Origin of the sequence: Acinetobacter sp. COS3 (assembly GCF_000475335.1) — a bacterium.
GTDB lineage: Bacteria > Pseudomonadota > Gammaproteobacteria > Pseudomonadales > Moraxellaceae > Acinetobacter > Acinetobacter venetianus.
This window is the reverse complement of sequence record NZ_AXCD01000034.1, coordinates 170,523-228,193: the sequence shown is the minus strand read 5'-3', so window position 1 is coordinate 228,193 and position 57,671 is coordinate 170,523. Positions and strand designations below refer to the sequence as shown.

53 protein-coding genes, 6 tRNA genes and 1 pseudogene (2 of these 60 cut by a window edge) are annotated in these 57,671 nt (G+C 40.4%); 34 read left to right on the top strand and 26 right to left on the bottom strand.

What is annotated here, in order from left to right; genetic code table 11:
• Positions 1–569, bottom strand: partial view of an imidazole glycerol phosphate synthase subunit HisF gene (gene hisF, locus IO68_RS29385; protein WP_007480344.1) — the 5' portion only. Its footprint begins 190 nt before the window's first position; 569 of the gene's 759 nt are visible here — the first part of the coding sequence; its start codon is at positions 567–569; its stop codon lies beyond the left edge, outside the window.
• Between the two features lie 112 nt (positions 570–681).
• Here hisF and IO68_RS29380 point away from each other — a divergent pair, with 112 nt between their 5' ends.
• Genes IO68_RS29380 through IO68_RS29365 form a run of 4 tightly spaced genes read left to right on the top strand, consistent with a single transcriptional unit; the run spans position 682 to position 3,017 of the window.
• A complete protein-coding gene (locus IO68_RS29380; RefSeq protein WP_023013886.1) occupies positions 682–1,632 on the top strand; it encodes a homoserine kinase in 951 nt (316 codons plus the stop codon).
• Positions 1,633–1,641: 9 nt separating this feature from the next.
• The gene (locus IO68_RS29375; protein ID WP_023013885.1) at positions 1,642–2,259 is read left to right on the top strand and encodes a DUF1294 domain-containing protein; all 618 of its coding nucleotides are present in this window, start codon (positions 1,642–1,644) and stop codon (positions 2,257–2,259) included.
• Positions 2,260–2,289: 30 nt separating this feature from the next.
• Positions 2,290–2,682, top strand: a complete 393-nt coding sequence (locus tag IO68_RS29370) for a DUF4870 family protein (RefSeq protein ID WP_023013884.1) — start codon at positions 2,290–2,292, stop codon at positions 2,680–2,682.
• Positions 2,683–2,699: 17 nt separating this feature from the next.
• On the top strand, positions 2,700–3,017 hold the full coding sequence (locus tag IO68_RS29365) for an antibiotic biosynthesis monooxygenase family protein (RefSeq protein WP_023013883.1): 318 nt from the start codon (positions 2,700–2,702) through the stop codon (positions 3,015–3,017).
• A 25-nt stretch (positions 3,018–3,042) separates the two neighbouring features.
• On the opposite strand, the gene IO68_RS29360 is transcribed toward IO68_RS29365, so the two are convergent.
• Positions 3,043–3,924: a DMT family transporter gene (locus IO68_RS29360; protein WP_031234886.1), complete on the bottom strand. Its 882-nt coding sequence runs from the start codon at positions 3,922–3,924 to the stop codon at positions 3,043–3,045.
• 103 nt (positions 3,925–4,027) lie between these two features.
• On the opposite strand from IO68_RS29360, the gene IO68_RS29355 reads away from it, so the two are divergent.
• On the top strand, positions 4,028–4,579 hold the full coding sequence (locus IO68_RS29355; RefSeq protein WP_023013881.1) for a helix-turn-helix domain-containing protein: 552 nt from the start codon (positions 4,028–4,030) through the stop codon (positions 4,577–4,579).
• A gap of 59 nt (positions 4,580–4,638) precedes the next feature.
• Here IO68_RS29355 and IO68_RS29350 read toward each other — a convergent pair whose 3' ends face one another.
• The 6 genes from IO68_RS29350 to hisB form a co-directional block, all read right to left on the bottom strand.
• Positions 4,639–6,108 carry a SulP family inorganic anion transporter gene (locus tag IO68_RS29350; RefSeq protein ID WP_023013880.1) on the bottom strand — a complete coding sequence of 490 codons (1,470 nt, stop codon included), beginning with the start codon at positions 6,106–6,108 and terminating at the stop codon, positions 4,639–4,641.
• Between the two features lie 235 nt (positions 6,109–6,343).
• A complete protein-coding gene (gene hisA / locus IO68_RS29345) occupies positions 6,344–7,075 on the bottom strand; it encodes a 1-(5-phosphoribosyl)-5-[(5-phosphoribosylamino)methylideneamino]imidazole-4-carboxamide isomerase (protein WP_007480330.1) in 732 nt (243 codons plus the stop codon).
• A gap of 65 nt (positions 7,076–7,140) precedes the next feature.
• On the bottom strand, positions 7,141–7,797 hold the full coding sequence (locus tag IO68_RS29340) for an exonuclease (RefSeq protein WP_023013879.1): 657 nt from the start codon (positions 7,795–7,797) through the stop codon (positions 7,141–7,143).
• A 100-nt stretch (positions 7,798–7,897) separates the two neighbouring features.
• Positions 7,898–8,431, bottom strand: coding sequence for a DUF805 domain-containing protein (locus IO68_RS29335; protein ID WP_023013878.1), 534 nt, complete (start codon positions 8,429–8,431; stop codon positions 7,898–7,900).
• A gap of 183 nt (positions 8,432–8,614) precedes the next feature.
• Entirely contained in the window at positions 8,615–9,232 is a 618-nt protein-coding gene (gene hisH, locus IO68_RS29330; RefSeq protein ID WP_023013877.1) for an imidazole glycerol phosphate synthase subunit HisH, read from the bottom strand.
• Positions 9,232–9,825, bottom strand: coding sequence for an imidazoleglycerol-phosphate dehydratase HisB (hisB, locus tag IO68_RS29325; RefSeq protein ID WP_004877928.1), 594 nt, complete (start codon positions 9,823–9,825; stop codon positions 9,232–9,234). The genes hisH and hisB overlap by 1 nt, the downstream gene beginning before the upstream one ends.
• Positions 9,826–9,929: 104 nt before the next feature.
• Between hisB and IO68_RS29320 the strand changes: the two genes are divergently transcribed.
• The 4 genes from IO68_RS29320 to IO68_RS29305 all read left to right on the top strand — a co-directional run bounded on the left by IO68_RS29320 (position 9,930) and on the right by IO68_RS29305 (position 12,174).
• Positions 9,930–10,307, top strand: a complete 378-nt coding sequence (locus tag IO68_RS29320; protein WP_004877925.1) for a GNAT family N-acetyltransferase — start codon at positions 9,930–9,932, stop codon at positions 10,305–10,307.
• Between the two features lie 106 nt (positions 10,308–10,413).
• Positions 10,414–10,489: transfer RNA gene (locus IO68_RS29315), tRNA-Phe, on the top strand.
• Positions 10,490–10,628: 139 nt separating this feature from the next.
• A tRNA-Phe gene (locus IO68_RS29310) sits at positions 10,629–10,704 on the top strand.
• Positions 10,705–10,914: 210 nt separating this feature from the next.
• Positions 10,915–12,174 (top strand): OmpP1/FadL family transporter, encoded by a 1,260-nt coding sequence (locus IO68_RS29305; protein WP_023013876.1) that lies wholly within the window; start codon positions 10,915–10,917, stop codon positions 12,172–12,174.
• Positions 12,175–12,233: 59 nt separating this feature from the next.
• On the opposite strand, the gene IO68_RS29300 is transcribed toward IO68_RS29305, so the two are convergent.
• From IO68_RS29300 to ompR, 3 genes are all read right to left on the bottom strand, one after another.
• A complete protein-coding gene (locus IO68_RS29300; protein WP_023013875.1) occupies positions 12,234–13,748 on the bottom strand; it encodes an acetyl-CoA hydrolase/transferase family protein in 1,515 nt (504 codons plus the stop codon).
• 150 nt (positions 13,749–13,898) lie between these two features.
• Complete coding sequence (locus IO68_RS29295; RefSeq protein ID WP_004877919.1) at positions 13,899–15,362, bottom strand: ATP-binding protein; 1,464 nt, start codon at positions 15,360–15,362, stop codon at positions 13,899–13,901.
• Positions 15,363–15,379: 17 nt separating this feature from the next.
• Positions 15,380–16,144: a two-component system response regulator OmpR gene (ompR, locus tag IO68_RS29290; protein ID WP_004678831.1), complete on the bottom strand. Its 765-nt coding sequence runs from the start codon at positions 16,142–16,144 to the stop codon at positions 15,380–15,382.
• Between the two features lie 318 nt (positions 16,145–16,462).
• On the opposite strand from ompR, the gene IO68_RS29285 reads away from it, so the two are divergent.
• Positions 16,463–18,808: a Tex family protein gene (locus IO68_RS29285; RefSeq protein ID WP_007480305.1), complete on the top strand. Its 2,346-nt coding sequence runs from the start codon at positions 16,463–16,465 to the stop codon at positions 18,806–18,808.
• 41 nt (positions 18,809–18,849) lie between these two features.
• Here the strand turns inward: IO68_RS29285 and IO68_RS34215 are convergent, their stop codons facing one another.
• Complete coding sequence (locus IO68_RS34215) at positions 18,850–19,278, bottom strand: hypothetical protein (protein ID WP_023013874.1); 429 nt, start codon at positions 19,276–19,278, stop codon at positions 18,850–18,852.
• Positions 19,279–19,590: 312 nt separating this feature from the next.
• Positions 19,591–20,514, bottom strand: coding sequence for a DUF2167 domain-containing protein (locus IO68_RS29280; RefSeq protein WP_023013873.1), 924 nt, complete (start codon positions 20,512–20,514; stop codon positions 19,591–19,593).
• A 323-nt stretch (positions 20,515–20,837) separates the two neighbouring features.
• Between IO68_RS29280 and IO68_RS29275 the strand changes: the two genes are divergently transcribed.
• From IO68_RS29275 to IO68_RS29265, 3 genes are all read left to right on the top strand, one after another.
• Positions 20,838–21,668, top strand: coding sequence for an AraC family transcriptional regulator (locus IO68_RS29275; protein WP_004877915.1), 831 nt, complete (start codon positions 20,838–20,840; stop codon positions 21,666–21,668).
• Between the two features lie 77 nt (positions 21,669–21,745).
• Positions 21,746–22,456 carry an AzlC family ABC transporter permease gene (locus tag IO68_RS29270; protein WP_023013872.1) on the top strand — a complete coding sequence of 237 codons (711 nt, stop codon included), beginning with the start codon at positions 21,746–21,748 and terminating at the stop codon, positions 22,454–22,456.
• Complete coding sequence (locus tag IO68_RS29265) at positions 22,453–22,770, top strand: AzlD domain-containing protein (RefSeq protein WP_007480296.1); 318 nt, start codon at positions 22,453–22,455, stop codon at positions 22,768–22,770. Before IO68_RS29270 ends, IO68_RS29265 begins: the two co-directional genes overlap by 4 nt.
• A 50-nt stretch (positions 22,771–22,820) precedes the next feature.
• Here the strand turns inward: IO68_RS29265 and IO68_RS29260 are convergent, their stop codons facing one another.
• A complete protein-coding gene (locus tag IO68_RS29260) occupies positions 22,821–23,576 on the bottom strand; it encodes an SDR family oxidoreductase (RefSeq protein WP_023013871.1) in 756 nt (251 codons plus the stop codon).
• 105 nt (positions 23,577–23,681) lie between these two features.
• Between IO68_RS29260 and IO68_RS29255 the strand changes: the two genes are divergently transcribed.
• Both IO68_RS29255 and IO68_RS29250 read left to right on the top strand, forming a co-directional pair.
• Positions 23,682–24,578 (top strand): LysR family transcriptional regulator, encoded by an 897-nt coding sequence (locus tag IO68_RS29255; RefSeq protein WP_023013870.1) that lies wholly within the window; start codon positions 23,682–23,684, stop codon positions 24,576–24,578.
• Between the two features lie 88 nt (positions 24,579–24,666).
• Entirely contained in the window at positions 24,667–25,443 is a 777-nt protein-coding gene (locus tag IO68_RS29250; RefSeq protein WP_023013869.1) for an HD domain-containing protein, read from the top strand.
• A 50-nt stretch (positions 25,444–25,493) separates the two neighbouring features.
• Here IO68_RS29250 and IO68_RS29245 read toward each other — a convergent pair whose 3' ends face one another.
• Both IO68_RS29245 and IO68_RS29240 read right to left on the bottom strand, forming a co-directional pair.
• Positions 25,494–26,786, bottom strand: coding sequence for an MFS transporter (locus IO68_RS29245; RefSeq protein WP_004877905.1), 1,293 nt, complete (start codon positions 26,784–26,786; stop codon positions 25,494–25,496).
• Between the two features lie 217 nt (positions 26,787–27,003).
• Positions 27,004–27,381: a MerR family DNA-binding protein gene (locus IO68_RS29240; RefSeq protein WP_023013868.1), complete on the bottom strand. Its 378-nt coding sequence runs from the start codon at positions 27,379–27,381 to the stop codon at positions 27,004–27,006.
• 100 nt (positions 27,382–27,481) lie between these two features.
• On the opposite strand from IO68_RS29240, the gene IO68_RS29235 reads away from it, so the two are divergent.
• The 3 genes from IO68_RS29235 to IO68_RS29225 all read left to right on the top strand — a co-directional run bounded on the left by IO68_RS29235 (position 27,482) and on the right by IO68_RS29225 (position 31,214).
• Positions 27,482–28,576 (top strand): SDR family oxidoreductase, encoded by a 1,095-nt coding sequence (locus IO68_RS29235; RefSeq protein WP_023013867.1) that lies wholly within the window; start codon positions 27,482–27,484, stop codon positions 28,574–28,576.
• A 142-nt stretch (positions 28,577–28,718) separates the two neighbouring features.
• Positions 28,719–30,266 carry an esterase-like activity of phytase family protein gene (locus tag IO68_RS29230; RefSeq protein ID WP_023013866.1) on the top strand — a complete coding sequence of 516 codons (1,548 nt, stop codon included), beginning with the start codon at positions 28,719–28,721 and terminating at the stop codon, positions 30,264–30,266.
• Positions 30,267–30,332: 66 nt separating this feature from the next.
• On the top strand, positions 30,333–31,214 hold the full coding sequence (locus tag IO68_RS29225; protein ID WP_023013865.1) for a hypothetical protein: 882 nt from the start codon (positions 30,333–30,335) through the stop codon (positions 31,212–31,214).
• 48 nt (positions 31,215–31,262) lie between these two features.
• On the opposite strand, the gene IO68_RS29220 is transcribed toward IO68_RS29225, so the two are convergent.
• Positions 31,263–32,150, bottom strand: a complete 888-nt coding sequence (locus tag IO68_RS29220) for an SDR family NAD(P)-dependent oxidoreductase (protein ID WP_004877895.1) — start codon at positions 32,148–32,150, stop codon at positions 31,263–31,265.
• A gap of 249 nt (positions 32,151–32,399) precedes the next feature.
• Positions 32,400–33,676, bottom strand: a pseudogene (locus tag IO68_RS29215) (O-acetylhomoserine aminocarboxypropyltransferase/cysteine synthase family protein).
• Positions 33,677–33,981: 305 nt separating this feature from the next.
• Between IO68_RS29215 and ettA the strand changes: the two are divergent.
• The 10 genes from ettA (at position 33,982) to IO68_RS29170 (ending at position 45,866) form a co-directional block, all read left to right on the top strand.
• Positions 33,982–35,643 carry an energy-dependent translational throttle protein EttA gene (ettA, locus tag IO68_RS29210; protein WP_007480773.1) on the top strand — a complete coding sequence of 554 codons (1,662 nt, stop codon included), beginning with the start codon at positions 33,982–33,984 and terminating at the stop codon, positions 35,641–35,643.
• Positions 35,644–35,849: 206 nt separating this feature from the next.
• On the top strand, positions 35,850–36,443 hold the full coding sequence (locus IO68_RS29205; protein WP_023013864.1) for a hypothetical protein: 594 nt from the start codon (positions 35,850–35,852) through the stop codon (positions 36,441–36,443).
• A 218-nt stretch (positions 36,444–36,661) separates the two neighbouring features.
• Entirely contained in the window at positions 36,662–37,054 is a 393-nt protein-coding gene (locus IO68_RS29200) for a cation efflux protein, CzcI-like (RefSeq protein ID WP_413540715.1), read from the top strand.
• A 177-nt stretch (positions 37,055–37,231) separates the two neighbouring features.
• Positions 37,232–37,843: a methyltransferase family protein gene (locus IO68_RS29195; protein ID WP_023013862.1), complete on the top strand. Its 612-nt coding sequence runs from the start codon at positions 37,232–37,234 to the stop codon at positions 37,841–37,843.
• A gap of 159 nt (positions 37,844–38,002) precedes the next feature.
• Positions 38,003–38,176: a hypothetical protein gene (locus IO68_RS34020; RefSeq protein ID WP_004877880.1), complete on the top strand. Its 174-nt coding sequence runs from the start codon at positions 38,003–38,005 to the stop codon at positions 38,174–38,176.
• Positions 38,177–38,379: 203 nt separating this feature from the next.
• Positions 38,380–38,778, top strand: coding sequence for a cation efflux protein, CzcI-like (locus IO68_RS29190; RefSeq protein ID WP_031234859.1), 399 nt, complete (start codon positions 38,380–38,382; stop codon positions 38,776–38,778).
• 55 nt (positions 38,779–38,833) lie between these two features.
• Positions 38,834–40,261 (top strand): TolC family protein, encoded by a 1,428-nt coding sequence (locus tag IO68_RS29185; protein WP_023013860.1) that lies wholly within the window; start codon positions 38,834–38,836, stop codon positions 40,259–40,261.
• Positions 40,262–40,265: 4 nt separating this feature from the next.
• The gene (locus IO68_RS29180; protein ID WP_023013859.1) at positions 40,266–41,504 is read left to right on the top strand and encodes an efflux RND transporter periplasmic adaptor subunit; all 1,239 of its coding nucleotides are present in this window, start codon (positions 40,266–40,268) and stop codon (positions 41,502–41,504) included.
• On the top strand, positions 41,494–44,661 hold the full coding sequence (locus IO68_RS29175; protein WP_023013858.1) for an efflux RND transporter permease subunit: 3,168 nt from the start codon (positions 41,494–41,496) through the stop codon (positions 44,659–44,661). The genes IO68_RS29180 and IO68_RS29175 overlap by 11 nt, the downstream gene beginning before the upstream one ends.
• Positions 44,662–44,921: 260 nt before the next feature.
• Positions 44,922–45,866 (top strand): cation diffusion facilitator family transporter, encoded by a 945-nt coding sequence (locus IO68_RS29170; RefSeq protein ID WP_023013857.1) that lies wholly within the window; start codon positions 44,922–44,924, stop codon positions 45,864–45,866.
• Between the two features lie 34 nt (positions 45,867–45,900).
• Here the strand turns inward: IO68_RS29170 and IO68_RS29165 are convergent, their stop codons facing one another.
• A complete protein-coding gene (locus tag IO68_RS29165) occupies positions 45,901–46,239 on the bottom strand; it encodes a membrane protein (protein WP_007480757.1) in 339 nt (112 codons plus the stop codon).
• Between the two features lie 229 nt (positions 46,240–46,468).
• On the opposite strand from IO68_RS29165, the gene IO68_RS29160 reads away from it, so the two are divergent.
• Positions 46,469–48,070 (top strand): hypothetical protein, encoded by a 1,602-nt coding sequence (locus IO68_RS29160; RefSeq protein WP_023013856.1) that lies wholly within the window; start codon positions 46,469–46,471, stop codon positions 48,068–48,070.
• 177 nt (positions 48,071–48,247) lie between these two features.
• Positions 48,248–49,180 (top strand): hypothetical protein, encoded by a 933-nt coding sequence (locus tag IO68_RS29155; protein WP_004877860.1) that lies wholly within the window; start codon positions 48,248–48,250, stop codon positions 49,178–49,180.
• A gap of 38 nt (positions 49,181–49,218) precedes the next feature.
• On the opposite strand, the gene IO68_RS29150 is transcribed toward IO68_RS29155, so the two are convergent.
• The 7 genes from IO68_RS29150 to IO68_RS29120 all read right to left on the bottom strand — a co-directional run bounded on the left by IO68_RS29150 (position 49,219) and on the right by IO68_RS29120 (position 53,220).
• Positions 49,219–49,294 (bottom strand) — tRNA-Glu (locus tag IO68_RS29150).
• A 25-nt stretch (positions 49,295–49,319) separates the two neighbouring features.
• Positions 49,320–49,395: transfer RNA gene (locus IO68_RS29145), tRNA-Glu, on the bottom strand.
• 214 nt (positions 49,396–49,609) lie between these two features.
• Positions 49,610–51,016 carry an amino acid permease gene (locus tag IO68_RS29140; protein ID WP_019385529.1) on the bottom strand — a complete coding sequence of 469 codons (1,407 nt, stop codon included), beginning with the start codon at positions 51,014–51,016 and terminating at the stop codon, positions 49,610–49,612.
• A 117-nt stretch (positions 51,017–51,133) separates the two neighbouring features.
• Positions 51,134–51,209, bottom strand: a tRNA-Glu gene (locus tag IO68_RS29135).
• A gap of 22 nt (positions 51,210–51,231) precedes the next feature.
• Positions 51,232–51,307: transfer RNA gene (locus IO68_RS29130), tRNA-Ala, on the bottom strand.
• A 58-nt stretch (positions 51,308–51,365) separates the two neighbouring features.
• Positions 51,366–52,874 (bottom strand): glutamate--tRNA ligase, encoded by a 1,509-nt coding sequence (gltX, locus tag IO68_RS29125; protein ID WP_023013855.1) that lies wholly within the window; start codon positions 52,872–52,874, stop codon positions 51,366–51,368.
• 106 nt (positions 52,875–52,980) lie between these two features.
• On the bottom strand, positions 52,981–53,220 hold the full coding sequence (locus IO68_RS29120; protein ID WP_017196760.1) for a hypothetical protein: 240 nt from the start codon (positions 53,218–53,220) through the stop codon (positions 52,981–52,983).
• 466 nt (positions 53,221–53,686) lie between these two features.
• Between IO68_RS29120 and IO68_RS29115 the strand changes: the two genes are divergently transcribed.
• The 4 genes from IO68_RS29115 to ftsI form a co-directional block, all read left to right on the top strand.
• Positions 53,687–54,682 carry a sulfate ABC transporter substrate-binding protein gene (locus tag IO68_RS29115; RefSeq protein WP_023013854.1) on the top strand — a complete coding sequence of 332 codons (996 nt, stop codon included), beginning with the start codon at positions 53,687–53,689 and terminating at the stop codon, positions 54,680–54,682.
• A gap of 197 nt (positions 54,683–54,879) precedes the next feature.
• Complete coding sequence (gene rsmH, locus IO68_RS29110; RefSeq protein WP_023013853.1) at positions 54,880–55,803, top strand: 16S rRNA (cytosine(1402)-N(4))-methyltransferase RsmH; 924 nt, start codon at positions 54,880–54,882, stop codon at positions 55,801–55,803.
• The gene (locus tag IO68_RS29105; protein WP_004877852.1) at positions 55,803–56,141 is read left to right on the top strand and encodes a cell division protein FtsL; all 339 of its coding nucleotides are present in this window, start codon (positions 55,803–55,805) and stop codon (positions 56,139–56,141) included. Before rsmH ends, IO68_RS29105 begins: the two co-directional genes overlap by 1 nt.
• Before the next feature lie 10 nt (positions 56,142–56,151).
• On the top strand, positions 56,152–57,671 hold the 5' portion of the coding sequence (gene ftsI / locus IO68_RS29100) for a penicillin-binding protein PBP3 (RefSeq protein WP_004877850.1). The gene runs 310 nt beyond the window's last position; only the first 1,520 of its 1,830 coding nucleotides appear in the window; its start codon is at positions 56,152–56,154; the stop codon falls past the right edge of the window.

Sequence of the window (57,671 nt, the reverse complement as noted above, 5' to 3'; positions counted from 1 at the left end):
TGGCGCATCAGCGCAATGTCATAACCTGCTTTGGTACCATCGGCATCCATACTGGTGATGAGAAGTTCGCCTGCACCATAGTCTGCCATTTTGATAGCCCACTCAATCGCATCGATTCCCGTCGGTTTACGTCCGCCGTGGGTGAAAATTTCCCATTTGTTCTCGCCCGTTTTTTTGGCGTCGATCGCAACAACGATACATTGTGCACCGAAGCGCTGCGAGGCTTCTTGTACGAACTCAGGTGTGAAAACAGCAGCTGAGTTGATGCTCACTTTATCCGCGCCAGCATTCAGCAGTAAACGAATATCTTCAACTTTACGCACGCCACCACCCACGGTGAGTGGAACGAAAACGCTTTCAGCCATACGCTCTACAGTGCGATAAGTCGTGTCTCGTCCATGATGGGTAGCTGTAATATCTAAAAAGGTAATTTCGTCAGCGCCTTGTTCGTTATAACGACGTGCAACTTCTACAGGATCACCTGCGTCACGGATATCTAGGAATTGAACGCCTTTGACGACTCGGCCATTATCAACATCTAAGCAAGGGATAATACGTTTTGCGAGCATAAAATTTTCCAAAAAATCGCCAATAGTGAAAGGAGACCGACTCTGGTGCTACACCTTCATGGAGGGAACGGGTATTCTATCAAACTTCACAGCTATTTTTTGCAGGTTTTCCATGTCGGTTTATACCCCGTTGAGTTTAGAAGAAGTTCAAGCATTCGCTGAGCCATATGGTTTGGCAGTGATTGACCTCATTCCAATCCAAGGCGGTATTCAAAACACCAATTATTTTTTGGTGGATCAGTCTCAGAAACACTATGTACTCACTGTTTTTGAGGAATTAGATGCCGAAGGTGCAGGTGAGCTTGTTCCTGTGCTTGATCGTTTAGGTGAGGCGGGCGTTCCAGTTGCAGTGCCGTTAAAACATCATGGACAGGCGATTCATAGCATTGCCAATAAGCCAGCACAAATTGCGCCGCGTATAATGGGTGAACATCCAGAGCAAGCTACTATTGATCAGGTTGATGCAATTGCCCAAGCACAGGCGAAAATGCATTTAGCGTTACACGGTTTTCCTTTAGAGCGCGATTTTAATCGTAATCATCAATATTGGTCTGATGTCGCGGCACAGCTTCAACCCAAAATGAATGCTGAAGATCAAGCATTATTGGCGCAGGTTTTCCAAAAGTTTGCAGAAATTACCCAGCAGCATCCTGACCGTCCTGTGGGTTTTATTCACTCTGATTTATTTAGAGACAATACCTTATTTGAGGGTAACCAATTACAAGGAATTCTTGATTTTTATGAACTGAATCAAGATGAATGGCTCTTTGATATTGCAATTAGTATCAATGACTTTTGTACAGCTTATCCTCAAGCCCATCTTGATCATGAAAAAGCAGCGCATTATTTAGCAGCCTATCAAGCAATCCGTCCATTAACTCAAGATGAGCTTGCATGTCTTGATATTTTCTTGGCGATGGCAGCTTGTCGATTTTGGAGTATGCGTTTGCAAGTGGCACAAAAAAATGCTGAACATGGGCGCACAGGTGAGGATATCTCGCAAAAAGATCCGCTTGAAATGCGTATGATGTTACAAGATCGTTTACAAAGAATCAGTGCTTAAGGAAGAGTTATGCGAGATCAAGGTCGTTTAGTCGAATGGTTTGATGAGAAAGGTTACGGCTTTATTCAACCCAATGATGTACACAAAGATCGCGTTTTTTTGCACATCAAAGACTTTGCTCGCACAGGTCCTCGACCAATTGTCGGCTGTGCTTTGGAATACACGATTACTCTCGATGAGCGCGGTCGTTATCGCGCTCAGCAAGTCACTTATTTAAAAGCATCACAAGTCTTTGAACATAAGACAAAACCAGCTCGACCAACAGCAGCGAAGCGTTGGTCTGCGATGCAAATCGGTATCGTGATTTATATTGTATTTATGGTGATTGCGAGCTTTAGCAAATTGCTACCGCCTTATACTTTATTGTTTGTCAGTTTGATGAATGTTTTGAGCTATTGGCTATATGCACAGGACAAAGAAGCAGCACAATTAGGCAATCGCCGTATCCCTGAGCAGACTTTACATATCGTTGACTCTCTCGGGGGATGGTGTGCTGGTTGGCTTGCGCAGCAAAAACTGAGACATAAAACACAAAAACAACCGTTCCGTAAGATTTATTTCTGTACCATAGGCTTTCATATATTGTTGATATGTTGGTTAATTTCTCCCCTCAATGTGTTTTATTAATATTGAGATGGAGTTTGGAGATAAATAAAAATGAACTATTCCGTAGATCAAGATCCAAACCGTACTTTAACGTTGGTTCTTTATGTACTTTATATTATTGCCATTTTTACTGGCGGTTTATTGGCGATCATTGCGCTCATCATTAACTATGTAAAACGTAGTGATGTTCAAGGCTCGATATTTGAAAGTCATTTTACTTGGCAAATTCGCACCTTCTGGTGGTATTTAGCTTGGAATGTTATTGCCTTTGTTCCGTTCTTATTCTTGTTCTTTACAGGTGATAATGGAACGGCGTTTGCGGGTGTTGCGTTAACGGCAACGACTTTTGCCTTTGCTGCCGTGTTTGGTGCATGGGTGTGGATTGTCTATCGTGCAATCCGTGGTTTAATTGCTTTAAATGATAATAAACCGATGTATCAATAAATCTGACTTCATACGGTGTGATTATTGAGCATGTACATTTAAATATTAAGCCCAATCAAAGTGAAGCGTTTGAGTTAGCCTTTCAGCAAGCTAAACAGATTATTTACCCAATGGATGGGCTGAATGCAGTTCAACTGATTAAACATGTCGAGGACAATCACCACTACATTTTGATGATTTTTTGGGACAGTATAGAACATCATACTGAAGGTTTTAGAAAATCAGCAGCGTATCAAGAATGGAAGGCATTATTGCATCCATTCTATGATCCGATGCCAACGGTTGAATACTATCAACCGAATATGTTGCTTAAAAAGAAAGAACCTTCTCATTGAGTTGGATAATTTTAATTTTTTAGTCTTATTTGTCTTTTAATATTTTGAGTTTCAATTCACTTACGAGCACACCTACGACCACCAATAAGCCACCAAATAATGCTAAAAGTGGCAAACGTTCACCTGCGATACGTCCAAATACACCAGCCCAGACAGGTTCTCCAGCATAGATAATCGCCGCACGTGTTGGATCAACCATTTTTTGTGCCCAGTTCATGACGAATTGAATCAATGCACTCGCGAGACCTAGCCCGACAGCCACGAGAAATAGTGGCCATGAAAAGCTTGGAATCGTATGCTCACCAACGAGAGGCATACTCGCAAAACAGAGTAATGAGGCAACTGTAAGTTGGATGATAGTCACGCGCCTTAAATTTACTTTACCTGCAAAATAGCCAATCAAAATGATTTCCATGGCAATCACAACTGCACAAATCAGTGTAAGAACTTGTCCATAATTTAGGCTAATACTTGAAAATCCATTTCCTGTCAGCAACACCAAACCTGAAAATGCTAATCCTGTTCCAATCCATGTCATCAGTGAAGGGCGTTTCTGAAAAATAACCCACATCAAAATAGGAACAAGCGGGACATAAAGCGCCGTTAGGAAAGCAGACTCACTACTTAAAATAGTTTGCAGTCCAATGGTTTGAGTGCCATAGCCAATCGCAATCATCACACCAATCGCTGTCCCAGCAAATGATTCTTTGAGCGTTAAGCCGCTCAAGGATTTTACTGAAATCAGAAAAATAACCAGTGCTGCGACAGCAAATCGACAGCCGACAAAAAACATCGGCGTACTAAAATTTAGTGCATATTGAACCGCTAAAAATGTTCCACCCCAAATCATCGTGATAAAGATCAGGGCGAATTGAGCCGCTTTGGGCGATTGTGACAAATTCGTCAAAGTAAAAATTCCGAATACAGGATGTGTGCAATATACTGCACATATTGCATTGGTTTTTAATGTTGTGCAATATATTGCACATTGTTTTTTATGATTGAATTGAATGAGCCAATCAGAAGCCATCTTGCAATATGTCGGCGAAAATATACGTTTCTTCCGTGACCAATCGCAGCTCAGTCAACAAGAGTTAGCTGATCGGGCAGGGCTGAGCCGGCGAACCATTGCCTCACTTGAAACGGGACAGGTCAATATTAGTTTAGCGAAACTAGATGCTATCGCGAATGCTTTAGGAGTCGACTTTAAACGTCTGGTCAGTGCGCCTGAGATTGCAGATTCGGCAGTTGTTAACACGATTGCGTGGCAGGGGGAGCAGCTTGAAAGTCAGGCAGTTTTGCATGCTGCTGTTCCTGCACATGCACAGGTTGAATTGTGGACATGGAGTTTGGCAGAAGGAGAAACATATGTGGCCGAACCTGATCAACAAGGTTGGCAAGAATTAATCTATGTGATCGAGGGTGAGCTCAGTCTGGAATTAGAATCATGTACACAAGTGATTAGTGCTGGATCATCCATTTTATTTGAAAGCTCGACAGATTATCGTTATTGCAATCAAGGCAACGGTACGCTGAAATTTGTTCGTAATGTCATTTATTAGTATTAAAAAAAGAGCCAAATTTTTGAATTTGGCTCTTTCAGATTGATCGTTAATTGATATTAGATCGTTTCAAAATGATGTTTGCTATGCGTACCATATTTATCAATCATGATTGAGCTAGCTTCATTCAAACCACGAACGGTCACATTGGCACCATTTCTTTGAAATTTATTGACCACAGAATCTAGCATGGCAACGGAGGTAACATCCCAGATGTGAGAGTGTGTCAGGTCAATAATCACATCATTAACAGGTTCTTGAAAATCGAAGCTCTGCATGAATTTTTCTGATGAACTAAAGAAAATCTGCCCTTTAAGATCGTAAACGCGGACATCACCTTCAAAATAATGCTCGATATGAATATCATTTTCTAATTTATTAGCAAGGAATAACGCTGAAAGTAACACACCTGTCAGCACACCTAAGGCAAGGTTATGGGTGGCAACTACCACGGCAACGGTCGCGAGCATCACTATATTACTGCTCTTAGGATTGGCTTTAAATGTGGTTAATGACTTCCATTCAAAAGTACTGATCGAAACCATGATCATCACCGCAACCAATGCCGCCATTGGAATGACTTTTAACCAGTCACTAATAAACACGACCAAAATGAGTAAGAATATACCTGCACAGAAGGTTGAAAGACGTGCACGACCACCTGATTTTACATTGATGATCGATTGACCAATCATGGCACAGCCTGCCATCCCTCCCATGAAACCAGAAGCGATATTGGCAATGCCTTGACCTTTACATTCTTGGAATTTATCACTGGGTGTATCTGTCATTTCATCAATGATCGTTGCGGTCATCATTGATTCAAGTAAACCCACAGCAGCCAAAGCAATTGAATAAGGCAAAATGATTTGGAGTGTTTCTAGGTTAAGCGGAATATCGGGTAGTAAAAAGATCGGTAAAGTATCTGGTAACGAGCCCATATCACCGACAGTACGAATATCAATTCCGAAATAAATAGCAACGAGCGTGACAGTAATGATGCAGACCAATGGTGAAGGTAAAAAGCTGCCAATTTTAGGAATCAATGGAAATAGATAAATAATCGCTAAACCTAAACCAACCAGTGCATAAACATGCCATGTGACATTGACCAGTTCGGGCAGCTGCGCCATAAAAATCAAAATCGCGAGCGCATTGACGAAACCAATCACCACAGATTTAGAGACAAAGCGCATGAGTTTGGCGAGTTTGAGATAACCTGCAAGAATCTGAATGACGCCCGTTAAAATCGTTGCAGCCAGTAAATACTGCAAGCCGTGTTCTTTCACTAGTGTGGCCATAACCAGTGCCATCGCACCAGTTGCCGCCGAAATCATAGCAGGTCGTCCACCGACAAATGAGATCACGACTGCGATACAGAATGAAGCATACAAGCCGACTTTAGGGTCAACACCTGCAATAATAGAGAATGCGATTGCCTCAGGAATGAGTGCTAAACCGACAACCAGCCCTGCCAAAATATCCGCACGGATATTGGAAAACCATTGTTCTCGAACATTGGATAACATAGAAATAGCCTATTTTTTCTTTGAAAATTAAAGGCTAGTGATGTGATATAAAAACACAAGACTACACCACATCACTAGACAGTGATGAGTTACTTACAGATGGGATGTGTAAAAAACTAAGGTGGCGTAAGTGTCATTATGGGATGGAACTTTGAGATGAGAGTTTGGATAAGGATAACATTTAAGCAGAAAAAGCTCTAGTCATCATTTCAATCACTAGAGCGAATGCAGAGAATTACAATGATTGTTGGTCTAACAATAATTGAGCTTCACGAAGGTTAAGTGTACCTTCGTAGATTGCGCGACCTGTGATCGCACCTAAAATGCCTTTTTGACCTTTTAAGTTACGAACATCATCAAGGTTGGTCACACCGCCTGAAGCAATTACGGGAAGGCCTGAATAAGCAGCTAGATTTACAGTTTGCTCAACATTTACGCCTTGCATCATGCCATCACGCGCAATATCAGTGTAAACAATGCTAGATACGCCAGCATCAGCAAAACGTTTAGCAAGATCAGTTGCTTTTACATCAGTGACATTTGCCCAGCCATCAGTTGCAACCATACCATTGATTGCATCGATACCGACAATAATGTGACCCGCAAAACGTTTACATGCTTCTTCAACAAACTCAGGTTCTTTGACTGCTTTTGTGCCAATAATTACGAATGACACGCCAGCATCTAAATAGTGCTCAATCGTTTCAAGTGAACGGATACCACCGCCAATTTGAATTGGTAACTCAGGCTGAGCACGTGCAATTGCTTCAACGACAGGTTTATGAATCGGCGTACCAGCGAAAGCACCATTTAAGTCAACTAAGTGTAAGCGACGAGCGCCTTCATCAACCCAATGTTGTGCAGTTGCAACAGGATCATCAGAGAAAACAGTATCGTCTTCCATACGGCCTTGCTTTAAACGAACACATTTACCATCTTTCAGGTCAATCGCAGGGATGATTAGCATGCTTTCGCTCCTTGCATCATCATAAATTTAAATTGGCTACATATTATCAAAATATTGATCAATCGCTAAGCCTTGGATGCTGAACCTTCAAGTATTCTCACGACTTTTTGTTGTAATTGAGAAGGGAGGAGTTGATGTTGATACAAATATTTAAAAACCATGAGTGCAGCATAGGCATCTGCGGCAGCATAGTTGATCTGTTGAGGACTGAGTTGTTTCACTGACCAATTGGAGGTGCTGACTTTTTTACTTTTGGTTAAATAGCGTTGAAACAGGACTGCAATTGCTGTTTGTATCCCGACTTGGGAAGTATAACCAAAACTGGAGAAGCTTTTTGATAGATCAATATGGGACTTGAGTTCAATGCCTTTACTGCGAAAACTCGCACTATCATTTTTTAAACCAAAGCCAACTTTGAGCTGTTGTTCACTCTCCAAAATCGGTTTTAAGAAGCTGAGAATGTCAGGATTAACTTGAAACAGATATGCTTTCTCTGAGGTTGCAAGTTGTACGAGGTGTGGTCCAGTCGATTTTTCACCGACTTTGAATGTGGGTTTAGATTCAGTATCGAAGCCAAACACTTGAATGGAATAGAGTTCATCTTGAATGCTGAGACATTGTGTAAGCGTTTGAATGACTAAGATATCGTGAGTATCTAAATTTTGAAATGCAGGAAAAGTTCTTATTTCTTCTTTGCTTAAAAGTGCTGGCTTTTGCTGCATTTCGATTGGATTCAACTCAAATCTATTAGATGAGCTTAAACGTTTTTCTTGAAATGAAAAAGCCAAGTTAGAAAACTTGGCTTTGAGATAAAGATTCTATTTATTCAGCGTATCTATTCATTTGTTCCATTTGGATTTGTTGGCTTTTTTGAATATAGTTTTGATACTCAGGAATAGCAGTTGCTGCGATCGCTAAGATACTGAGTGGGAAAATGACGATATATATCCACCCTAAAACCTTTTCCCAACCTTGAGTAATACGTGGTGAGCCGTAGTTATTTTCAGTTTCATCGCCTTTTGCACAACTTAAATAGATAAAAAAGAATAAATTTATGAGTGGCAATAATGCTAACAATGACAGCCAACCTGTTTGATTTCGATCATGTAGACGACGAATCGAGAAAATGAAACTGAAATAGATCATTGCAATATAAACAATGACAAAGAGTCCACCGAATACATATAACGATGAGCCTGTTGATGAACTGCTAAAAGCAGGGACAAGAAACGCTGCGATAATACCTAAAATGAATACGAAGACCACGAGTAACATATTCCAGCCTAAATAAGATAGTCGGCCAAAACGTCCACTTGCACTAAAACCCGAATCATTTGTTTGAAGATGAGATGACATGTTATTTTCCTGTTGTCACTGATTTTTAAAATTAATTTTTTAAAAGATAAATTGTTTGGTTTTCATTCAAAGCGTTTGCATAATAAGCAAAAAATAATTGTAAATAAATAGAAATGCGCATGAAAAAAATTAGGCCAATATCAATTGACCTAATTTTGAATATTTAAAACAGCTGAAAACGAATTAAATTTTCCATTCCACAAAGTTTTTCAATAACTGTAAACCTGCTGTGTGGCTTTTCTCAGGATGGAATTGTGTCGCGAACAGATTATCTTTATGAATCGCGGTACAAAAGTTTAAGCCATAATCACAAGTTGCTGCAGTGACTGTCGCATCTTTGGGTTCTACATAGTAGCTATGAACGAAATAGAAGCGTGCATCTTGTTGAATGTTGTTCCACATTGGATGACTTGGATCTAGTTGATGCACTTGGTTCCATCCCATGTGTGGCACTTTTAGGTTTGGAATTGCTGGGAAATGTTTAACAACACCATCAAAAATACCTAATGCTTCTACGCCGCCATTTTCTTCAGAGCTTTGTAGGAGCGCTTGCATACCAACACAAATTGCTAAAACGGGTTTGTTGAAAGCGGCTTTGCGAACAACTTCATCAATTCCTGCTTCATGCATCCCTTGCATACAGTCACGCATGGCGCCAACACCAGGGAATACAATTTTATCTGCTTTTTCAATAAGTTTTGGGTCGTTGGTCACGTCAACTGTTGCACCCACATGCTCTAAAGCTTTTGCTGCTGAGTGTAAGTTGCCCATGCCATAATCAAGTAAAGCAATACGAGTCATTACAGGCTACCTTTGGTCGAAGCAATCATACCCTCTGCACGAGGATCAACTTCACACGCCATACGTAATGCACGTGCTAAAGCTTTGAAGACACTTTCGATCTGATGGTGGCTATTTTTTCCTTTCAGGTTATCAATATGTAATGTCATCAGTGCATGATTGACAAAACCTTGGAAAAATTCTGAAAATAAATCGACATCAAAGGTTCCGATGCGTGCACGAGTGAATGGAATATCCATAAACAAGCCCGGGCGACCAGACAAATCGACTACAACACGAGAAAGTGCTTCATCGAGAGGTGCATAAAAATGACCATAACGACGTAAGCCTTTTTTATCACCTAAAGCTTGCGCAAAGGCTTGTCCCAAGGTGATTCCACAGTCTTCTACGGTGTGATGATCATCAATTTCGAGATCACCATCGCAATGAATGTCGATATCAAATAGACCATGGCGCTTGATTTGATCAATCATATGGTCTAAAAATGGAACTCCAGTGTTGAGTGTGCCTTGACCAGTACCATCGAGATTGAGACGAACTCGAATTTTTGTTTCGTTGGTATTTCTTACCACTTCACTGATACGTTGCGTCATGGACACGTTCCTCAAAAAACGTCAAAAATGATTGAATTAAAAACCAATAGTTTCGCTGTGACGAAAAAGTGACAGCATCATAGTTTGCTCAGGAGGGTTAATCAATGCCTATTACCGTACATGCTTACAGTTCACTAGAAAATCTAGGGATTCGTACCCAGCTAGAGCGACTTTATGACACCAGCCCAGAGTTTGGTGATGGGCAAGATGCGATGGAGCAACTTGAACAAGATCTACAGCAATATACCACAGTTTATACCGCTGAATTTAACACCAAAATTATAGGTGCAATCTGGGTCACAGGACAAGGTGAAAGCCGTGTTTTGGAATATATAGTTGTGCACCCTGCCAATCGTGGTCGAGGTGTGGCGGAACGCTTAGTTGAAGAGGTTTGCCGTATGGAAGAGGAGCAAGGGGTAAAACAATTCGAACCGGGTTGTGGCGCAATCCATCGCTGTTTATCGCATATTGGTCGAATCTGAAAATATGATTTTCACCTAGACTCTGGAGCAAAATTAAACACTTAATAGAAAAATCCACAAATTTGCTTGACGGATTTTGACAAACATTGTTTAATACGCCCACTTTGGCGCGATAGCTCAGTCGGTAGAGCAACGGATTGAAAATCCGTGTGTCCCCAGTTCGATCCTGGGTCACGCCACCATAGATTTGTATTTTCAATCCCTGATCCCATCAGGGATTTTTTTTACCCAAAATATTTTGCGTGAAAAATGGGCAATTAAATCAAAAGCTCAGGATAATTGTTGACTATTGAGCTGAGATACGGCTTAATACACGCCATTGGCGCGATAGCTCAGTCGGTAGAGCAACGGATTGAAAATCCGTGTGTCCCCAGTTCGATCCTGGGTCACGCCACCATATTCAAAAAGCCTCAAACTTAAGTTTGGGGCTTTTTTTATACTTCAAAATAGACCTATTCATTATTATTGTTACGCTATTGCTCTCGTTAAGTGCCTATTAATTAATAGCTTATGAATAAAAAGAATATGTACTTCAATTTTACTTAGTTATATGAATAAAAGAAAAACAATATACTTTGATATATATTATTTTTAATGCAGATAAACTATGCAAAAGTCTCTCGGGGTTGTTTTACCAGTTCTTATTTTATCTACGCTATCTCAGCATAGTTTCGCAACTACAGGCTATTTCATGCATGGCTATGGAGTAAAGGCGCAGGGTAACGCAGGAACCTCTATAGCGGCATTTAACGATGCTTTAACGATTGCGAGTAACCCATCAGGTCTAGCATGGTTAGACAGTCGCGTGGATGTTGGTGCAACCTTATTTAACCCGAAGCGCTCTAGCGAGATTGTAGGAAATCTAGCGGGTGCGAATGGACAATATAGTGCGAATGGTCGTGAATACTTTGTTTTACCTGAAATTGCGATTAATAAGAAGGTAAATGACAGTGTTGCTCTAGGTCTGGCAGTTTATGGGAATGGTGGGATGAATACTTCATATCGGAATAATCCTTATGCTGCTTTTGGTAATACAGGTGAAGCAGGTGTGGATTTAACACAGATCTTTGTTTCTCCATCTGTAGCTTGGCGGTACAGCGAAAATCAGTCTATTGGTGTTGCAACGAATTTTCTCTACCAGCGTTTTGAAGCGAAAGGCATTTCCGGTTTTGCACCATTTTCTACAGATGGTGAGCATTTAAGTAATCAAGGCAAAGATTCATCGACAGGAATCGGTGTTCGCGTGGGTTGGAGCGCTAAGTTAAATGACGTAGTGACTGTCGGTGCAAATTACTCATCAAAAATTAAAGCAGACAAGTTTGATCAGTATCGTGGCTTATTTGCTCAAGCAGGCAGTTTTGATGTTCCTGAAAGTTATGGTGTAGGGGTTAGTGTAAAAGCCAGCCCTGCACTAACACTGCTAGCTGATATACAGCGTATCAACTATTCGGATGTGGATTCTGTCGGCAACGTCTTTAGTTTTGATTCATTAATGGCGGGCAATGCTTTTGGTTCTGAAAAGGGGCAGGGTTTCGGTTGGAAAGATATTAATGTTTATAAAGTGGGTGCAAGTTATCAATTGAATCCACAACTTACTCTACGTGCAGGATATAGCCATAATGATCAGCCTATTTCTGAAAGTCAGACTTTTTTAAATATTTTGGCGCCTGGTGTTATTAAAGATCACGTTAGTGTTGGAGCAACATGGAATATTGATCGAGCACAAGAGCTGAGTGTTGCTTATACCTACGGTTTAAAAGAAACCGTTAAAGGGAATCAATCGATTCCAACAGTATTTGGTGGTGGAGAAGCCAATATTGAGATGGATCAGCATATTCTGGGTCTTTCGTATGGTGTGAAGTTTTAACAATAAAAAAGCTGAATCATAAAGATTCAGCTTTTTTCACATCAGAAAATTCTGTGTATTTATGCAGTCTTTGCAAGTGAGTCAGCAACAAGCATTTGACCTGTTTCTTCAAAGTTTGCATGCCATGACAATGCTTCACGTAAAATGTGAGGTGTATGTCCACCACGTTCACAAGCACGCTCAAAGTAGTCATTTAACGCACCTTGATACAGCGGATGTACACAATTATCAATAATGACACGAGCACGCTCACGAGGCGCTAAACCGCGTAAATCAGCAAGACCAACTTCAGTTACTAAAATATCTACATCATGTTCGTTGTGGTCAACGTGGCTGACCATTGGAACGATTGATGAAATGTCACCACCTTTGGCAATTGATTTAGTCACGAAGATGGCTAAATGCGCATTACGAGCAAAGTCACCTGAACCACCGATACCATTCATCATCTTCGTGCCACACACATGCGTTGAGTTCACGTTGCCGTAGATATCAAACTCAAGGGCAGTGTTGATACCGATGATTCCTAAACGACGAACAAGTTCAGGGTGATTGGAAATTTCTTGAGGGCGTAGCACCAATTTGTCTTTGTATTTTTCGAGATTTCCGAAAACACGTTCGCCACATTGTGCTGATAACGTAATAGAACTGCCTGAAGCAAATTTCATTTTACCTGCATCGATTAATTCAAAAGTACAGTCTTGAAGTACTTCAGAATACATCACTAGATCTTCAAAATTAGAATCTTTTAAACCTGTTAATACGGCATTGGCAATCGAACCAATACCTGCTTGTAAAGGACCTAAGTTTTTCGCCAAACGACCCGCAGCAACTTCTTTTTCAAAGAAGGCAATTAGATGATTTGCGATACCTTGAGTCTCAGCATCAGGTGCAGTCACAGTCGATGGCGAGTCCGCTGTGTCGTTAAGCACGATACCAACGATTTTCGCAGGATCAATTTGAATTGCAGTCGAACCAATACGATCATCAACTTTCGTCAACGGTACAGGTGTACGTGTTGGACGGTAAGTTGGGATGTAAATATCATGCAAACCTTCGAAGTTTTCACTTAAAGACGTATTGATTTCTACAATCACTTTTTCAGCGAAGATCGCGAAGCTCGCAGAGTTCCCTACAGATGTTGTTGGAACAATATGACCTTCTTCTGTGATTGCAACAGCCTCAATCACGGCTACATCAGGACGCTTGAGCTGCTGGTTACGCATTTGCTCAACAGTTTCAGACAAATGTTGGTCAATGAACATCACTTCGCCATTGTTAATTGCACGACGTAAAGTGTTGTCAACTTGGAATGGCATACGACGCGCAAGAACACCTGCTTCAGTCAGTTGTTTGTCTAAGTCGTTTCCAAGGCTAGCGCCCGTAATTAACGTGATTTTTAACGGATTTTTTTTAGCTTGTTCAACCAGTGCTTGAGGGACTGCTTTTGCTTCCCCTGCACGAGTAAAGCCACTCATCCCAACCGTCATATCATTTTCAATAAAGCGAGCTGCCTGCTCAGCACTCATCACTTTGTCGTGAAGAGATGCAAGGCGAATACGACTTAAAGACATCATCCATTCTCAATATTGCTTTTTCATTAGATATGGATTTTAGCGCTAAAAGTGCAAAAGTGAATTGGACTACTGCTAAGGTCTAATATGTGAAATAGAAGATGATTTTTGACTACAAATAAGTGGCATTTTTAATGAGCAAAAATCAGTTTAAAAATGCCCTGTAAGTGTTTGTTTAATCTTGCCAATCGTATTGCTCGGGTTTTCTTCAGGCTCTTGAGTTGAGATTGGAAGAGAGATGACCACTTCTAAACCGCCTTGCTCACGATTACGAATATTGATTTGTCCTTGATGAATATCCACGATGCGTTTTACGATCGCTAAGCCTAAACCGCTTCCTTGGACTGTTCGTGCAGAATTACCTCGAACAAAGGGTTGCATCAGCTCTTCAACTTGATCAGGTGGAATACCTTCACCGTGATCTGCCACAGTAATTAAAATATGTTCATCAACGTAACTGGCTGACAGTTCAATTGGTTCAGCACCATAACGCTTGGCATTGTTAATTAAATTGGCAATTAAGCGTTTTAGAGACAAGCTACGTGCAGGAATAATCGGTAATTCTTGCATCTCAAAGCGAATGTCGAGCGGCTTAAACTGGATTACTAATTCTTGTAATAAAGTATTGATATTGGTATCGGTTAATTCCTCATCCGAACCATCCCGCATGTATGAAATGAATTGGTTCAGAATCGCATCCATATCATCGACATCGTATACCAAGCCTTCACGTAGAAACTCATCTGGGAGCATTTCCGCAGTTAATCGAATTCGAGTTAATGGTGTACGTAAATCATGAGAAATCCCTGCCAACATAATTTGGCGATCACGCTCTGTCTGTTCCAATGTATACACCATATGGTTAAACGCTTGGTTCACTTGACGGATTTCTAAAGGACCATGATTGGTATCGAGGTAAGGGGCTTTACCTGTTTTACTATAATTGTTGGCTGCATTCTGTAATCGACGCAGTGGCCGATTCATTTGACGAACCAAAATTAAAATAATAATTGAAGATAAAATGGGTACACCAAATAGCCATGTTGCGATCAACTCAACACTATAGTTAGTGTAAGTTTTTAAGGGTTCTCGAACCCAATTGCCATTCATTTCTGGTGTTTGAATCCAGATACGAGGGATTGGTTTAAATTTGAAATAAACTGTCACATTGTCAGCATTATCAACACCAAGTTCTTTCGCCAATTTTTTTTCGATTTGGTTGGTAAATAACTCTGCTAAAAATTTATCTTCGACTTTTGGAAATTCTTTGGGATCAGTAATGTACTCAATCCCAATCCTATTTTTAAGCCACGTATCAACATCGACTTCTGTGTCACGATGCAAAATACGAATATCAGGATTGTTGACTAGTTCTAATTCAATCGCGAGGTAGCGAGCGTGTTGCTGTAATTCAGGTAAATAAAGTGTTCGCCAAAAGAACCACAAAGACATAAAGAGGCTGAAAAACACCATAAAGAGTACCAAAATCGTGGTACGCATTGCGGCGGAGCGTGGTTTGATTTTATCTAAAAAACGTTCCCACTTTGTTCGTGGTCTTTCAGAATACGAAACAAAATCTGTAAATGCTTGTGGATCAATTGGTTCAAGTTTCAAGGTTTAGATTCCTGATTTTATTCCGCGCCATCTGGAACAAAAACGTAACCTACACCCCAAACAGTTTGGATGTAACGCGCACGGGCAGGGTTATCTTCAATCAGACGACGTAAACGAGAAACTTGAACGTCAATTGAACGCTCCATTGCACCCCATTCACGGCCACGTGCCAAGTTCATCAGTTTGTCGCGAGTTAATGGCTCACGTGGATGCTGCACAAGCGCTTTTAATACAGCAAATTCGCCCGTCGTAAGTGTAACCACTTGACCTTCACGGGTTAAAGTACGAGTAGAAAGGTCTAACGCCCAAGGACCAAAGCTGACCACTTCAACTTGTTGACTTGGTGCACCCGGTACTTCACGTACTTGGCGACGTAATACGGCACGAATACGCGCTAACAATTCATTTGGATTAAATGGTTTTGGCAAATAGTCATCTGCACCTGCCTCAAGACCCGCAATACGGTCAGAGTCACTACCACGTGCAGTTAGCATAATAATTGGGGTATCAATATTTGATTGACGCAAACGACGACAGATACTTAAACCATCTTCTACAGGGAGCATAAAGTCGAGGACGATCAGCGAGAACAACTCACGTTGTAATAAACGATCCATCTGTGTTGCATCATGAGCAGTTTTTACGACGAAACCTTTATCTTCTAGGAAACGTTGTAAAAGCGTACGCAAACGCACATCGTCATCGACCACTAAAATGCGTTCGACACGATCTGTCTCATGGTGTACGGTTTCCGTCGATTCAGCAGGTACAACTAAACTCATGATGTGCTCCTTTATCGTTTATTGTCATCGTCATTATGCAATGCTTGGGAGTATACGATTCATTGCACAGGTTTGGCTATGTTATAAAGCAACAAATATTGCCAATAAAATCAAGAGATAGATACCAAATATATACAGGTAAAATTATGACAAACAATCTATTTTTCAATATTTAGAGTAAAAAATGTCGATATTTTAGAAACATTCATCAATTTGCAAAAAATACTCGCCAAATATTCAAAAAAACAATGGTGGATTTTATAGCCGTGGACTTTATAATCAGTGCTTTTAGACTTAACCCTTGTGGAATCAATCACGATGACTGACTTAGTTCAGCAGTTGGCAAATGAACTTGCCGTACGTCCAAACCAAGTAGAAGCTGCTATTCGTTTAATTGATGAAGGCGCTAGTGTTCCTTTTATCGCACGTTACCGTAAAGAGGTCACGCAAGGCTTAGACGATACTCAATTACGTCAACTCGATACACGTTTAGCCTATTTACGTGATTTATACGAGCGTCGTGAGAAAGTGATCCAATCTTTAACAGAACAAGATAAATTAAGCGATGACTTACTGGCGCGTGTAAATGCAGCAGAAACTAAAAATGCATTAGAAGAAATTTACGCACCGTATCGTCCGAAACGTACGAGTAAATCATTTAAAGCAAAAGAAGCGGGCTTAGGTCCAATCGCTGAAAAGATAATTGCAGAACAAGTTGATCCAACAGAAGCTTTGGCTGGTTTTAGCCACGAAGATTATCCAGATGTTGAGAGTCAATTGGATGCAATCCAACATATTTTGATCGATGATTGGGCACAAAATATTGCCTTAACGACTGAATTAAAACAAACTTTTGCAAAAACTGCTGTTCTAAAAAGTGCAGTTGCTTCTGATGAAAAGAAAGAAGTCGGCAAGAAGTTCCGTGATTATTTCGAATTCTCAGAAAATCTGAATAAAGTTCCTTCTCATCGCTTATTGGCAATGTTACGTGGTCGTCAAGAAAATGTACTTGGTTTAAAAGTAGATGGCGAAGATGAAGCTCCATTGGCTCGTATTGAAGTTGAATATAATCTTGAACAAATTCAACCACAAAGCCGCCAAGATTATTTAAAACAAACTGCAAAATTATTTTGGTTAGGTAAGATTCGTCCTCAGATTGAGCATTCATTGCTGACGGATAAGCGCTTGGCTGCTGAAGCAGAAGCTATGGATGTTTTTGCGGAAAATTTACGTCATTTATTACTTTCTGCACCTGCGGGTGGTCGTACAACTCTAGGTGTTGACCCTGGTATTCGTACTGGCGTGAAACTCGCTGTTGTAAATGATGCGGGTGATGTGTTGGCACATAGCACGATTTATCCATTTGCACCGAAAGAAGATAAAGAAGGTTCGATTGCTGAACTCGCACGTTTATGTCGAGAGTTCCACGTGGAACTTATTGCGATTGGTAATGGTACTGCGAGTCGTGAAACAGAAGCCGTTGTTGCTGAAATGATGGCTGCGAATACGGATCTGCAATTGACGCGTGTAACTGTCAGCGAAGCAGGCGCATCGGTTTATTCGGCGAGTGAGCTTGCTGCGCAGGAGCTTCCTGATCTTGATGTATCGATTCGTGGTGCAGTTTCGATTGCACGTCGTTTACAAGATCCATTGGCTGAACTCGTTAAAATTGATCCAAAATCAATTGGTGTTGGTCAGTATCAACACGATGTAAACCAGACGGGTCTAGCAAAAACTTTGGATGCAGTAGTTGAAGACTGTGTGAATGCTGTTGGTGTAGATGTGAATACAGCTTCACCTGCGATTTTGGCTTATATTGCTGGTTTAAATAAATCAATTGCACAGCAGATCGTTGAATATCGTAAAGAAAATGGTCGTTTTGATAACCGTCAATCGTTGAAGAAAGTGCCACGTTTAGGTGAGCGTACTTTTGAACAGTCGGCAGGTTTCTTACGTGTTCAAGATGGTTCTGAACCATTGGATGCATCAGCTGTTCACCCTGAAAGTTATGGTCTGGTAGAAAAAATCGTTGCAGCGAAAGCAACTACGGTTAAAGACATTATTGGCAATACCGAGATTATTCGTCAGGTTAAAGCAGATGAGTTTGTTGATGACAAATTTGGTTTACCGACGATTCAAGACGTTTTAGCAGAATTGGAAAAACCAGGTCGTGATCCACGTCCTGAGTTCCGTACTGCGAAGTTCCGTGAAGACATTACTGAAGTTGCGCAATTGACTGAAGGTATGCAGCTTGAAGGTGTCGTAACTAATGTCACGAACTTTGGTGCATTCGTTGACGTGGGTGTACATCAAGATGGTCTTGTGCATATCTCTGAACTTGCAAACGAGTTTGTCTCAGATCCGCATAAAGTGGTAAAACCGGGTCAAATCGTACAAGTACGTGTGATGCAGGTCGATGTGGAACGTAACCGTGTGAACCTCAGTATGCGTGCTGAAGGTGCTGCTCCAGCAAAAGCACCGCGTCAACAACGTCCACAGCAAGACCGTACTGAGCGTAAACCACAAGGTCAACGCCCACCACGTAAAGAGGGCGACTTTAAGCGTCCACAAAATAACAAGCCAAAAACTGAAAAACCGCAAGAGCAAAAAATCGGTGGTTTAGGTGCTTTGTTATTGCAAGCAGGAATCAAAGGCTCTAAGTAATTGAATTGAGTCCCTAAAAACCTTCCTTCGGGAAGGTTTTTTTATTCTTTATTGGCGTTGAGTGATGAACGTAAAAGCTTTTCTTTGGATAATAAGTACGTTAAATTTTTATCATTGGTTGATGTTTTTAAATGATTAATATCTAAAATAATCTGTTCTAAAAACACTTGGTAATCTGTAGGGTTTAGCAGCTTTTCTGCAAGTGCAATCCCTTCCATTTGAATGTGATAATTTAAGCCAATTTTGCGTAATAGGTTTAACGCGAAAGGCGGGCATAACAATATATCGAGGGAAAACTGGAAAATTTTAGTCCAAGACAGTTGTAATGATTTCCGTTTTAAAATAACAAAAAGTAAAGATGAGATATTAAGAATATAGATCGTAATAATTGTGATTGCTAAAGGTAAATAACTTAATTTGAGTAGTAACAACAGAGGGAGTAAGACCAGTGTTAATAATGATATCAACATATTAGTCCATTGTAGTGGTCTCAATGTTTTGCTAATCAATAGAATAGAGTCGACATCTGTGGACTGATCTGATGGTATGGATTGTTTTATTTTCCAAGCACATCTAAATATCAATTGATACGAAAAGAACATATTAGGAATAAATAAATACTTACTCAAAAAACTAAATGATTTCGTAATGTGTTGGAATTTAAAGCTTGAGCGAATACCCTTAGTCACATTGAATTCATTAAAAAAATATAAACGAGCAGAGTCATAAAGATAAAATCCATATAACCCGATAATGATCAGTATTTCTAAGGGTAAATGCATTTATGATTTATTACGTTTGAACAAAGAGCTAATCCATCCACCCAAAGCAACCACACCCACAGCAACAAACTTCCATGCTGCTGCAAAAAAGGCTGCAATTGCTGCCCAGAAGCCTTTCTTAGTTGCTACAACGGCTGCACCACCCGCAATTAAAGCGGCTAAGCCATATTCTGCAACTTTATCACCTTCACGATATTCAGAATATTTCTCACCAAAGTTATATTCGAATCCTTTTAAACTTGATTTAAAGGCATCAATATTTTGAGTTAGTCCTTCTTCATCAGAAACGAGTGTGGCACTGGTTACACCTGTACGACCTAAGATACGAATGGTGTAATTGATTGCTTCTGAATTATTATCATCACGAATTTTCAATGCCCATTCTAAACGTTTAGTTTGATTGTCATAATGTGGCGGCACTGCCCAACCCACTGTATAAAGTTTTGGAAAACCTAAACGCTCACGTTCTTTATTCGATGGCTCATCTGAGGCTTTAAGCTGTTCTAATAATGCATCTGCATCTATTTTTTCATCATCTTTTACATATCCAGCGGGATCAAAATCAAATGTTGCCCACCATGAATTATCTGGAGCAACAAGAATATTGGTGCTGCCACTGGTAAGATTGCCTGTTAATTCTAGAAATTTATCTGAGTTAACAGGATCTAAAAATCCTTCATCTTTGAGCGTATTTAATGTCGCGACATTGGCAACATTTTCTTTTTTAGGACCTAAATGCCAATCTAGTTTTGACATCGGATTTTCTTCAGCTTGTTGAGTTTGCGTGTTATTCACTGTGGTTTCTTCAGTTGATGCTGAAGCAAATGAATAACTTGGCGCTGAAGCTGCACCCAACATAGAAAAACTTAATGCAATTGCATAACTCAAAGAGGTTAATTTTTTCGGTTGTAACTGATTTAACATGAAATTCTCACAATATTTTAGCTATTCGTTTTATTACAATTTATTGAATAAATTATCAGCGGATTCTAAAATATTTTTATCTAAAATTAAAATAATTTTTTAATCATTTAAAATAAAAGCATTTATTTATATTGGAATGTAATAAATATAATTGTTCAAATATATATTGATGGTTTAATAAATTTATTGGGAAAAATATAGCAGTATGATGAGCTTGGGGATGAGTTGAATGTACTGGATTTTGAAAAACAGCAATTTTATTCTATAAGTTTCATGCAATCGCGTTAACCTGCAATGATGTATACATGCCTTAGGAGGTCGTGATGTCGCGTAGACCTCGAGAACAAGTGGATTATTTACACCTTGAAGAACTCGGTGGTTTAGAAATGTTGAAAGCCAGTTACTTTCAACAGGAGTTTTCTCGTCATGTTCATGAAGGTTTTTGTATTGGTGTCATTGAAGAGGGCGCACAACGCTTTTATCGAACGGGTGGCAATCATGTTGCACCACAAGGCGATATCATTTTGGTCAATGCCGATGAAGTCCATACAGGATCTTCTGCAGTAGAAACGGGTTGGCGTTATCGAGCGATTTATCCAACACCAGAAGTTTTCCATGAGTTAACACGAGATCTCACCACGATTCATGGGACAGCACCGTGGTTTAGAGAGGCGGTCTTACATGATGAAGGTTTAGCACAACAGTTTCGTTTGCTATTCGATCTGCTTGAACAGCCGAGCAATACTTTGCTCAAACAAACTTTATTTTTATCAACAATAGCATGGCTTGTTTCTAAATATAGCCAAGTACGTCCAACGGCTGTTGATCTGAGTAATGCGAAGCAACGTATATTAAAGATTAAAGAATTAATGGCGAGTATGCCTGAGCAAGAGTTTTCCCTCATTGAGTTGGCAGAAATGGCAAATTTGAGTCAGTGGCATTTTCTACGCCAGTTTAAAAAGCATGTTGGACTCTCACCCCATGCATGGTTAATCCAAGCGCGGTTACAGAAATCACAAAAGCTATTGAGGCAAGGATTAAATTTATCAGAGGTCTCGCAACAGTGTGGCTTTTCTGATCAAAGTCATTTTAGTCGTCATTTCCGTCAAACTTTCGGTATTACACCGGGCGGTTATATCGCCTACCTCAAATAAAACAGCAATTTTATACAATTCGAATACATCGAAATTTGGCATAGTCATGATCTGTTCGACGAGTAATTGTGATTTTGATGTTAACTGAAAGCATAGATGACACCCCAATGTCTCAATCCAAGGCATTTCTCAATGGTGTGATCAAAATTCTCCCCCTGTGTTTTGCCGTTTTACCTTGGGGATTATTGGCGGGTTCAATGGCGATTCAAGCTGGGTTAACCACGCTGCAAGCAATCGGCATGTCGGCATTAGTTTTTGCAGGCGCAGCGCAATTGATGACGCTTGGTTTAGTGATGGTGGGTACACCTACGTTGACGATTATTATTTCGGTGTTTCTGATTACGACACAGCATTATTTATATGCGTTGTATTTACGCGATGATATTTCTAAGCAGCCATTGAAGCATCGGCTTATGCTTGGCTTTTTACTCACAGATGAGTTATTTGCGGTCAGTATCAAAAAACAGCAACACTATATTTATTATTTATTGGGTGCAGGCATTTGTTTTTATCTATGTTGGGTACTATTCAGTATTTGTGGTGTGTTGCTTGCGGCATCCGTACCAAATTTAGATCAATATCATTTAGATTTTTCGATTGTTGCGACATTTATCGCAATCGTAGTTCCGTTTATTAAGAATCTCAATACGCTCGTTGGCGTGATGGTGTCTGTAGTACTTACGATTGTGTTTTTGAGTCTAGGAATTAAAAGTGCGGCAATTTTAGCGGGTGTCATTGGGATGCTGACCGCGACTTGTTTGCAGAATCTTCGGGAGCGTGCGGCATGAATTGGTTTCTTCTGATTATTCTAGCGCTCGTCGTTTTTATGAATCGCTATATTCTGCTTGAACCGAATATTCCTTTACGTTTACCGAAGTGGTTTCAACAATCATTGCAATATTCAGCACCTTGTTTACTCACCGCAATTGCCACCCCGATTGTCTTTATGGATGAGCAAGGCGTATTTCGTTCGACATTACTAAACCCATATTTTCTTGCCACAGTCTTAACAATTGGAATTGCTTATACGGTACGACATACCTTAGCGACGATTATTCTCAGTTTGGCATGTTTTTACGCTTTGGTTTTTTGGTTGAATTAAAGAAACTTGGGTCATGAGTGGCATGAACCCAAGCTTTAAATTTGCACCTCTTAGCGTGTGGTATAACCACCATTGGCAAAAATAGTTTGTCCTGTGATCCACCATCCATCTGTTACTAAGAAGCGAACCAATGGTTCAATATCTTCAATTTTAGTCAATCCGCCTAATGCAGATGCCGATTTATGATAAGCCACCGCTTCAGGTGCTTCTTGCCCATAGAAGAACGGTGTATCCATTGGGCCTGGGGCAACAGCAGTGACTGAAATACCACGTTCACCAAACTCTTTAGATGCGGCACGAGTGTAGTGTTCGACTGGCGCTTTTAAACCCTCATAGGTTGAGTATAGTCCTGTGTAGGCCGCCAATAGACTGGTGGCGATGGTACAAATTTTTCCATTTGGATTGAGATGTCGGCCTGCTGATTGGATAAAGAAATAGGCAATTTTATTGTTGATGTCATTCATTCCATCAAACTCTTGTTCAGTGGTATCTAAATATGGTTTTTTGAGCACACGTCCAACGGTATTAATCGCGATATCCACACCACCAAACTCTGCTTTAGCTCGTATAAAAAGTTGTTCGATATTTTGAATATTGGATAAATCAGCTTGAACCAAAATCGCTTTGATCCCGAATGCTTGGACTGCTTTTAATGTTTCCTCGGCATCTGCTTGGGTTGCAGTGCTATTGTAATGAATTAATAAGTTTGCACCTTGCTCAGCAAATTTACGTGAAATTAAACCACCTAAATTTTTTGCGCCGCCAGTGATTAGTACGGTTTTGCCTTTGAGATGATGTTGTGACATTTATTCTTCCTCATCATGTTGTGTATGAAATGATGCTAATGGAATTTATTTGTCTGAAATAGTTGTTAGTATTGAACTGATTGTGCAGAAAAGTTGAATAATAAAATGGATAAAATAGACCGTTTAAAAATCTTCTGTTTGGTGGCAGAGAAGCAATCGTTTGCGCAAGCGGCAGTGCAATTAGGCTTACCACGTTCCAATGTGACCTATGCGATCCAAGCGCTAGAAAAGGAATATGAAGTGCTGTTGTTTTATCGCACGACTCGTAAGGTGGCTCTCACGCATGAGGGCAGCTTGTTTTATGACGAAGCAATGCGTTTGGTTGCGCAATTAAAAGAGCTCAATCGTTTTAAAACGCAGGTACGCAGTCAGGAAGGTAAAATCAGCATTGGGATGCCGAAACGTTTAGCCACCCAAGTTTTGATTCCAAATTTAAAATCGTTTTATCAACGTTATCCAAAAGTGAAAGTTTTGATTAATGGCAGTGATGATTTTTCAAATTTGATTGAACAACAACTTGATTGTGTCGTTCGAGTCGGGCAGGTACAGGATGAATATTTACTGATCAAGCCGATTTGTCAAACTGAAATTTGGACATTGGCTGCGCCGCAATATTTGACTGAGTTTGGCATTCCTAAAGATTTTGATGAGCTGCAACAGCATTTTGCCGTTGATTATCATGTTGCCAAGCATTATCGAGAGCTGAGCGAATTAGTATTTAAAAATCATCGCGTCAAAATGCCATATCGTTTATTGATTGAAAATACAGAAGCCTATATTCAGGCGGGTTTAGCAGGATTGGGTATTATCCAGATTCCAGCGTTTGATGCGAAAAATTATGTACAACAAGGTCGATTACAGCGCTTATTTGAATACGTTCCTAGCTCTGAATTACCTGTCAATATTTTGCTTACAGACCGTCAATATCGTCCAGAATATTTTCAGGACTTCATTGATTGGCTTAATGATCTGCTGAAAAGTGAGCTTGCTGTCCATTGCTAGAATGATCCTTTAATATTTTGACAACTAAAGCGATTTACAGTAAAAAACTAAAATTAGAGTAATTGCTCTAATTTTATGGGGGATAAAAATGCACATTGGCAGGCAAGCATGGATGGTACAGACTTTAGGTGACTTATCCTTAAAAGATCGGATGCAGCTATTGAGTCATAGCTTATTTCCAGTCCTTAAACAGAGCATAAAAATGTATGCCTTAGCAGGTCGAACTCAGTCAAATGCTCGGTTGGGGTTGAGCTTAGACGATCTACTTTTGCCTGATAGCAATGATGTAAAACACGCGATTGAAAAAATGCAATCTTGTAGCTCAATCGCCTTACAAAATCACTGTTTGCGCACATGGCACTACGCAGTAGCCTTTGCCAAGATGCATGATTTAAAACATGATCATGAGTTGTTGGCGGTGTCTTGTTTATTACATGATTTAGGGATGACCGAACAACATTATCAACATCATGAAACTTGTCGTTGTTTTGCTGGGCAGGGCGCTTATGCTGCTAAGGATTGGTCCATTGAGCAAGGTTGGCAGATACCGCGTATTGATCAGTTGTTTGATGCGATTAGTATGCACATGAATCCTTATGTGGCTGTTGATGATGGCGTTGAAGCACATTTACTCCAACAAGCAGCAAGTTGTGATGTGATTGGAAGCCGAGGTTTTGAATTTTCGCCCCAGTTTAGACAACAGTTATTTCAACAATATCCACGTTTAGACTTTAATCAACACATGATCGAATTTATCCAGCATGAAGCATTTACACGTCCTCAGTCTCGTACAGCAATGGTCGTTCAGAGTGGCTTTAAGCATTTAGTCAATCTCAATCCATATCTGGAAAAAGCAGGACAATAAAAAAACCACCTTTGTCGAGCAAAAGTGGTTTGGATGAGGGCAGAATTTATTTAGTGATCATGTTCTAAATAAGCAGGTTTTTTCGGTAGCGCTAAACTACAGAAGAAACAGATGATGAGCATGATAATCACATAAACGAAGAAGGTATTTTCAATTCCTGCATCTTTAAATAACAAGGCAACGGAAGGTGCTGAACCGCCAAACAAGGCATTACCGACTGCATAAGAGAATCCGACGCCCAAGGCTCTGACATGAGGCGGGAACATCTCGGCTTTGACCAAGCCACTGATAGACGTGTAGAAACTTAGCAGCATCATTAAGAAGATCAGTAACAAGGCAATAATCACTGGCGAATCAACAAAACTGCGCATACCAATGACCATGACAGGATAGATAAAGATTGCGCTCAATAAGCTAAATGACAACATCGATGCACGACGACCAATTCGATCTGACAACATACCAAAGAATGGTTGAGCAATCATAAATACGAATAATGCCGCAGTCATGATAAAGCCAACGGTTTTACCTTCAATCCCGATATTGGTGAGATAAGTTTTAGAGTAGACCGTCACTACGTAAAAAGTCAGTGAACCTGCTGAGGTATAACCAACCACCAAGAGGAAAGTCTTCCAGTGTTGCTTTAATAGCGCGACCAAACTACCTGATTCTTCACGTTCAGCATCTTCATGCGATAAGGTCTCTTCTAAGCGGCTTCGAGCAGCTAAAGACAAGAGTGCTGCAATCCCCCCGATCACGAATGGAATACGCCAGCCACCATCATTCAGTTGCTGTTCCGTCATAAAACCCAGCAAAATAACGCCTAGCAAGCTGGCAAGTAGCTGACCACCTGACAGTGTTACGTATTGGAACGAGGCAAAAAAACCACGTTGCCCTTTCAAACCGAGTTCACTCATGTAAGTTGCGACGGCACCATATTCACCACCTACGGATAGACCTTGTAACAAACGAACCATGAGCAATAAGAATGGCGCAAGCATGCCGACTTGATCATAAGTTGGTAATGCCGCAAATAGAAATGAACTGAGTGCCATCAAGCAAATAGAGATCACCATAGACTTTTTGCGACCATGACGGTCGGCAATTCGTCCAAATAACCAACTTCCTATCGGACGCATAAAAAAGCTAGCGGCGAATACACCCCACACATAAATCGCTTTGGTGGTTGGCTCCATATCTGGAGCAGTCAGTGCGTGAGTAAAATAGGCAGCAAAAACGGCATAAATATAAAAATCGAACCATTCCACTAAATTCCCTGATGCCGCACCCACAATGCCTTTGATGCGACTCGTTCTTTCTTCCTTGCTATATGTCTGACTCATATATGTATGTTCCTTTCTCGACTAAGCAAGATTCGATAACTGAATCTTTGCAGAGTGTTATATACAGCTAAAAAAGCATGAAAATGACACTATTTTGTATGCTTTTTATGACTGTATTTTTATATGATGATAATCAGGACATTTTTGAATAATTATTTAAAAAACATGAGGCTGGGCAGTAGGGTCAATATGGAAAAGTTAATTTTATGAAAAATAGTTAATTTAATTCAGGAATAGGACAATCCTGTCGTAACGGACAAGGCTCTCCTTGAGTAAATCGGCTCAGCATCAGTTTAATTTGATTAAGTTGAGCAATTTTTTCGTCAATCACATCGAGTTTCTCTTGGAAGATGTTGTGTACTTGATCTGCAGGAATTTCTTGTTGCGCCGTCATTGCTAAGATTTGCTTAATTTCATGGAGTGAGAAACCAAGGTTTTTTGCTGTACGAATTAACTGGACTTGCTGAAGTGTTTGTTCTGGATAATCTTTATAACCATTATTGCGGGTGATTGAATGAATCAACTGCATTTTTTCATAAAAGCGAATGGTATCTCGACTGAGGTTAGTTTGTTTTACAAGTTCACCAATCAACATTTCATCACCTTTTTTATTATTTGCTTAAAAAACATCTTGACCATTGAGTGTACTCCATCCTTTAGCCTATTCCTACATTGAATAAAATGAGTCATTCACAATGGAAAATAAAGATTTAAATAAGCAGCAGACACAAATTGCGTTTGTTGCAGGTGCTACAGGTTTTATTGGGCGCTTTTTAATTGCTGAGTTATTGCAGCAAGGACATCAGGTTTTTGCATTATTACGTCAAAAAGCTAAACAACAAGCAGAGCTAGAGACATGGCTCATTCAACGAAAAGTTTCTTTAGAAAAACTCACATACATTCAAGGTGATATTACCCAACCAGACCTTGCAATATCGACGTCCGATTGGCTGAAATTGGGTACCGTCAATACGCTTTACAATGGAAGTGCTTTATTTGCATGGAATCTCAGTATGCAACAAGCCCGTGCTGTGAATGTTGAAGGTGCTGTAAATTTACTGCGTTGTATGCAGCAACATTGTCCGTTACGACGTGTTGTTCATGTTTCAGGATTTATGCTGACTTTAGAGCAACATTTGCAGCAGATCGGAATTGATTCAGCATCACCTGAGCAAAGTAACTGGCAGCAGATTTATGCCCGTCAAGGCGCTTATGAGGCTTCGAAAATAGAGGCACATTATGCATGGATATCACAAGCTAAGCGGTTGAATTTAGATTGGACGATTATTCATCCAGCAACGGTTGTTGGAGATGCAAGTACAGGTGAAATACCTGCAAACCAACCGATGGCGCATATGGTCGATTTATTAAAACGTAAAAAAATGAGTGCCATTCCTGCGACACCACAACACTATTTACCACTTGTGACCGTCGACTATCTTGTGCGAGTGATCAGTCATGCCGCTACTGAGCCAAGCTTAATACAGCGTGAACTCTTGGTTGCAAATCAACAGCGATTTGTTCTTGCTGAAATGTTGAATATTATCGCCGCACAAGTGAAACAAAAAGCACCGACGCAATATGTACCATTGTCTGTACTGCGAATGATTTTAAGATGGAAATGGTTGGCGCAAAAATTAGAAATGTCCGCAGAAATGTTGGACTTTATCCGAACAGAACCGCTGAATACTTCACAGCTAATGCAACTCATCCAAAAGTGGGATATTCAAGAAACGGACTTAAGAAAAGCTTTGGAAAAAACCAGTCTTTGGGTTTATCAACAACCATAACCTGACGATAAAAGCGGCAAGCTGTGGATAAGTTTAAACTTATTCACATCGTCGGTTGTCATAGATTGGTGATCTTTTGTTCATGGGATTGTCATTTTTGCTTCTTAGCATGAAGGCTCTTTGGCAATGATGTTTGTAAACAATGAAAAAAACACCGCTCACTTTGGCTTTATTGGCTTCGATGGTTGTATTGACTGCATGTTCTGATGGGGATAATGGTCAAAATGGATTAAACAGCTTGATTCAACAAACGCCTTTAGCGTTGGGTAATGATGATTGCTGGAGCGCTGGAACACGTATTGAAAGTGGTCTGGATAAAAACAAAAATGGTCAATTGGATGCCAATGAAATCGAGCAAAGTTCGGTACAGTGTGGTGCCAACTTATTTGTACAAGGCATTGCATTACCTTATGAAATTTTAGCGAGCTTTCAGCCAAATGGCACAACCATTGATAGCCCATTTTCCCTTCGTCAAGGTGGCTTTGGTTCTGACGTTGCGGCACATCCCACGAATAAAAAACAGTTTTATGCGATTACCGATCGTGGCCCAAATGCTGACTATGATGATGGTGTTCATGGTGCGGGTAAGATTTTCCCGCTTCCAGATTATGTCCCTAAAATTGGTTTGTTTGAGGCGCAAGATGATGGTTCAGTTAAACTGATCAAAACGATTTTATTGAAAGATCGTAATGGGAAAAATATCACGGGCTTACCGAATACTGCTGCTCTCGGTGGCACTGGTGAAACTCCTTACGACATCAATGGTCATGTAATTACCGTTGATTCAAGTAAGCCTTATGATCCTGTGACGAATCCGATCAAGCTGGATGACTATGGTCTTGATAGTGAAGGTTTGGCTGCATTGAAAGATGGCACATTCTGGGTTAGTGATGAATATGGGCCTCATATTGTTCATTATGATGCTAACGGGAAAGAGATTGGCCGTATCAATCCTTTTGCGAACGATGCCCGTAATACGCTTACCTTGCCGCAAGAGTTTAGTTATCGCCGTGCCAATCGTGGAATGGAAGGTCTAACGATTACACCTGACCAAAAAACATTGGTTGGGATTATGCAATCCACCATGAATCTGCCAACCAAGGCAGTCAATAAATCAACGCTGACCCGTATTGTGACGATCAACCTAGAGACGGGTAAGGTTGCTCAATATCTTTATCGCCAAGAAATTGCAGCAAACTCAAATTCAGCGATCGTTGCAATTAATGATCATGAATTTTTAGTTCTTGAACGTGATGGTAACTTCCTCAAAGACGATCCGAATATCATGAAACATGTATATCGTATTGATCTGAAGGATGCCACCAATCTAGAAAATGTCGCGGCTCAAGGTGACTTACAGCAAGATCCAAAGTTAGGTTTGACCATCGCAGGCAAAACACTAGAACAGTATGTTTTGGCGCAAGGGTGGGAAGGTTTACAAGCCTTAAATATTCAACCTGTCAGCAAAACCTTGGTATTGGATATGGGCAAACGAGTGAGTTATGCACATGACAAAATGGAAGGCTTATGGTTGATTGATCATCAGCATCTTGGTGTGCTGAATGATGATGACATGGGACTTTGGAGAAATGGCAACGGTTTAGAGCAAAAATATCTAGATAATGCGCGTATGCGTGTCGATACGCCAACCTTATACGTCGTTGATAAACTGAATCTGTTCAATCCATAACAATACTTGAAGCCCAAAAGCAAAACTTTTGGGCTTTTTTAATTCACTTTTTTAAGAAGAACCAAGATGAAAATAAATAAACTGACCTTGATGACTTTACTCACTATTGTTGTGTTGCCATCGCTTAGCTACGCTTCACCTAAAGTGACTTCTCGCGAGTACAAACTATTATTAGATCCCAACAATTTTAGTTATGGTAATGAAGCAAGTAATGTAAATAGCTATTTTAGTCAGGCGAAAACAGCCATCGAAAATAAAATAAGCCGTAATGTCACAGGGAATATGAGTCTCGATACGCAACGTGAAGTCCGTTTTTATGATACTCAAGGAAGCTGCCCATTGAATAATATGGGCTATAGCTTTAGAGAGCGTATCGAAAATGGCGCGAAAGAAGTCACTTTGAAATATCGTGGTTATGATCACTACATTACTGATTTTGAAGATATGAGCAGTAGCGTATCAGGTGCGAAAACCAAGCTTGAAGATGATATTACCCGTAAGGATAATTTGAGTTTTCTTGTGGTTGCAAGCAAGTCTACGACAGTTCCAACGTCAAGAACGATTAATGATTTTGAAGACATTAATACTTTATTTACGGGCTTTAAAAACAATTACACTTTTAGTAATAGTCAAAGTTTACAACAGGTTGGTGGTTTAACTATTTATGAACGTAAATATGATGGTGCAACCATTGATTTAGGTGAGTTTGATGCCGATTTGGAAATGAGCTTGTGGTATACCCAGATGCCTTATACAGGATTGAAGCCTGCTGTGGTTGAGGTGTCATTTAAGTACGCAGATGCAAATGCGGATTACACCAAAAAAGTCGTGGCACGAGCAGCTTTAAGCTTTAGTGCTTTAAAGGGTTTAACGCAATATAACGCACCGAGCTCAACAGCCACCAAAACCCAGTTTGTATATCAATACCAACCAAGTTTCTGTAATTAAATAATAAAAAAACCTCCCATTAAGGGAGGTTTTTTATGTCATTCAAGATTACCAGTGTTCGCCTGGGAACAAACGGGCATAAGCACGTTGCACAAGATTAAGTTTTTCTTGTTTACCGATTGAAGCTGTTGAGCTAGGGAACAAGTTAAAACCAATCGACATTAAAATGTTGTTAATGTCAGGTGCAACCGCGTACGTAATCGATGCAAGACGACCAAGGTTTGTCGCGATTTTCTTCGGACGTTTTACGATTGCATAAGCAATCAAATCAGCCGCTTCTTCTGGAGAAAGCGTTGGTACATATTTATAGATCTTAGTTGGTGCGATCATTGGTGTGCGCACTAAAGGCATATAAATCGAAGTAATTGCAATTTTGTGCGAATGAACTTCTGCCGATAAGCAACGGCTAAATGCATCAAGCGCAGCTTTCGATGCGACATAAGCCGAGAAGCGTGTTGCATTTGCCAATACACCAATCGAACTGATGTTAATGATTTGACCGTCTTTGCGTTGCATCATGTGCGGTAATACATTGAGAACTAAACGAACTGCACCGAAGTAGTTCAACTGCATGGTACGTTCAAAATCATGGAAACGATCAATCGATTCATGCACCGCACGACGAATAGAGCGACCTGCATTGTTGACCAAAATATCAATATGATCTACTGCTGCAAGAATCTCTTTAGAAACCGCATCAATCGAATCCATGTCATTTAGATCACATGGGAAAACAGATGCTTTACCGCCTTCTGCTTCGATCTCAGCTTTAACTTCGTCTAATTTTTCCTTGGTACGAGCAAGTAGTAAGACATGTGCGCCAGCTTGAGCAAGATACTTTGAAACCGTTAGACCAATGCCACTTGATGCACCTGTGACAATGATTGTTTTACCGTCGACTTTTTGCTGAAAAAGTTTTTTGAGTTTTCCGTTCATGTAAGTTACCTACATTAATCAAGCTGTTGTTTGCAATGTCTTCTTATTGCGATTAAACATTGCACTTTATTTTGTATGTATATTAACCGATATTTTTTGTTTGTCCAGTGTAAATATTTGAAAAATAATAATTTTTTTAGAGTAAAAACTCTAAAACAAAGTGTTGTAATAGTTGAAAAAGCAATAATATTTTTTGAGATTTGAACAAAAAATAAGCCTCACTCAGGAGGCTTATTGATTTCATTAAAATTAAACTTGAGCAAGGGCTTGTTCGAGGTCAGCAATCAGGTCATCAACATGCTCAATCCCAATAGACAAGCGCACGAGGTCTTCACTGACACCAGCTGATTTGAGCTCTTCTTCGTTCAATTGACGATGTGTTGTTGTTGCTGGATGACATGCCAAGCTTTTTGCATCACCAATATTTACTAAACGTGTAAATAGCTGTAATGCATCAATAAAGCGTGTGCCACCTTCGCGGCCATCCTGTACACCGAAAGAAAGGATGGCAGAAGGTTTCCCTTTCACATATTTTTGAGCCAGATTATGCTGTGGATGGTCTTTTAATCCTGCATAATTTACCCATTTTACTTTTGGATGTTGTTTTAAATATTCTGCAACTTTGATGGCATTTTCAGTATGGCGTTCCATGCGTAGATTCAGTGTTTCCAATCCCTGTAAAATGAGGAATACACTGAGTGGGCTAATTGCAGCCCCTGTATTGCGTAAAGGAACGACACGCGCACGCGCGATAAACGCAGCTTCACCCAATACTTCAACATAGTTCACGCCGTGATAACTTGGATCAGGTGTATTTAAGGCTGTAAGCGTTCTGGATATTTACCCCAAGGGAATTTACCACTATCGACAATGATGCCGCCAATGCTATTGCCATGACCACCGATATATTTGGTGAGTGAGTGAATTACGATATCTGCACCAAACTCAAACGGCTTGAGCAGAGCAGGTGTTGCAACCGTATTATCTACAATCACAGGAACGCCATATTCATGTGCAATCTGAGCGATCGCTTCTAGGTCGATGATGTTGCCGAGCGGATTACCAATCGATTCAACAAACACCAATTTGGTTTTTTCATCAATAATTGAGCGTAACGCTTCAGGGTTTTGATAATCAAAAAAACGAACTTCAACGCCTTGCTTTGGCAAAGTGTGCGCAAATAAATTATAGGTACCGCCATATAGCGTGGAAACTGATGCAATGTTGTCGCCAGCTTCGGCAATCGTTTGAATTGCATAAGTGATGGCAGCCATACCTGATGCTAAAGCCAATGCACCAATCCCACCTTCCAGTGCTGCGATACGTTGTTCAAGGACCGCAGTGGTTGGATTCATAATCCGTGTATAGATATTGCCTTGTACTTTTAGATCAAATAAATCCGCACCATGTTGTGTATTATCAAAGGCATAAGATGTGGTTTGATAAATTGGTACAGCGACAGCTTTTGTAGTCGCCTCTGGTGAATATCCCGCATGAATGGCTAAAGTTTCATCTTTATAGGTCATAATTACATCATCTACGTGAGTTAAATAATAAGCGAGTGTAGCTTAAAAGCTATCCAAAATGGTGCATAAATGATGTGATTTTTAGCAGTTTTATTCATATCAATCTCAATAAAATTGCATTTATCCAGAGACCTACTGTGATTGAGCTGATCGTGTAATGTCTTGAAAAAGAAAATCCTTTTAAAGCAAACAAACAAATCTCAACTTAACTTCAAGTTAAAGGGCTTTTCAGCGTATAATACGTCCGATTATTTTTCGCTTATTCTGATTAGCGATGTATTGGTTTTTCAATTGAGGAGTCCTGCGTGGCCCAATATATTTATACGATGAACCGAGTGTCTAAAATGGTTCCGCCAAAGCGCGAAATCCTGAAAGACATCTCTTTATCATTTTTCCCAGGTGCAAAAATTGGTGTACTTGGTTTAAACGGTGCAGGTAAGTCAACCCTACTCCGTATTATGGCTGGCGTAGATAAAGATTTCTCAGGTGAAGCTCGTGCACAACCAGGGATCAAAATCGGCTATCTAGAACAAGAACCGCCTTTAGATCCAACCAAAGACGTTCGTGGTAACGTTGAAGATGGCGTACGTGAAGCACTTGATGCTTTAGAACGTCTTGATCAGGTTTTTGCTGAATATGCTGAACCAGATGCTGATTTTGATGCGCTTGCGAAAGAGCAAGAAAAATTAGAATCAATCATCCATGCATGGGATGCACACAACCTCAATAACCAACTTGAAATTGCTGCTGATGCATTGAACCTTCCTGCTTGGGATGCTGATGTATCATTACTTTCAGGTGGTGAGCGTCGTCGTGTTGCATTATGCCGTTTATTACTTTCTAAGCCAGATATGTTGCTTCTCGACGAACCGACGAACCATTTAGATGCTGAATCAGTATCTTGGTTAGAGCGTTTCTTGAAAGACTTCCCAGGTACGATTGTTGCGATTACGCATGACCGTTATTTCTTGGATAACGTTGCTGAGTGGATTCTTGAACTTGACCGTGGACATGGTATTCCTTACCAAGGTAACTATTCTTCTTGGTTAGAACAAAAGAATGCGCGTTTAGAGCAAGAACAGAAACAAGAAGAATCTTTTGCTAAAGCATTGAAAAAAGAACTTGAATGGGTTCGTTCAAATGCCAAAGGTCAGCAAAAGAAAAACAAAGCGCGTATGGAACGTTTTGAAGAGCTTAACTCTAAAGAATTCCAACAGCGTAATGAAACGTCTGAAATCTACATTCCACCTGGCCCACGTTTGGGTAACAAAGTTGTGGAAGTGGAAGGTATCAGTAAATCATTTGATGGTCGCTTACTTTATGAAAACCTAACTTTCACTGTACCTCCTACAGCGATTGTCGGTATCGTAGGTCCAAACGGTGCGGGTAAAACCACTTTATTCCGTATGATGACGGGCGAGCAGCAACCTGATACAGGTACTGTGACTTTAGGTGAGTCAGTTAAAGTGGCTTACGTGGGTCAGATTCGTGACACCTTGGATAATAACAAAACGGTTTGGGAAGAAGTTTCTGGCGGTTTAGATATCCTAAAAATTGGTGATTACGAAATCGCGTCACGTGCTTACATCGGTCGTTTTAACTTCAAAGGCCAAGATCAGCAAAAACGCGTCGGTGAATTGTCTGGTGGTGAACGTAACCGTTTACAACTTGCGAAAATCTTACAGATGGGCGCAAACGTAATCTTACTGGATGAGCCATCGAACGACTTGGATATCGAAACTTTACGTGCGCTTGAGGATGCAATTCTTGTATTCCCAGGTACAGTGATGGTGGTGTCGCATGACCGTTGGTTCCTTGACCGTATTGCAACGCACATCTTGTCGTTTGAGAACGAACAGCCAGAATTCTACACAGGTAACTATGCAGAATACGAAGCTTATCGTCAGTCTCGTTTAGGCGAAGATGCAACACAAAAACGCTCTAAATATAAAAAGATTACAGGTTAATTTTCTGTAACTTTAAAACCAGCCTAAGGGCTGGTTTTTTTATTTGTATCCTATTTAACGATTTTAAAAGTGATCAATAATAATAGTGATTAGAGCTATGAAAGAAAATTATTTAAAGGCCGTGGGTTTATACTTATATTTTTAATTTATAAAGATTAATATCAGCGCTCAATCTATTAAATGGTAAATATACCTTTTGGAAAATCATGAAAAAAATTAAACTTTTCTCAATTGTGGTAAGTGTGGCTGTTGCTACGCAACTTACAGGGTGTCTCTCAGTAAAATCATATGTTGATCCAGCTTATAAAACGATTGGTTATTCAAATATTGAAAGACCAAGCCAGCCAATTCCAGTCACGGTGGTGACTGAATTTCAAAGAAATGGTGTTGTGATTCCAAAAGCTGGTAAAGAGCTACAATCAATCGTTGATCGTAGTTTAAGGGCTACAGGTGTATTCTCGCCATCAGCACAGTCGAATGCTGCGAACCAAGCAAAATTGCATGTCACTGCAAATAACGTAGCCGATTTAGGTGAAGCAGCGGGCAAAGGTGCATTAACAGGTTTAACTTTTGGTGCGGTAGGGAATGCCGTCACTGATAAATATGAATTTAAATTTAAATATATTGATGCTCAGGGCAAAGAAACTTCTCAGCGCTATCCACATATGATTTTATCGACTGTTGGAAATAAAAAAGCGCCAGTTGAAAATGTACAACCGATGACGATTAATGAAGCATTTAATAAAGTTGTCGATGATGTTGTGATTCGTTTTACTTATGATTTGCAAAAACAGCAATAACTATCTAGCTCAGTAAAAAGGCTTTCTCGAAAAGTCTTTTTACTCTTTTAAAAAGTTATGACTTAAATAACACGCTTAAACCAGAGTCATCATTTAAAAAGAATTTAATTTAACAAATGATTAACTTTATTAAAACAAACTTATTAGTGAGTGTAATTTTATTACATTAATCTTGCCTGCTATAGTGCTGTTAAGCAATTTACGGTTATGGTGTTCTGTTGCGACGTTCTGCTGTATTGATGACAGTCTTATTGAGTTTGTTCATGTTCCAAAGTATTTGGAACGTGGCAGCTGCTTATTGCGGTCATGAAAATACAAGCAAGCAACTGATAGCGCCGGTGAATCATTTCGGACATCACTCATTACAAGAGACACAAGAGCAATCGGATCTTAAACAAAATTTCGCTGATGATACAACTTTACTGAGTTCACAAGATCATCACGATCATTTGCCTTCTTGTTTTCATGTCGTTGTTTTGGCAGCAGAGCAGAAGTTGAATCAACCGATTTTGTATGAGCATGAATTAAAACAACAATATGACTGGTCTAATTTTTATCAGTCTCCATATTTAACGGGATTAAACCCACCGCCTGTTTTAACCCTGCTATAGGTGGGGTAGCTGAAAAATAACCCACCAGAAATAAATTTATTTCAAAGGGTTATTCCATGCATAAAAATTTCTTAAAAATGCGTGATGTTTATGTGCCTATTGCCATATTTAAAAAATGGCATCGGCAGATTAGCGCTGATCTAGATTTCGATCCTGTCCCGATTGAGGGTAAATAAAATGAATATTTTATTTGCGCCTCGCGTAAGAACAATGAGTTCCAGAATCATCGGTTTGGCTTTGGCTGTTATTGTCGCGATGAGCTTTAGTGAATGGCATTTCCAAGCTCCATTTGTAGAACACATTCTATGGTTCTTTGGGTGGCTCTTTGTTGGTTTGGGGATAATGGGAAGAATCTGGTGCAGTATTTACATTTCTGGCTATAAGAATAGCCGATTAGTCACCCAAGGGCCGTATTCACTCTGTCGAAATCCACTTTATCTATTTAGTTATTTAGGTGGTCTCGGCATCATGTTTCTAACGGAGACTTTCTTCTTCCCAGTGATATTTTCTCTGTATTTCTTCTGCTATTACCATTATGTGATACGCCAAGAAGAAAAATTTTTGAGTAAAAAATATGGGAGCGAATATTTAGATTATTGCAATCAAATACCGCGTTTTATTCCCAGTCTCAAGAATTATAAAGAGCCTGAATATTATCAAGTCTCGCCCAAACATTTTCGTGTTTTCTTAGTACAAGTGGTCTGGTTTCTCTGGATCGCGGCTTTCGTTCAGCTGTTTGAAGAGCTGAGATTATTTGGTGTTATTCCATCTGTATTTAGTTTGTTTTAAGGAATAACAGTTTGGTGTTTTGAGTCTGCTCTAGAAAATGATTTTTTTATTTTTAAAGTAGGACTGAATTCATAAATATATGTCGCTTTGTTCATTTTATTTGGGTACTTAACCCAAAATTTTCATTGAACAGAGCTTCTTTTAGATAAGGTGAAGATTATGTTTAGTCAATTAAATGCAAAAGTATTGTTGGTTGTTTTACTTCTTTCCGCGACTGTCGCAAAGGCCGATGGTGGTTTGATTTTCTTAGAAAAAAATCTTAATGCTCAGAAAGAAACAAAGGCTCAAGTGGAGAAAAAGAGTCATCATACGACTGCTCAGCATAAGTGTTAATGATGGCTAGTAGGTTTGGAAACCAGTAACTTCTGTTGCTGGTTTCCATCCGATGATGTACCTATATTCTGTACGCTGACTGAATAAGCCTTGCGCTATGAAGTCATATTATTTTTTATTGCTTAGTCGAACAATGTAATTTTATTACATCAAGTTTAGTTGCTATAGTGCCACCTGAGCAATTTTTGTCTAAAGAGAAATTTTTGCGCCGTTTTAGTATTTTTATTACCGTCTTACTCAGTTTGTTCATATTCCAAAGTTTGTGGAATGTGGCAGCGGCGTATTGCGGCCATGAAAATATCAATGCAAAAACTTCGGTATTAACTCATTTTGGTCATCATATTCCTGAAAATCAGCATGTTGATACACAATCTACTTTGGTTAATGACCAAGATGCTGATTTACCTATGCCATTAAGCTTGCAAGATCATCATGATCATTTACCTTCATGTTTCCATGTGGTGGTGACTGAGGCTCAGCAACAGCTTGATGCCCCTATTTTAACAACACATGAATTAGAACAAAAATATTACTGGTCTAACTCTTACCAGTCTCCTCATTTATTTGAACTGAATCCACCGCCTGTACTGACCCCGCTATAGGTGGGGTAGCCGAAAAATAGCCCACCGCAATTTCATTTTATTTGCGGGGCTTTATATGTCTTTACGTTTAAATCAGCGTACCAATTTATCTCAGAATCGTGCGCTAAAAAAATCCTCCCATTTTTTATCGATAAAATGGTCGGTGTTATCAATTGCTTTAACCACGGCAGTGTTTGGGCAATCCGTTTCTGCTGAGTCTCTATTGACGGCTAATCAGCCCACAGTGAGAGAGATCCAAGATCGTTCTAGTTTTGAACAGATTTTAGAGCAGATTCGCACTTACCAAGCCAATCAATCTAGCTGGCAGACTCAGCAAAATATGGCGAGTGCCCAACTCAAACAGAGTGGGTTATGGGCAAATCCAAGTATTTCGATTGAACAAACAGGATTGCAAAGCAATCAGGATCAGGAGTTGGCAATCGGGATTTCTCAGCCACTTGACTTGTTTGGGCAGCGTAAAGCTGCGCAGAAAGTGGCGAAGTTATCTGCAAATCAAGTTGATTTAGAGCAGCAGCGTTATAACGCGGAATTGGCATTGATTGTGCAATATGCATGGTCACAAGTTGCGCTATGGCAACTAGAAAAATCTCTAATAGCCGAGCAGTTACAAGTCAGTCAGCAAAACCTAGACGCAACTGAAAAGCGCTATCAAGCAGGAAGTATTGCACAGGTCGATGTAGAGCGAGTTCGAATTGCCCATTTGGAAAATCAGCGTATTTATCAACAAGCTGATTTACAACTGCAAGTGGCTCAACAGCAGTTGGCTAGCTTTTGGGGAAGTGATTCAAATCAGTTCCGCATTTCACCCAGTGTCAATGAACTATGGTCTCGTGCAACACAGGTGAAAGTCGATCAAGAACAAATTGAAAATCTATTTGAACGAAGTTTACAGCTTGAGGCTCAGCGACAACAAGCCAGTATTGAACAACTTAAGGCAAAATCACGTCCTCAGCCGACAATGACGCTTGGGGTTAATCGCACACGTTCAGTTGATCAAAATACTGAAAACCAGCTGCGTTTAGGTGTGGAAATTCCCTTAAATATTTTTAATAAACAGAAATATGGAATTCAAATTGCTGAGGCAAAACAAACGCTCATTCAACAGCAGCAACGTTTCTACCGTCAGCAAAATCAGATGGATATCGAGATTCGTCTCGCTGAGTTAAAAGGTTTACAAGCACAATTTCAACAGCTGAATAACCAACAAATTCCATTAGCAACTCAAGTGCAGCAAAAAACCTTGCAAGGTTTTCGCTTGGGTAAGTTTGCTGTGACAGACGTACAGCAGGCAACAGTTCAACTGCAAGATGTTCGCCTGCGTAAGGTTCAATTATTGAAACAAGCATGGCAACTCAGTGTAGAAGTACAAAGTGCACGTATGGGGCTTCCTGTAGAACAGATCACAGCTAAAGATGCGTTGATGCAACTCAATCAACGTGTATGGCAACAAAGCAATGCATTTCCAAACCAACTAGGAGAATAACGAAATGAGTATCAGATTAAAAAAGCGTTCTCAGTGGGTTTGGGTTGCGATGATTGTGGTGGTCACGGGTGTATTAGCATCATTGCTGCTTTGGAATAACAAAGCAAAAACGACGGGTGATGCTGAGCAAGGTGAACAGGCTCATGCACATCAGGAAAATGAAAAAGTTGGTGCTGAAGAAGGAGATGATCATGCTGAAGAAGAAAAACTTGCACTGACTTCGGAGCAAATGCAGCAGCAAAATGTCAAATTGGCAAAAGTCTCAGTCGGTGAAGTGAATGAGAGCCAAACTTTTCCAGCAAAGCTCGTGGTGAATACAGACCGTCAAGCGCATGTATCACCGAGCTTGGCAGGTCGTGTTGAGTCTGTTTATGTGGAACTGGGGCAACAGGTGAAACGTGGTCAGGCTTTGGCAAATTTACTGGTACCAGACTTGGTAGACCAACAGGCGAATCTACAAATTGCGCAAACCAATTTAGAGTTGGCGAAGCAAGATTATGATCGCGAGCGGAGTCTTTGGTCTCAAGGTATTTCAGCAAAACAGGATTATCAACGTGCTTACAATGCCTATCGACAAGCACAGATTCAAGTCCAAGCTGCTAGATCTCGTTTATCTGCATTTGGTGCTGGTTCGGGTTCAAGTGGGCGCTATACCTTAACCGCACCAATTAATGGGGTGATCAGTAATAAAGACATCGTGATTGGTGAAAATGTTCAGCTTGCAGATCAGTTATTTACCATTGATCAACTCGATCAACTTTGGTTGGAATTTGTTCTACCAACGATGGCAAATATTGGGGTACAGCCGAATCAACAAATTCGTTTTAAATCTCTGCAAACAGGGAATACATTTAATGCACAAGTTCAAAGTTTAACAACAGAAGCTGATGCACAAACAGGTCGTTTACAAGTACGTGCCAAAGTGTTGTCGAATGCAGCTGAACTTCGACCAAACTTAATGGTCAATGTTGAATTACAAGCGACATCTAAACAGTCCGTCATTCGTGTAAGTGCAACTGCAATCCAACAAGTTGAAGGCAAAGATGTCGTTTTTGTTGCCAAAGCAAATCAGCAAAAAGATTTTGATTTTGAAGCTGTACCTGTACAAATTGGGCAGCGTACCCAAGATGCACAATGGGTTGAAATCAAGCAAGGTTTAACTTCTGGGCAGTCTTATGTCGCAGAAGGAAGCTTCTTGCTGAAATCTGAACTTGAGAAAGGAGAGGCTGAACATGGGCACTAACTCCTCTCAACTTCCAAAGCCAGAAGGGCTGTTTGATCGCATTATTCAGTTCGCGATTAGCAATGCGATCTGGGTCATGCTGTTTGTTATGACTTGGATTGCTGTCGGTGTTTGGAGTTATCAAAAACTCCCTATTGATGCAGTTCCAGACATTACCAATACCCAAGTCCAAATTAACACACAGGCGAATGGCTACACCGCTTTAGAAGTCGAACAACGAATTACTTATCCAATTGAAACGGCGATGGCAGGGATTCCAAATCTGGAACAAACCCGTTCGATTTCACGTTATGGTTTGTCACAAGTCACGATTATTTTCAAAGACGGTACGGACATCTATTGGGCGAGACAAATGATCAATCAGCGCTTGCAAGAGGCTGATGGACAATTGCCAGATTCGGTTGATCCACTCATGTCACCGATTTCAACGGGGCTTGGTGAGATTTATCAATGGGTGATTAAAGCCAAACCTGACGCTAAAAAAGAAGATGGTACGCCTTATACAGCAATGGATTTACGAGAAATCCAAGATTGGATTGTGCGTCCTCAATTGCAACGTGTAAAAGGCGTGGCAGAGATCAATAGTATTGGTGGCTACAATAAAACCTATATTGTTTCTCCTGATTTAAAACGCTTACAACAGCTTCAAATTTCCCTTGCTGAGTTCCAAACGGCTTTACAGGAAAACAATGAAAATCGCGGTGCAGGTTTTATCGAAGAAAATGGGCAACAGTTAACGGTACGTGTGCCGGGCATGCTGAGTACAGTTGAAGATATTCAAAATGTGACTGTGAGCGTTAAAAATGGTTTGCCGATTCGTGTCTCAGATATAGCCACAGTCGCAATTGGACATGATTTAAGGACAGGCGCTGCAACTTACAATGGTGAGGAAACCGTGTTGGGGATTGCCATGATGATGCTCGGTGAAAATAGCCGTAGCGTTGCTCAGGCAGTCGATGCAAAAATTCAGGAGATTCAGCCGACTTTGCCGAAAGGCGTTGAGATTGAAACGGTTTATGATCGTACCGATCTAGTCAATAAAGCGATTAAAACCGTTCAGAAGAACCTTGTTGAAGGTGCGATTCTTGTTATCGTCATTCTGTTTGTTTTTCTTGGGAATTTTCGTGCAGCTTTAATTACTGCCTGTGTGATTCCACTTTCCATGTTATTTACCCTGACAGGAATGACCGAACAAAATATTAGTGCCAACTTAATGAGTTTAGGGGCGCTAGATTTCGGGATTATTGTGGATGGGGCAGTCGTTATTGTAGAAAACTGTATTCGACGCTTGGCTGAAGCACAACATCATGCAGGGCGGTTACTGACACGTCAGGAACGATTTAAAGAAGTTTTTCTTTCAGCGAAACAAGCTCGTCGTCCATTGATTTTCGGGCAAGCGATTATCATGGTCGTCTATTTGCCAATTTTTGCTCTCTCTGGTGTAGAGGCAAAAATGTTCCACCCAATGGCAGCAACCGTTGTGATGGCATTGCTTGGCGCAATGATTTTATCTGTGACCTTTGTTCCCGCTGCTGTGGCTTTATTTATCACAGGTGAAGTGAAGGAAAAAGAATCGCGTTGGATGCAGGCATTAAAAACAAAATATCAACGCATTTTGGATTGGGCTTATCAATTTAGAATGGTGGTGGTGACTTTGGCGGCGAGTATTTTAGTGCTTACAGGGGTGTTAACCACGCAAATTGGTAGTGAATTTGCACCTCAACTGAGTGAAGGCGATTTTGCTTTGCAACAAATGCGTTCACCAAGTACGGGCTTAGAGCAGTCCTTGCGTATGCAGGAGAATACGGAAAAGTTAATTCTCAAGAATTTCCCTGAGGTGAAGGCTATCTTTGCCAGAACAGGGACGGCTGAGGTAGCAACCGATGTGATGCCGCCGAACATTTCTGATGCTGTGATCTTACTTAAGCCGCGTGGCGAATGGTCAAATCCGAAAGAAACTATTGATGAATTACGGACACGAATGCAGGCATTTTTGGAGACGATTCCTGGCAATAACAGTGAATTTTCACAACCAATTGAACTTCGTTTTAATGAATTGATTTCAGGTGTACGAAGTGATGTCGGAATCAAAATCTTTGGTGATGATATGAATGTGCTCAATACGCAGGCGCAGGCTATTGCACAGAAGGTTCAAAAAATCTCAGGTGCAACTGCGGTAAAAGTTGAACAAACCAGTGGTTTACCTGTTTTGAATGTCGATATTAATCATGCTTTAGCGGCGCAATATGGCTTATCGGTTAAAGGCATTCAAGATGTGGTCGCAGCAAGTGTCGGTGGTCAGAATGTAGGGCAGATTTTACAGGGCGATCGTCGTTTTGATTTTGAAATTCGTTTGCCAGATGATCAGCGCACCGCACAAAACTTAGCTCAACTGCCGATTCAATTACCAAATGGTGGTTTAATTCAGCTGCAAGATGTTGCCAAAGTTGAAACCATTTCAGGTATGAATCAAGTCGGTCGTGAAAATGGTAAACGCCGCGTCATTGTAACGACCAATGTTGAAGGGCGTGATCTAGGATCATTTGTTCAAGAGTTACAAGCCACATTGAAGCAACAGCCTTTACCAGCAGGTTATTGGTTGGAGTATGGCGGTCAGTTTGAAAACTTAGCTTCTGCGGCAGCACGTATGCAGATTGTGATTCCACTGGCTTTGATCACGATTTTTATTTTATTGATGGCGGTATTTCATAACTTTAAAGAGAGTTTATTGGTCTTTAGTGGTGTGCCATTTGCGTTATCTGGTGGTTTAGTTGCGTTATGGTTGCGTGACATTCCATTATCAATGTCGGCGGGTGTTGGGTTTATTGCACTTTCAGGTGTTGCTGTGCTGAATGGTTTGGTGATGCTGAGCTTTATTAAAGAACTTCGAGAGCAATTTGATCTGCATGTTGCAACATGGCAGGGAGCGATTCTACGGTTACGTCCAGTTTTAATGACTGCATTCGTGGCTTCTTTGGGATTTATTCCAATGGCGATCGCAACAGGTACGGGTGCAGAAGTGCAGCGTCCGTTAGCAACTGTGGTGATTGGAGGAATCATTTCCTCTACATTGCTGACTTTATTGATCTTACCTGTCGTATATCGTTGGATGAATGAAGCTAAAACTAAGTTAGATCGTCATCATATTGAAGCTTAGCATTTGTACGCGCTAGCTAGGCGGCAAGGATGCTGCTGATAGCGTTATTGATCAATTCAGCTTTGTTTTAAATAGAGTCTTAGACTAGGTCAGAGCTGACCTAGTCTAAGCAAGAATTCTACCCTCGACTTTATAGCGTGGAAATGGATCGCTGAAAGCAAAGGGTAGCTGTACATATAGCATTTGATTTAATTCTCAATTAGAGGCAGTGTAAGCAAGAAAAGAAATACACTTTCTTGCACAATTATAAGGAGTCCAACATGAGTGGACATCAAGGGCATGATCATAGTCATGCAGTAGTCACCGAAGGCAACGCCAAAAAGCTGACAATCGCTTTAGTTTTGACCTCAACTTTTTTAATTGTTGAGGTGGTTGCAGGTTTAATCACGCAAAGTTTGGCATTACTTTCTGATGCAGCACATATGTTTACCGATGCTGCCGCATTAGCGATTGCCTTAGTTGCGATTAAAGTTGCAAAACGCCCAGCCGATGATAAACGTACATTTGGTTATCAGCGTTTTGAAATTTTGGCAGCATTATTTAATGCGGCGATGTTGTTTTTTGTCGCGATTTACATTCTCTACGAAGCGTATCAGCGTTTTACGCAACCACCAGAGATTCAAAGTGTTGGTATGTTGATTGTGGCATCGTTAGGGTTGGTGGTTAATCTAATCTCGATGAAGATTTTAATGTCGAGCGCTGCAGAAAGCCTAAATATGAAAGGCGCTTATTTGGAAGTACTGAGCGATGCGCTTGGTTCTGTCGGTGTGATCATTGGTGCGATCGTGATTTATTATACCAACTGGTATTGGGTCGATACGATTATTGCGGTTGCCATTGGTTTCTGGGTATTGCCGAGAACGTGGATATTACTCAGACAGAGTATTAATATTTTATTGGAAGGTGTACCCGAAGAAGTTGATATTGAAAAACTGAGAAGTGATTTACTCTCGTTGGATGGTGTCGAAAGCATTCACCAATTAAAAGTTTGGGCAATTACATCGAAAAATATTCATTTAACCGTCCATCTTTTCGCACCGAATGCTGATCGTAATCAGTTACATCGTGCAGCGACAGAAATGCTATCACATGAGCATGGCATTGCTGAGGTGACCTTGCAGATTGAAGATGATGCAGAAATGAATTGTCAGCATAGCCATCAACATGATGACATTGCTGAGCCAGAACACTCACATCAGCATTAAGTTGATGTGAGCAGATCGAAAGTGAAATGTCGTATTAGTTTTGCCACTCATGATTGCAGTCACGGCATTTCCAATGCTTTTGTGCTTGCATAAAAGCTTGCATTGAGATTTTGAAATCAGGTAAATCACGCCAGAAAAGAACACCTGCAATCACACAGACAGCAAAGACGACCACAGTCGAAATTTGCAGTGTCTGACCTGCACCATTACCGAAAATCCACATCCCGATACTGATCACAACCAAGATCAATAGAATAAAAATCGCAGGCACTAAAAGAACCAAGCTTTTTGGAACGTTGGGACGAGGGCTATTTGTACCCTGACTGACAGGCATTATTTTGACGCTTTGACATTTAGGGCAACGGTATTGCATAAAGGTTTCCTATTGTGTTTTGGCTATTTTAGCGAAAATTATGCAAAAGCTAAAATTATGAGTTATTCAAATACATAAATTTACTTATTTTGAACTTTAATCTGTAAGCCCATCTCTGGATTTTGAATCAAAAAAGCATTTATACAGCTCGTCTAAAGCTAGTCGCTATGCTGTTACGAGTCATGCTAATTTGATTTTAGGATTTTTTGAATGGTGTGAAAGGAAACGCATGTTAAGCACTAAAATTTTAAAATTGCGTTTGTCTCGGATTGAAAAGGGGAAAGAGCATTTATCAACGCAAGATAAATTGATGTTGGTGAGTATGGATAGTCCTGACTTGAGTGCGAATTTTATTTTAAGACTATTCAAAATGACCCTGCCAAAACAGTGGAAGTTCCAACATGAAACTGAGGAAGATATTTTTTATAACACTCAGCTTATTCAACTGATTGAAGATGAGTTTATTCCAGCTTATGAGTTTCATGCACGGAAACATGCTTGGTATGAGCAGTGTTTAATGTATAGATTGAACTTCATCACACCAGAACCCACACAACAGCAAATTAATGTTTTTTTGCGTCATTTAGATCAGTGTCTAGATCAACTACCTAAAATTGAATTGCTGCACTATTTTTTGCAAAAGTATCCGACCGCCCAACATGCGATTGCTCTTGCCAAGGCCTATGCAGGTGCTCAGCAATATGATCAAGCGATCCAACAATACGAATGGGCACAGAGACAGTCTACGCAGCCCAATGAAGTCGCTTTTTACGGCTATATCGAATGTTTGCTTAATCGTCGCCAAGGTGAATACAAAGCGCATGTGAGTGATGTGGAATATGCGCTTGATTTATTGTGCAAATATGAAAAGCCTATCGATCAGAAGAGCTATAAAAAATTATTAGATCGTGCAATCACCGCATTATTGCCACAACAACTGCTGCAAACGCGGGCTGTTGAAACCAATGTATTATCCGATGTTGGTCGAGGGTTAAACTCGCTAGGGAAATCATTAGGTGGAATTTTTGGTGCGAGAGATTTCTATATTCCTTATAGCAAAGAACTTATTGCGAGTGCGCCTCAACTATTACATGATCACAATGTGTTTGAAAGCCTTAGCCAATCTCAAGCGATGCGGTCTGCATTGCAGCGACTATTAAGCTCGAGTGAAATTGACAGCTCTGAACAATTACTTAAATTCCTGTGGATTTCAATCCAGCAAGATCCAGATATTTTAAACTCATTGCAGCCTCCTATTGATTCAGCACATCTCATTCAATCACTTTCTAAAATTGAGCCGATAGAACAGCAAGCTCTGGATTTGGGACAATTACAATTGATCTTGGAGCAAGGTCTAAGTGCTTATCTTGGCGACGGTCGTTTAAATAAACAGCATCCTGAACGACATCATTTATATGAATGTCGGGATGAAATTGTCCAGCAGATGATCGATTTTGCGGTATGGTTTTATCGAGACATTGTTAAAATTTATCTTGAGCAACAGAACTTACAGTTACAACAGGTGAAAAAGCTTTTGATTGGGCAGTTACCAGAAATTGCACTCTCCAGCGGATTATTTGCTTATCAGTTTGAACATTACCAGCGTGTGCAAGCTTTATTTGATTGGATGAAACCGAAGCTAGAAAAAGGTAATGATTTTGAAAAAATGCAGGCTGCATGGGTCGCTTTAAGAGAGGCGAGATATTTTGATGATGATTCTCTTATAACGCGTGTTCAATCGATACAGCAGAAATTTGAAGAATATAAAGCCATGCGTGACCAACAGATTTTTCTACACGAACAGGCTGAGCAAGAGAAACTTGAAAAGTAATATTTTATGAACAAAATAAGAGCAATTTAGTGTTTAAATAATTTGAAGCTTTGCAACAAAAAGACGCAAACGGCGATGCGTTGCATGCTAATCTACATAAAAACATCTAAAAAGTTCAGAAAGCAGATCGCAGCTCATAAGAAGTGAGCCAGTAAGAAAGGGAAGAGGGAGAGCATCTTGAATCGACAAGATGATAAAAAGGCAATGTTCGATATTATGCCTGCAGATGAAGACGCAACGGATAAACCATCTTTATCACGTCGACTAATCTATAAAACGTTACAGCACGCACAAGATGCTGTTGAATTTGCAAGTGATACCTCTCGCAATATTGCAGGTGTTGCTGATGCAGCATTGGGTGCGCTGGATCAAGTGACTCATCATACCAAACGTGGCGTTGAAGGGGTGAGAAACTCTGTTCGTGATATGGTCTCAGAAACCAGTGAGGCTGCACGACAAGTTGCACTTGCAATGGCAAGAGCATCACTTGGGAAAGGCTCTCTGACCTTATATTTACCTGAAATGCTGCTCAATAATCAGATTCGTAAGCGCATGGATCGCTCCGAGATTGATGATATCAAAATTGAATGTGGCAATGATCGCTTTCACATTGAACTTGATGGACATTATCGCCGTTTCCTCTATCGACTCTCTTTAGAATTTAATGTGCTTGAATGCCGTATTGGTCAGGAAAAATATTTACGTTTGCGGCAAGTTGATGAACACCTAGATTTGCAAATTCGTCATGGTGGGACACTGACCAATTGGGCGACGCGTAGAGTTGGAAATGTCAGCTTTGAAGTGATTAACTCATTGCCGATTCCTTTTCTCATCAATCACCTTATTCGTGATGTGCCGGGAATTCAAAAAGAAGGTCATCGTTTGTGGTATATCGACCTCGAAGAAGCGGGTTTTATTGATTTTATTAACAACCGTTCTTGGATGGTAGATAAATTATTAAACCTCACCGATTTTAGTATTCTGCCGGGTTTGAATATCCTGCAAGAAAGTCGTGAGCTAGTACAGCAATTGGTTGATCAATTTGAAATTCGTGGTTTACGCGTGCAATCTGGCCGCTTAGAAGTTCAAGTTGGAATTGGAAACGAATAATAAAAAAGCCACTGTCAATGCAGTGGCTTTTTTGAATTTGGCGTCCCTACGGGGATTCGAACCCCGGTTACCGCCGTGAAAGGGCGATGTCCTAGGCCTCTAGACGATAGGGACTTATATGAGGCATACATCTGAATATTGGCGTCCCTACGGGGATTCGAACCCCGGTTACCGCCGTGAAAGGGCGATGTCCTAGGCCTCTAGACGATAGGGACGTTTCAGAGGTGGGCGTATATTAGGTTGAATTAGATAGGGTGTCAAACACTTTTCTAAAGAAAATCTAAAAAAAGTGAATAAGTGTTTAAAAATACCGCATATCGTGGAATAAATAATCAAAAATAAAGATTTAGGTGTGAAAGCTAGATTTTTATCATGATTGTTACAGATATAAAAAATGCAGCCAGAGCTGCATTTTTTTGAATGTCGAGATTATGTGCGATCACGATAGAAAACATAGTGACTTAAATAACACGCAGCAATAAACAATAAACATCCAATAAAACCTGCTTGCATTTCAGGATCAGCGGCCATACTTAAACCTGTAATAAAACAGAAGATGAAGCCTAGAATTGGAACAATAGGATATAGCGGTGCAGCAAATTTTAAATCTTTTGCTGAGTGCCCAGCTTTATACCATTGGCGACGGAAATTGAATTGGCTCCAGCAAATGCTCATCCATACAATCACCATCGTGAAAGCAGCGACACCTAATAAGTTTTTGAAAATCGTTTCAGGTGCAAAATGTTCTGACAATAAGCCAGGGATCGCGCCGAACATGGTCACAACCAATGCAATAATCGGTGTTCCACTCTTTGAAAGTTTAGAGAAAACACTTGGTAACTGGCGCTGATCTGACAATGACCACATCATACGTGAAGCGGCATAAAGCCCAGAGTTGGCTGCTGAAAGCAATGCAGTGATGATCACGAAACGGATAATGTCATCGGCATAAGGAATACCAATGTAATTGAATACTGTAACAAAAGGGCTGCTACTCACGCCTTCACCGCCCAGACCTGCGATTTGGAAAGGAAGTAATGCGCTGATGACGATAATGGTACCAACAAAGAAAATCAATAAGCGCCAAATCGCTGCGTTAATTGCTTTAGGTACATTCACCGCAGGGTCTTTGGTTTCACCAGCAGCAACACCGATTAATTCAGTTCCTGAAAAGGCAAAGTTCACAATCAGCATGGTGGTAAAGATCGGGACTAAGCCCTGAGGGAACCAGCCATGAGCGGTTAAATTATGGAACAACGGTGCTGACTCTGAGCCATGGAATGGAATCAAACCAAAAATTGCGAGTAAACCGAGAATAATAAAGGCAATGACGGTTACAACTTTGACCAGTGCTAACCAAAACTCTGACTCCGCAAACATGCGCGTCGATGTTAGGTTGAGTCCTAAAATGGTGACAGCAAAAATAATAGTCCAAATCCACATCGAAATATGGGGAAACCATTCTTGCATGAGCAATGCTGCGGCAGTGAATTCAGTACCAAGAGTTGCGGTCCATGTTAGCCAATAGACCCAAGAAATCATGTAGCCAGTGCCTGGACCAATGTATTTTTGCGCGTATGCACCAAAAGATCCTGCTACAGGCATATGTACAGCAAGTTCACCTAAACATAGCATGACCATGTAAGCAATTAGACCACCTAAGATATAGGCAATAATTGCACCGACAGGGCCGGTTTGAGCGATAACTTCGCCAGAACCTAAAAATAAACCCGTACCAATTGCACCACCTAAGGAAAGCATAACAAGGTGTCGTGTGCTCATTGCACGTTTTAATGTTTTGGATTCTGGATTCGCATTTGAGTTGGAAGATTGCATACGACAATTTGTCCAAGCATAGAGAAGCGGCTATTTTATGGAAAATTCGAAAATGTGCAATCTGAATGAGTGAATGATTAGTTGAAAAAGATCATTTTATAATTTTTATATAGAAAATGGCGTCCCTACGGGGATTCGAACCCCGGTTACCGCCGTGAAAGGGCGATGTCCTAGGCCTCTAGACGATAGGGACAGATGAGGCAACACAAAATGTCTGGTGGAGCCAAGCAGGATCGAACTGCTGACCTCTACAATGCCATTGTAGCGCTCTACCAACTGAGCTATGGCCCCAGTTTGTGTGAGCGCAATATTAGGGGGATTGCGCTCACACGTCAATGATTAAACTGAATTAAGTCTCACTATTTGCATCATTTTTCGGCAATTTTAGCGATTCATTTAACTTTTCCCAAACTTTCAGTTCTTTCTTGCTTGGACCACCAACAATTTCAAGTGCATTGCGTAAGCGAGCGAAAGTTAAATCAGGACCAATGGTTACCATTGCTTGCATTACAGGCGTTGAACTGGTTGAGCCTGCAATCGCAATAAAGAATGCTGGCATAAAGTCGCGTAATTTAATTTCCATTTGTGCAGCCAAATCCATCAATGTTTGACTTACGGTGTCATTGTTCCACGTAAACTGACTTTCTAAACGCCAGATCGCAAATTGTAGGCTTTGACGAACCTGTTCTTCGGTCAACTTCTTGCTTTCGAACTGCGCTTTGCTGATTTGTGGCATGTGGTTAAAGTAGAAACCAGCCCAATTCACAGCTTCAGAAAGTAAGTTGATACGGGGTTGAATTGCAGCAGCAATATCTTCTAATGTTTGACGATCACTTTTCCATGCCAATAAACGATCAAGCAATTGTCCTGGAGTCAGGCCTTTGATCCATTGACCGTTGAGCCAGTTTAGTTTCTCGACATCAAAGATTGGACCACCCAATGATACGCGTTGCACATCAAAGTTCTCAATCATGTCTTGTAGCGTGAAGATTTCACGCTCATCAGGCATTGACCAGCCCATGCGACCTAAATAGTTAAGCAATGCTTCTGGTAAAACACCGATGTCACGATAGTAATTGATTGAAGTTGGGTTCTTACGTTTAGAGAGTTTTGATTTATCTGGATTACGTAATAATGGCATATGGCAAAGCGTTGGCATTTCCCAACCAAAATATTGGTAAAGCAACTGATGTTTTGGTGCCGATGGTAACCATTCTTCGCCACGGAGTACGTGCGTGATTTCCATCAAGTGATCATCTACAACGTTTGCAAGGTGATAGGTTGGTAAACCATCTGTTTTTAACAGAACTTGCATGTCAACTTGTGCCCACGGAATTTCAACTTCACCACGGAGTAGGTCATTGATTTTACAAATCCCTTCTGCCGGTACTTTCATACGGATGACATGCGGTTCACCTGCTGCAAGGCGTTGTTGCACTTCTTCAGTAGAAAGCTTCAATCCACGACCATCATATTTTGGTGTTTCACCGCGCGCTTGCTGTTCAGCACGCATATGATCTAGCTCTTCGGCAGTGGCAAAACAATAGAAAGCATGACCTTTTTCAACGAGCTCTAATGCATATTCTTTATAAATGCCCATACGCTCTGATTGGCGGTATGGTGCATGAGGGCCTCCGACATCAGGACCTTCTGACCAGTTGAGGCCTAACCAACGTAGTGAATCCAAGATCATTTTCTCAGATTCAGGGGTAGAGCGAAGTTGGTCCGTATCTTCAATACGTAAGATAAATTCTCCGCCATGCTGTTTTGCAAAACATAAGTTAAATAACGCGATATAAGCAGTTCCTACATGTGGAAAACCTGTAGGAGAGGGAGCAATACGAGTACGGACTTTCATAAGAGATCGGATTTAAAATTAGAAATTGAAACTATTATAACGAAAAAGCCTAGTCACGGAATGACTAGGCACATTTAAACATGCGAGGGGTTACATATTTAAAGTATTAAGAATTATGCGGTTGAAAAATCGTTTGAACAAAGCGAGAAAAACGCTCATGTTGGCTAGCAAAGAAATTTTGGCTTGGTGTTGTGCGAATTGTATTAAGCATTTTGATCTCATCATTAGTTGATGGAATCATCGCTGTATTACGTTTCTGTTGATCAAGTGCTTTAACAATAAGAGAAGAAGATTTGTCTACTGATTTTATGTTATTACTTTCTTTGATTGCAGCAGCATGACCCATCTGTACAGAGCAGACTAAAAATACGCTTAAGCATAGAGTTTTTTTCAATTTTAATGCTCGCATTGCTAACATCCCCTTCATGATTTCGAGTCTACAAGACTAACTAAACAAATATAGTATTGCTTTAATGATACGATTCAAACATAAATCTTAATAAAAAAGTAGAACTGTGTCACACTTTTTACAAAAAAGATAAACTTCCAGTAAATTTCTACTTAATATTTATAGCTGTGTGGCTAGTTTGTGTGCAAGTCAAATTTAGCAAGCAAATATGTAGAAAACATGGAGACTGAAGATTTAAGGAACATTATCTACTTTTGTACTTTCATTTTACTGTTATCTATATGAAAAGTTCGTATATCTAGAATTAAGCATAATAAATATCATATTGATATAAGTTATTGATTGTAAAATATTTTATCTAAAATATAGTGGTGTGAATATTTATGAGTTAGGGGCTGTATAAATGAGAAAGATATTCGCGATCGCATTGCTTGGCTTTGGTTTAAATGGTGCAGCACAGGCGGCAACCACATTTTTGAATGTATCTTATGATCCAACACGTGAATTTTACCAAGAATACAATCAAGCTTTTGGACAATATTGGAAATCTAGAACAGGTCAAGAGGTTGATTTTAAACAATCACATGGCGGTTCAGGAAAGCAAGCGCGATCCGTTATTGATGGTCTACAAGCTGATGTAGTGACTTTAGCTTTGGCAAACGATATTGATGAAATCGTAAATGCGGGTTTAATTCGCAAAGACTGGCAAAAACAGTTTAAAGATAATTCAGCCCCATATACCTCAACTGTTGTTTTCCTTGTTCGGAAAGGCAATCCTAAAAATATTCGAGACTGGAACGATTTAACCAAAGCGGGTGTGGAAATTATTACACCTAATCCCAAAACAGGCGGTGCACCGAGATGGATTTATTTATCTGCTTGGGGATATGCGCTTAAACAACCAAATGGTAATGATGCAAAAGCACGTGAATTGGTCAAAAAACTTTATCAAAATGTCAAAGTTCTAGATTCAGGTGCGCGAGGCTCGTTGACTACCTTTGCTGAGCGCGGTATCGGTGATGTATTGCTGTCTTGGGAAAATGAAGCACTACTAGCCACAAAAGGATTAGGTCAAGACAAGTTTGAGATCGTTTATCCATCTATTTCGATCTTGGCTGAACCTTCTGTTGCTATCGTTGATAAGACGGTAGATAAAAATGGTCATCGTAATCTGGCTCGTGGATATTTAAACTTTTTATATTCACCATTGGGTCAAGAGTTGGCGGCTAAACATTATTTCCGTCCACGTAATCCTCAAGTTGCTGCAAAGTACGCTAAGCAATTTCCAAAAATCAAACTTTTTAATATTAATGATGTGTTTGGTGGCTGGGCAAAAGCGCAAAAAACACACTTTGTAAATGGTGCGATCTTTGATCAAATTTATGCCGAAAAACCATAAATGTTGAGTGTGTGCCTTTGAGGAAAATGATTAAAAAAGCAAATACAGCGCGTATTTGCTTTTTTATTGAGTGAAAAATCGAAAGAAAACGGTTTTATCTATGAAAAGTTAAGAATTCTCTACAAAAAGTCGTTTGGTGATGGCATAAAACAAGGTGATAATGTGCAGTTACATTTTTAGCTGTTGATTGCATTGTTATGTCGCATATTTCTGTCTTACTTCATGAAACCGTTGATGGCGTACTGGCAGGCCGTGACACAGGTATTTTTATTGATGCGACCTTTGGTCGTGGTGGTCATACTCAATTATTGCTTTCAAAATTAGATGCCAATGCGCGTGTTTATGCTTTTGATAAAGATCCACAAGCACTTGAAGTTGCAGCACAATTAGAACAAGAAGATTCACGTTTTAAAATTATTCATGCAAGTTTTGCAGATATTCAAGCTGAACTCAGCAATATTGATATTACTGAAGTTGATGGCATTATGGCTGACTTGGGTGTGTCATCTCCGCAACTAGATCAAGCTGAGCGCGGTTTTAGCTTCATGCATGACGGTCCGTTGGATATGCGCATGGATAACTCGCAAGGTTTGACAGCGGCCGAATGGTTGCTTGAAATAGAAGAAGAAAAATTAGCAAACATTATCTATCAGTATGGTGAAGAGCGTTATAGCCGTCGTATTGCTAGAGCCATAAAACAAGCTGGTGAAATTACAACAACAGCACAGCTCGCTGAGATTGTTAAAGTTGCTCACCCTAAATGGGAAAAGCATAAACATCCTGCGACACGTACATTCCAAGCGATCCGTATTGCGATTAACAAAGAGCTAGATGATATTGAGGTATTTTTACCGCAAGCTGTAGAATTATTAAAACCAAAAGGGCAATTGGCCGTGATTAGCTTTCATTCTTTAGAAGATCGTTTAATCAAACAATTTATTCAAAAAGAATCGAGCTTGGCTGAAGACGCAGGTTGGGGAATGCCTCAAGCGCAGGTTGATACTCGACGATTGAAAAAAGTTTCTCGTATTCGTGCGAGTGAAGCAGAAGTAAAGGCAAATCCTCGCTCGCGTAGTGCATGGCTTCGTGTTGCAGAGCGCTTAGAGCAAAAAGGCAAATAATGAACAACAAGAATGATGACGAAGTCGTATCCAACAGCAAAAAGGGACTGAAAAAAGTTATTGTTTATGCTGTACTCGTTGCATCGGTGTTTATCAGTGCGATGATGGTGGTATTTCAGGTGTTTGAATATCGTCATGATTATCGAGATTTGAGTTCCTATATGCGTGAGAGAGATGATTTAAACGCAGAATGGGGACGTTTGCTGATTGAACAACAGACTTTTGGTGCGACTGCCCAAATTGGTTCGCGTGCGGTAACACAATTACGAATGTTTTCACCACCAGCTACGCAAACTGTAGTGATTTCTTTACCTATGACTTCAGAGCAAGATAAATAAGGCATGCTGTATGGCAGATAAGCGAAGCAAACCAATACGAAAAAAACAGCAATCCATTTCGGAAAAACCAACCCTTGCTCTCGATATGTGGCGATTTTATTTGCTCTGGGGTGTTGTGCTCCTTTGCTTTGTGGTGTTGGTTGCGCGTGCCTTTTATGTGCAAGTTGTGAATAAGGATTTTTTACAGAATAAAGCGAATGCTAATATTCTTCGTACAGAGCGTTTAGAGGCAATGCGTGGCGTGATTAGTGACCGTCATGGTGTGCCTTTGGCAATCAGTACACCGATCATGAAGATTGTGATTGACCCAAGAGATTATTGGGAAGCGAAAAAGCAATTTGATGAGATCACTGAAGAGTTAAAGAAAGATCCAACCAATCGTAAATTGAAACGTCAGTTGCCTGATAAAAATCTAAATTTAGATGAGTTGGCAGATGCAGTAGGTATTGATCGCCAGTCACTTCGAAAGCAAATGAATGATCGTCAACGCTCGCGCTATTTGGTACTGCAAAAAGAAGTGCCGCCGCAGCAAGCTGATTTAATTACTAAGCGTAATTTCCAAGGTGTATACGCAGAGAAAAGTTATAAGCGTTATTACCCACAACCTCAACCAAACGCTCAGATCATTGGTCTAACCAACAGTGAAGGACGCGGAATTGAAGGTTTGGAAATGCAGTTGAATAAACAATTGTCTGGTGTGGATGGTGAGCAAAAAATCATTCGTGACAAGAAAGGCAACCGTTTAAAAGTTTCTGAGGTGATCAAGGAAGTTGAGTCTGGGGAAAATATTACCCTGAGTATCGACTCGCGTTTGCAATACATCATGTATCGTGAACTTACTGCTGCGGGGGTGGCAAATAACGCTCGCTCTGCAACCGCAATTGCAGTGGATGTAAAGACGGGTGAAATTCTGGCGATGACCAGTTGGCCGTCTTACAATCCAAATGATAAAAATGGTTTGAGCAATAAAGACGCGATGCGTAACCGTGGCGCAATTGATATGTTTGAGCCGGGTTCGACGATGAAACCATTTACTATTGCAGCGGCATTAGAAAGTGGAAAATACACACCAAACACTATCGTTAATACTGCACCGGGTTCAATGAAATTGGGTTGGCATACAATTCGTGATACGCATAACTATGGTGCTTTAACTGTTACAGGCGTCATTGTTAAATCTTCAAACGTTGGTTCAGCAAAGATTGCACTATCTTTGCCAAAAGATACCATTCCTTCTTTCTTTAGACGCGTTGGTTTTGGTCATCGTTCGGATGTGAAATTTCCGGGTGAGAGTGCGGGTTTGCTCTATCCCGCGGATAAGATCAACCCTTCTCAGCTCGGGACGATGGCGTATGGTTATGGTTTGAATGCCACGATCCTTCAAGTTGCACAAGGTTATGCGATGCTGGCCAATCATGGCGTTGAGATGCCACTGAGTCTACGAAAGCTAGACAAAGCACCTGAAGGAACACAAGTTTTATCACCTAAAATCGCTGATGAAGTGTTGTTGATGCTTGAACAAGTGACGAT

Excerpts from the sequence above, each read along its gene's own strand:
- IO68_RS29305 (WP_023013876.1), top strand. The coding sequence starts at position 10,915 with ATGCAAAAGTCTCTCGGGGTTGTTTTACCAGTTCTTATTTTATCTACG.
- IO68_RS29260 (WP_023013871.1), bottom strand. The coding sequence starts at position 23,576 with ATGTCACAACATCATCTCAAAGGCAAAACCGTACTAATCACTGGCGGC.
- IO68_RS29160 (WP_023013856.1), top strand. The coding sequence starts at position 46,469 with ATGTTAAGCACTAAAATTTTAAAATTGCGTTTGTCTCGGATTGAAAAG.
- IO68_RS29300 (WP_023013875.1), bottom strand. The coding sequence starts at position 13,748 with ATGTCTTTAAGTCGTATTCGCCTTGCATCTCTTCACGACAAAGTGATG.
- IO68_RS29350 (WP_023013880.1), bottom strand. The coding sequence starts at position 6,108 with ATGTTATCCAATGTTCGAGAACAATGGTTTTCCAATATCCGTGCGGAT.
- IO68_RS29185 (WP_023013860.1), top strand. The coding sequence starts at position 38,834 with ATGTCTTTACGTTTAAATCAGCGTACCAATTTATCTCAGAATCGTGCG.
- IO68_RS29175 (WP_023013858.1), top strand. The coding sequence starts at position 41,494 with ATGGGCACTAACTCCTCTCAACTTCCAAAGCCAGAAGGGCTGTTTGAT.
- IO68_RS29340 (WP_023013879.1), bottom strand. The coding sequence starts at position 7,797 with ATGCAGCAAAAGCCAGCACTTTTAAGCAAAGAAGAAATAAGAACTTTT.
- IO68_RS29120 (WP_017196760.1), bottom strand. The coding sequence starts at position 53,220 with ATGGGTCATGCTGCTGCAATCAAAGAAAGTAATAACATAAAATCAGTA.
- IO68_RS29225 (WP_023013865.1), top strand. The coding sequence starts at position 30,333 with ATGAAAATAAATAAACTGACCTTGATGACTTTACTCACTATTGTTGTG.
- IO68_RS29195 (WP_023013862.1), top strand. The coding sequence starts at position 37,232 with ATGAATATTTTATTTGCGCCTCGCGTAAGAACAATGAGTTCCAGAATC.
- IO68_RS34020 (WP_004877880.1), top strand. The coding sequence starts at position 38,003 with ATGTTTAGTCAATTAAATGCAAAAGTATTGTTGGTTGTTTTACTTCTT.
- IO68_RS29320 (WP_004877925.1), top strand. The coding sequence starts at position 9,930 with ATGCCTATTACCGTACATGCTTACAGTTCACTAGAAAATCTAGGGATT.
- IO68_RS29180 (WP_023013859.1), top strand. The coding sequence starts at position 40,266 with ATGAGTATCAGATTAAAAAAGCGTTCTCAGTGGGTTTGGGTTGCGATG.
- hisH (WP_023013877.1), bottom strand. The coding sequence starts at position 9,232 with ATGACTCGTATTGCTTTACTTGATTATGGCATGGGCAACTTACACTCA.
- IO68_RS29275 (WP_004877915.1), top strand. The coding sequence starts at position 20,838 with ATGTCGCGTAGACCTCGAGAACAAGTGGATTATTTACACCTTGAAGAA.
- IO68_RS29230 (WP_023013866.1), top strand. The coding sequence starts at position 28,719 with ATGAAAAAAACACCGCTCACTTTGGCTTTATTGGCTTCGATGGTTGTA.
- IO68_RS29105 (WP_004877852.1), top strand. The coding sequence starts at position 55,803 with ATGAACAACAAGAATGATGACGAAGTCGTATCCAACAGCAAAAAGGGA.
- IO68_RS29170 (WP_023013857.1), top strand. The coding sequence starts at position 44,922 with ATGAGTGGACATCAAGGGCATGATCATAGTCATGCAGTAGTCACCGAA.
- IO68_RS29380 (WP_023013886.1), top strand. The coding sequence starts at position 682 with ATGTCGGTTTATACCCCGTTGAGTTTAGAAGAAGTTCAAGCATTCGCT.
- IO68_RS29140 (WP_019385529.1), bottom strand. The coding sequence starts at position 51,016 with ATGCAATCTTCCAACTCAAATGCGAATCCAGAATCCAAAACATTAAAA.
- IO68_RS29355 (WP_023013881.1), top strand. The coding sequence starts at position 4,028 with ATGAGCCAATCAGAAGCCATCTTGCAATATGTCGGCGAAAATATACGT.
- IO68_RS29250 (WP_023013869.1), top strand. The coding sequence starts at position 24,667 with ATGCACATTGGCAGGCAAGCATGGATGGTACAGACTTTAGGTGACTTA.
- IO68_RS29280 (WP_023013873.1), bottom strand. The coding sequence starts at position 20,514 with ATGTTAAATCAGTTACAACCGAAAAAATTAACCTCTTTGAGTTATGCA.
- IO68_RS29240 (WP_023013868.1), bottom strand. The coding sequence starts at position 27,381 with ATGTTGATTGGTGAACTTGTAAAACAAACTAACCTCAGTCGAGATACC.
- IO68_RS29220 (WP_004877895.1), bottom strand. The coding sequence starts at position 32,150 with ATGAACGGAAAACTCAAAAAACTTTTTCAGCAAAAAGTCGACGGTAAA.
- IO68_RS29265 (WP_007480296.1), top strand. The coding sequence starts at position 22,453 with ATGAATTGGTTTCTTCTGATTATTCTAGCGCTCGTCGTTTTTATGAAT.
- IO68_RS29115 (WP_023013854.1), top strand. The coding sequence starts at position 53,687 with ATGAGAAAGATATTCGCGATCGCATTGCTTGGCTTTGGTTTAAATGGT.
- IO68_RS29375 (WP_023013885.1), top strand. The coding sequence starts at position 1,642 with ATGCGAGATCAAGGTCGTTTAGTCGAATGGTTTGATGAGAAAGGTTAC.
- IO68_RS34215 (WP_023013874.1), bottom strand. The coding sequence starts at position 19,278 with ATGTTGATATCATTATTAACACTGGTCTTACTCCCTCTGTTGTTACTA.
- IO68_RS29335 (WP_023013878.1), bottom strand. The coding sequence starts at position 8,431 with ATGTCATCTCATCTTCAAACAAATGATTCGGGTTTTAGTGCAAGTGGA.
- gltX (WP_023013855.1), bottom strand. The coding sequence starts at position 52,874 with ATGAAAGTCCGTACTCGTATTGCTCCCTCTCCTACAGGTTTTCCACAT.
- IO68_RS29370 (WP_023013884.1), top strand. The coding sequence starts at position 2,290 with ATGAACTATTCCGTAGATCAAGATCCAAACCGTACTTTAACGTTGGTT.
- hisA (WP_007480330.1), bottom strand. The coding sequence starts at position 7,075 with ATGCTAATCATCCCTGCGATTGACCTGAAAGATGGTAAATGTGTTCGT.
- ompR (WP_004678831.1), bottom strand. The coding sequence starts at position 16,144 with ATGAGTTTAGTTGTACCTGCTGAATCGACGGAAACCGTACACCATGAG.
- IO68_RS29285 (WP_007480305.1), top strand. The coding sequence starts at position 16,463 with ATGACTGACTTAGTTCAGCAGTTGGCAAATGAACTTGCCGTACGTCCA.
- IO68_RS29255 (WP_023013870.1), top strand. The coding sequence starts at position 23,682 with ATGGATAAAATAGACCGTTTAAAAATCTTCTGTTTGGTGGCAGAGAAG.
- IO68_RS29270 (WP_023013872.1), top strand. The coding sequence starts at position 21,746 with ATGTTAACTGAAAGCATAGATGACACCCCAATGTCTCAATCCAAGGCA.
- rsmH (WP_023013853.1), top strand. The coding sequence starts at position 54,880 with ATGTCGCATATTTCTGTCTTACTTCATGAAACCGTTGATGGCGTACTG.
- IO68_RS29235 (WP_023013867.1), top strand. The coding sequence starts at position 27,482 with ATGGAAAATAAAGATTTAAATAAGCAGCAGACACAAATTGCGTTTGTT.
- hisB (WP_004877928.1), bottom strand. The coding sequence starts at position 9,825 with ATGACGCAACGTATCAGTGAAGTGGTAAGAAATACCAACGAAACAAAA.
- IO68_RS29165 (WP_007480757.1), bottom strand. The coding sequence starts at position 46,239 with ATGCAATACCGTTGCCCTAAATGTCAAAGCGTCAAAATAATGCCTGTC.
- IO68_RS29245 (WP_004877905.1), bottom strand. The coding sequence starts at position 26,786 with ATGAGTCAGACATATAGCAAGGAAGAAAGAACGAGTCGCATCAAAGGC.
- IO68_RS29205 (WP_023013864.1), top strand. The coding sequence starts at position 35,850 with ATGAAAAAAATTAAACTTTTCTCAATTGTGGTAAGTGTGGCTGTTGCT.